The organism is uncultured Winogradskyella sp., from assembly GCF_947498345.1.
Classification (GTDB): Bacteria; Bacteroidota; Bacteroidia; order Flavobacteriales; family Flavobacteriaceae; genus Winogradskyella.
Window position 1 is genome coordinate 288,357 of record NZ_CANMJY010000001.1, and the last position, 57,671, is coordinate 346,027.

52 protein-coding genes (2 of these 52 cut by a window edge) are annotated in these 57,671 nt (G+C 32.4%); 28 read left to right on the forward strand and 24 right to left on the reverse strand.

The window, feature by feature from the left end:
• The 11 genes from Q0912_RS01245 to Q0912_RS01295 all read left to right on the forward strand — a co-directional run.
• Positions 1-1,283, forward strand: the 3' portion of a protein-coding gene (locus Q0912_RS01245; protein WP_299111136.1) for an asparagine synthase-related protein. The gene continues 292 nt to the left of window position 1, outside the view; only the last 1,283 of its 1,575 coding nucleotides appear in the window; its start codon lies off the left edge, out of view; it ends in the stop codon at positions 1,281-1,283.
• 4 nt (positions 1,284-1,287) lie between these two features.
• The gene (locus Q0912_RS01250) at positions 1,288-2,412 is read left to right on the forward strand and encodes a glycosyltransferase family 4 protein (protein ID WP_299111137.1); all 1,125 of its coding nucleotides are present in this window, start codon (positions 1,288-1,290) and stop codon (positions 2,410-2,412) included.
• Positions 2,388-4,529: a bi-domain-containing oxidoreductase gene (locus Q0912_RS01255; RefSeq protein ID WP_299111139.1), complete on the forward strand. Its 2,142-nt coding sequence runs from the start codon at positions 2,388-2,390 to the stop codon at positions 4,527-4,529. Before Q0912_RS01250 ends, Q0912_RS01255 begins: the two co-directional genes overlap by 25 nt.
• Before the next feature lie 20 nt (positions 4,530-4,549).
• Positions 4,550-5,401: a sulfotransferase gene (locus tag Q0912_RS01260; RefSeq protein ID WP_299111141.1), complete on the forward strand. Its 852-nt coding sequence runs from the start codon at positions 4,550-4,552 to the stop codon at positions 5,399-5,401.
• A complete protein-coding gene (locus Q0912_RS01265) occupies positions 5,388-6,572 on the forward strand; it encodes a delta-aminolevulinic acid dehydratase (RefSeq protein ID WP_299111144.1) in 1,185 nt (394 codons plus the stop codon). The genes Q0912_RS01260 and Q0912_RS01265 overlap by 14 nt, the downstream gene beginning before the upstream one ends.
• A 2-nt stretch (positions 6,573-6,574) precedes the next feature.
• Complete coding sequence (locus tag Q0912_RS01270; protein ID WP_299111146.1) at positions 6,575-7,273, forward strand: WecB/TagA/CpsF family glycosyltransferase; 699 nt, start codon at positions 6,575-6,577, stop codon at positions 7,271-7,273.
• A 6-nt stretch (positions 7,274-7,279) separates the two neighbouring features.
• Complete coding sequence (gene wecB, locus Q0912_RS01275) at positions 7,280-8,380, forward strand: UDP-N-acetylglucosamine 2-epimerase (non-hydrolyzing) (protein ID WP_299111148.1); 1,101 nt, start codon at positions 7,280-7,282, stop codon at positions 8,378-8,380.
• Between the two features lie 88 nt (positions 8,381-8,468).
• On the forward strand, positions 8,469-9,560 hold the full coding sequence (locus Q0912_RS01280; RefSeq protein WP_299111150.1) for an MraY family glycosyltransferase: 1,092 nt from the start codon (positions 8,469-8,471) through the stop codon (positions 9,558-9,560).
• Positions 9,561-9,652: 92 nt separating this feature from the next.
• Complete coding sequence (locus tag Q0912_RS01285; RefSeq protein WP_299111153.1) at positions 9,653-10,414, forward strand: polysaccharide biosynthesis/export family protein; 762 nt, start codon at positions 9,653-9,655, stop codon at positions 10,412-10,414.
• A gap of 4 nt (positions 10,415-10,418) precedes the next feature.
• Positions 10,419-12,755, forward strand: a complete 2,337-nt coding sequence (locus Q0912_RS01290) for a polysaccharide biosynthesis tyrosine autokinase (protein WP_299111155.1) — start codon at positions 10,419-10,421, stop codon at positions 12,753-12,755.
• Positions 12,756-12,840: 85 nt separating this feature from the next.
• Positions 12,841-13,260, forward strand: coding sequence for a CBS domain-containing protein (locus Q0912_RS01295; RefSeq protein WP_299111157.1), 420 nt, complete (start codon positions 12,841-12,843; stop codon positions 13,258-13,260).
• Positions 13,261-13,283: 23 nt separating this feature from the next.
• Here Q0912_RS01295 and rpe read toward each other — a convergent pair whose 3' ends face one another.
• From rpe to Q0912_RS01330, 7 genes are all read right to left on the reverse strand, one after another.
• Entirely contained in the window at positions 13,284-13,946 is a 663-nt protein-coding gene (gene rpe, locus Q0912_RS01300; protein ID WP_299111159.1) for a ribulose-phosphate 3-epimerase, read from the reverse strand.
• Entirely contained in the window at positions 13,943-14,353 is a 411-nt protein-coding gene (locus tag Q0912_RS01305; protein WP_299111161.1) for a BLUF domain-containing protein, read from the reverse strand. The genes rpe and Q0912_RS01305 overlap by 4 nt, the downstream gene beginning before the upstream one ends.
• A gap of 151 nt (positions 14,354-14,504) precedes the next feature.
• On the reverse strand, positions 14,505-15,368 hold the full coding sequence (locus tag Q0912_RS01310) for a sigma-70 family RNA polymerase sigma factor (RefSeq protein WP_094967995.1): 864 nt from the start codon (positions 15,366-15,368) through the stop codon (positions 14,505-14,507).
• Positions 15,369-15,558: 190 nt separating this feature from the next.
• Positions 15,559-16,827 (reverse strand): porin family protein, encoded by a 1,269-nt coding sequence (locus tag Q0912_RS01315; RefSeq protein ID WP_299111163.1) that lies wholly within the window; start codon positions 16,825-16,827, stop codon positions 15,559-15,561.
• A complete protein-coding gene (locus Q0912_RS01320) occupies positions 16,827-17,381 on the reverse strand; it encodes an RNA polymerase sigma factor (RefSeq protein ID WP_299111165.1) in 555 nt (184 codons plus the stop codon). The genes Q0912_RS01315 and Q0912_RS01320 overlap by 1 nt, the downstream gene beginning before the upstream one ends.
• A gap of 12 nt (positions 17,382-17,393) precedes the next feature.
• On the reverse strand, positions 17,394-18,356 hold the full coding sequence (locus Q0912_RS01325; RefSeq protein ID WP_299111167.1) for a hypothetical protein: 963 nt from the start codon (positions 18,354-18,356) through the stop codon (positions 17,394-17,396).
• 70 nt (positions 18,357-18,426) lie between these two features.
• On the reverse strand, positions 18,427-19,395 hold the full coding sequence (locus Q0912_RS01330; RefSeq protein ID WP_299111168.1) for a helix-turn-helix domain-containing protein: 969 nt from the start codon (positions 19,393-19,395) through the stop codon (positions 18,427-18,429).
• Positions 19,396-19,510: 115 nt separating this feature from the next.
• On the opposite strand from Q0912_RS01330, the gene Q0912_RS01335 reads away from it, so the two are divergent.
• Genes Q0912_RS01335 through Q0912_RS01350 form a run of 4 tightly spaced genes read left to right on the forward strand, consistent with a single transcriptional unit; the run spans position 19,511 to position 23,322 of the window.
• Complete coding sequence (locus Q0912_RS01335; protein ID WP_299111170.1) at positions 19,511-21,820, forward strand: phosphotransferase; 2,310 nt, start codon at positions 19,511-19,513, stop codon at positions 21,818-21,820.
• A 58-nt stretch (positions 21,821-21,878) separates the two neighbouring features.
• On the forward strand, positions 21,879-22,328 hold the full coding sequence (locus tag Q0912_RS01340) for a CDP-archaeol synthase (protein ID WP_299111172.1): 450 nt from the start codon (positions 21,879-21,881) through the stop codon (positions 22,326-22,328).
• A 3-nt stretch (positions 22,329-22,331) separates the two neighbouring features.
• Positions 22,332-22,907, forward strand: a complete 576-nt coding sequence (locus tag Q0912_RS01345) for a CDP-alcohol phosphatidyltransferase family protein (RefSeq protein WP_299111174.1) — start codon at positions 22,332-22,334, stop codon at positions 22,905-22,907.
• 10 nt (positions 22,908-22,917) lie between these two features.
• Positions 22,918-23,322, forward strand: a complete 405-nt coding sequence (locus Q0912_RS01350) for a GtrA family protein (protein ID WP_299111176.1) — start codon at positions 22,918-22,920, stop codon at positions 23,320-23,322.
• Between the two features lie 95 nt (positions 23,323-23,417).
• Here the strand turns inward: Q0912_RS01350 and Q0912_RS01355 are convergent, their stop codons facing one another.
• Positions 23,418-25,676, reverse strand: coding sequence for a polyribonucleotide nucleotidyltransferase (locus Q0912_RS01355; RefSeq protein WP_299111178.1), 2,259 nt, complete (start codon positions 25,674-25,676; stop codon positions 23,418-23,420).
• Between the two features lie 231 nt (positions 25,677-25,907).
• Positions 25,908-26,177 carry a 30S ribosomal protein S15 gene (gene rpsO, locus Q0912_RS01360; RefSeq protein ID WP_218545842.1) on the reverse strand — a complete coding sequence of 90 codons (270 nt, stop codon included), beginning with the start codon at positions 26,175-26,177 and terminating at the stop codon, positions 25,908-25,910.
• A 183-nt stretch (positions 26,178-26,360) separates the two neighbouring features.
• Here rpsO and Q0912_RS01365 point away from each other — a divergent pair, with 183 nt between their 5' ends.
• Positions 26,361-27,467, forward strand: a complete 1,107-nt coding sequence (locus Q0912_RS01365; protein ID WP_299111182.1) for a sensor histidine kinase — start codon at positions 26,361-26,363, stop codon at positions 27,465-27,467.
• A gap of 71 nt (positions 27,468-27,538) precedes the next feature.
• Entirely contained in the window at positions 27,539-28,411 is an 873-nt protein-coding gene (locus Q0912_RS01370; RefSeq protein ID WP_299111183.1) for a hypothetical protein, read from the forward strand.
• A 49-nt stretch (positions 28,412-28,460) separates the two neighbouring features.
• On the opposite strand, the gene accD is transcribed toward Q0912_RS01370, so the two are convergent.
• The 3 genes from accD to Q0912_RS01385 all read right to left on the reverse strand — a co-directional run bounded on the left by accD (position 28,461) and on the right by Q0912_RS01385 (position 33,322).
• Positions 28,461-29,318 carry an acetyl-CoA carboxylase, carboxyltransferase subunit beta gene (gene accD, locus Q0912_RS01375; RefSeq protein ID WP_299111184.1) on the reverse strand — a complete coding sequence of 286 codons (858 nt, stop codon included), beginning with the start codon at positions 29,316-29,318 and terminating at the stop codon, positions 28,461-28,463.
• A 239-nt stretch (positions 29,319-29,557) separates the two neighbouring features.
• Positions 29,558-30,625: a class II fructose-bisphosphate aldolase gene (fbaA, locus tag Q0912_RS01380; protein WP_299111187.1), complete on the reverse strand. Its 1,068-nt coding sequence runs from the start codon at positions 30,623-30,625 to the stop codon at positions 29,558-29,560.
• Positions 30,626-30,736: 111 nt separating this feature from the next.
• Positions 30,737-33,322 carry a BamA/TamA family outer membrane protein gene (locus Q0912_RS01385; protein ID WP_299111189.1) on the reverse strand — a complete coding sequence of 862 codons (2,586 nt, stop codon included), beginning with the start codon at positions 33,320-33,322 and terminating at the stop codon, positions 30,737-30,739.
• Positions 33,323-33,419: 97 nt separating this feature from the next.
• Here Q0912_RS01385 and Q0912_RS01390 point away from each other — a divergent pair, with 97 nt between their 5' ends.
• Positions 33,420-34,154 (forward strand): RNA methyltransferase, encoded by a 735-nt coding sequence (locus Q0912_RS01390; protein ID WP_299111191.1) that lies wholly within the window; start codon positions 33,420-33,422, stop codon positions 34,152-34,154.
• Here Q0912_RS01390 and Q0912_RS01395 read toward each other — a convergent pair.
• Both Q0912_RS01395 and ubiE read right to left on the reverse strand, forming a co-directional pair.
• On the reverse strand, positions 34,141-34,857 hold the full coding sequence (locus Q0912_RS01395; protein WP_299111193.1) for a porin family protein: 717 nt from the start codon (positions 34,855-34,857) through the stop codon (positions 34,141-34,143). The two genes, Q0912_RS01390 and Q0912_RS01395, sit on opposite strands and share 14 nt — an antisense overlap.
• A gap of 1 nt (position 34,858) precedes the next feature.
• Positions 34,859-35,590, reverse strand: a complete 732-nt coding sequence (gene ubiE / locus Q0912_RS01400) for a bifunctional demethylmenaquinone methyltransferase/2-methoxy-6-polyprenyl-1,4-benzoquinol methylase UbiE (protein WP_299111195.1) — start codon at positions 35,588-35,590, stop codon at positions 34,859-34,861.
• Between the two features lie 161 nt (positions 35,591-35,751).
• Here ubiE and trkA point away from each other — a divergent pair, with 161 nt between their 5' ends.
• From trkA to Q0912_RS01435, 7 genes are all read left to right on the forward strand, one after another.
• Positions 35,752-37,101, forward strand: a complete 1,350-nt coding sequence (gene trkA, locus Q0912_RS01405; RefSeq protein ID WP_299111199.1) for a Trk system potassium transporter TrkA — start codon at positions 35,752-35,754, stop codon at positions 37,099-37,101.
• Between the two features lie 12 nt (positions 37,102-37,113).
• Positions 37,114-38,607: a potassium transporter TrkG gene (locus Q0912_RS01410; protein WP_299111201.1), complete on the forward strand. Its 1,494-nt coding sequence runs from the start codon at positions 37,114-37,116 to the stop codon at positions 38,605-38,607.
• A gap of 53 nt (positions 38,608-38,660) precedes the next feature.
• A complete protein-coding gene (locus Q0912_RS01415) occupies positions 38,661-39,227 on the forward strand; it encodes a hypothetical protein (protein WP_299111205.1) in 567 nt (188 codons plus the stop codon).
• Positions 39,228-39,272: 45 nt separating this feature from the next.
• Positions 39,273-40,658, forward strand: a complete 1,386-nt coding sequence (locus Q0912_RS01420) for a DUF5723 family protein (protein ID WP_299111208.1) — start codon at positions 39,273-39,275, stop codon at positions 40,656-40,658.
• 165 nt (positions 40,659-40,823) lie between these two features.
• A complete protein-coding gene (locus Q0912_RS01425) occupies positions 40,824-41,072 on the forward strand; it encodes a hypothetical protein (protein WP_299111210.1) in 249 nt (82 codons plus the stop codon).
• A gap of 130 nt (positions 41,073-41,202) precedes the next feature.
• Entirely contained in the window at positions 41,203-41,451 is a 249-nt protein-coding gene (locus tag Q0912_RS01430; protein WP_299111212.1) for a hypothetical protein, read from the forward strand.
• A gap of 33 nt (positions 41,452-41,484) precedes the next feature.
• Positions 41,485-41,745 carry a hypothetical protein gene (locus tag Q0912_RS01435; RefSeq protein WP_299111214.1) on the forward strand — a complete coding sequence of 87 codons (261 nt, stop codon included), beginning with the start codon at positions 41,485-41,487 and terminating at the stop codon, positions 41,743-41,745.
• A gap of 67 nt (positions 41,746-41,812) precedes the next feature.
• On the opposite strand, the gene Q0912_RS01440 is transcribed toward Q0912_RS01435, so the two are convergent.
• Together Q0912_RS01440 and Q0912_RS01445 are read right to left on the reverse strand one after the other, a co-directional pair.
• Positions 41,813-42,997 carry a pyridoxal phosphate-dependent aminotransferase gene (locus tag Q0912_RS01440; protein WP_299111218.1) on the reverse strand — a complete coding sequence of 395 codons (1,185 nt, stop codon included), beginning with the start codon at positions 42,995-42,997 and terminating at the stop codon, positions 41,813-41,815.
• 19 nt (positions 42,998-43,016) lie between these two features.
• Positions 43,017-44,117: an acyl-CoA desaturase gene (locus Q0912_RS01445; protein ID WP_299111220.1), complete on the reverse strand. Its 1,101-nt coding sequence runs from the start codon at positions 44,115-44,117 to the stop codon at positions 43,017-43,019.
• 142 nt (positions 44,118-44,259) lie between these two features.
• On the opposite strand from Q0912_RS01445, the gene rsmG reads away from it, so the two are divergent.
• Positions 44,260-44,889, forward strand: a complete 630-nt coding sequence (rsmG, locus tag Q0912_RS01450) for a 16S rRNA (guanine(527)-N(7))-methyltransferase RsmG (protein WP_299111222.1) — start codon at positions 44,260-44,262, stop codon at positions 44,887-44,889.
• Positions 44,890-44,947: 58 nt separating this feature from the next.
• On the opposite strand, the gene Q0912_RS01455 is transcribed toward rsmG, so the two are convergent.
• The 4 genes from Q0912_RS01455 to Q0912_RS01470 form a co-directional block, all read right to left on the reverse strand.
• On the reverse strand, positions 44,948-45,682 hold the full coding sequence (locus Q0912_RS01455; RefSeq protein ID WP_299111224.1) for a T9SS type A sorting domain-containing protein: 735 nt from the start codon (positions 45,680-45,682) through the stop codon (positions 44,948-44,950).
• A 137-nt stretch (positions 45,683-45,819) separates the two neighbouring features.
• The gene (locus Q0912_RS01460; RefSeq protein ID WP_299111227.1) at positions 45,820-47,727 is read right to left on the reverse strand and encodes an Omp28-related outer membrane protein; all 1,908 of its coding nucleotides are present in this window, start codon (positions 47,725-47,727) and stop codon (positions 45,820-45,822) included.
• Positions 47,728-47,842: 115 nt separating this feature from the next.
• Positions 47,843-49,492: a DUF6029 family protein gene (locus tag Q0912_RS01465; protein ID WP_299111229.1), complete on the reverse strand. Its 1,650-nt coding sequence runs from the start codon at positions 49,490-49,492 to the stop codon at positions 47,843-47,845.
• A gap of 47 nt (positions 49,493-49,539) precedes the next feature.
• A complete protein-coding gene (locus Q0912_RS01470) occupies positions 49,540-50,025 on the reverse strand; it encodes a TlpA disulfide reductase family protein (RefSeq protein WP_299111232.1) in 486 nt (161 codons plus the stop codon).
• 102 nt (positions 50,026-50,127) lie between these two features.
• Here Q0912_RS01470 and Q0912_RS01475 point away from each other — a divergent pair, with 102 nt between their 5' ends.
• A complete protein-coding gene (locus Q0912_RS01475; RefSeq protein ID WP_299111235.1) occupies positions 50,128-51,183 on the forward strand; it encodes an Omp28-related outer membrane protein in 1,056 nt (351 codons plus the stop codon).
• A gap of 66 nt (positions 51,184-51,249) precedes the next feature.
• Here Q0912_RS01475 and Q0912_RS01480 read toward each other — a convergent pair whose 3' ends face one another.
• Positions 51,250-52,944, reverse strand: a complete 1,695-nt coding sequence (locus Q0912_RS01480) for a T9SS type A sorting domain-containing protein (protein WP_299111238.1) — start codon at positions 52,942-52,944, stop codon at positions 51,250-51,252.
• 151 nt (positions 52,945-53,095) lie between these two features.
• Positions 53,096-54,721: an L-glutamate gamma-semialdehyde dehydrogenase gene (pruA, locus tag Q0912_RS01485; protein WP_299111240.1), complete on the reverse strand. Its 1,626-nt coding sequence runs from the start codon at positions 54,719-54,721 to the stop codon at positions 53,096-53,098.
• A gap of 144 nt (positions 54,722-54,865) precedes the next feature.
• Between pruA and Q0912_RS01490 the strand changes: the two genes are divergently transcribed.
• Complete coding sequence (locus Q0912_RS01490; RefSeq protein WP_299111242.1) at positions 54,866-55,873, forward strand: DUF6695 family protein; 1,008 nt, start codon at positions 54,866-54,868, stop codon at positions 55,871-55,873.
• Here the strand turns inward: Q0912_RS01490 and apaG are convergent.
• Both apaG and Q0912_RS01500 read right to left on the reverse strand, forming a co-directional pair.
• Positions 55,870-56,256, reverse strand: a complete 387-nt coding sequence (apaG, locus tag Q0912_RS01495; protein WP_299111245.1) for a Co2+/Mg2+ efflux protein ApaG — start codon at positions 56,254-56,256, stop codon at positions 55,870-55,872. The two genes, Q0912_RS01490 and apaG, sit on opposite strands and share 4 nt — an antisense overlap.
• 64 nt (positions 56,257-56,320) lie before the next feature.
• Positions 56,321-57,671, reverse strand: partial view of an aminotransferase class V-fold PLP-dependent enzyme gene (locus Q0912_RS01500; protein ID WP_299111247.1) — the 3' portion only. It continues 26 nt past the right edge of the window; only the last 1,351 of its 1,377 coding nucleotides appear in the window; the start codon falls outside the window, past its right edge — the gene reads right to left on this strand; its stop codon occupies positions 56,321-56,323.

Consider the following 57,671-nt stretch of genomic DNA (forward strand, 5'->3'; position numbering starts at 1 on the left):
TATTTTTTAAATTATTATTAGATGAAATGCGAGAAGTCATCAAAGATTTTGATGATATTTATGTGCTTTTATCAGGTGGGTTAGATAGTAGAATAGCTGCAGGTGTATTAAAATTTCTCTATAATAATGGCGAATTAAAATCTGTACCAAAGGCCGTATCGTGGGGCTTAAAGGACTCTAGGGATGTTGTCTATGCTCAGGAAATTGCCAAAATATTAGAATTTGAATGGATTCATGTACCATTAACTCCAGAGTTAGTGATAAAGAACATCCATGTCACCTCAAAAGAATTAGGTTTGTTACATTCACCAGAGATGCTACATAGTATGTTGTGGTTTAAGAATTTACCCAAAAAATCGTTGGTCATTGCTGGTAGTTTTGGTGACTCTATAGGTAGAGCAGAATTCAGTAACCTACACTTGTTGCAATTAAAACATCCAAAACCTTTAGATAAGTTTAATATTTTACAACCCACTGCTCGCGATATCGGACAGCAAATCGTATCAGAAGATATTGATAATTTATTTCAAAGAACCCCTGACGCTAAATCATTTGCTCATTACGAACATTTTATGCAAGGTTATCGAATGCGAGGAGGGTTATGCAATGCATTGTCTGTAATTAATGGTAATGCAAAAATTTATCAAATATTCACAGCTCCAAAAGTCTATGAGTTTATATGGTCTTTACACCCATCTATAAGAGGAAATGAAATCTATATCAAACTCTTTGAAAGGCATTTACCTAAATTGTCACAATTCCCATGGGCAAGAACCAATAAAGCTTTAGGGGGGAAAACTAAAGGCGCAATTAAAGGATTGAGATTGCATTATCATGAATATACAAAGTGGTCAAAGAACGAATTAAGAAGTGAATTAGAAACACTCATTGATTTTGATTGGTTTAAATCTTTAAACCTATTTGATATGCAAAGTTTAGATATTTTAAGAACTATAATTAGAACAAGTGAAGTAAGGGTTGGTAGAGCTAATGATATATGGTTTTGGTTAGCTGGGTTTAGAGTATTTATGGATCATCTGAGTGATATAAATAAATCTGTTGTTAAATTAAATTTTTCTGACCCTATACCTCAGAAACAAAGTGAGCACAAAACATCTTTAAAAGAAAAACTAAATCATAATGTATTAAATAAAAGCGCTCTGGTTAATTCAATGTCCAAAGACCTTAGAACACATTATAGAACTTATGAAACCAAAAAACTTAAAAAGAGACTTTTAGAAAAATACCCACCAAAACCACTAAACAGAGATTTGTTTTTATAGATTGATGAAGAAAAAAGTATTGATATTAAGTGTACCGCCGCCATATGGAGGAGGAGAAATAAGAGCTAAGCAATTGTCTAAATACTTTTCTCAATACTCTGAATTTGTAATCATTGAAAATTCAAATAAATCTAAAAATAAGTCTAACCAAGGTAAGATTTCAATAAGTAACGTATTTATTAATATAAGATATATTATTCGTAATGTCTTAACCATTGTTAAAAACAGACCAGCTTTGGTTTATATGTCTATTCCTAAAAATTTTATTCCGCTTCTAAAAGTATTGCCGGTTTTGTTAACAACAAAGTTGTTTGGTGGCAAAGTAGTCGGGGAGTTAGCAGGAAGAAATTTTTATTTTCTAGAAACTAAAGGTATGTCATACAGTCTAGGCTTAAAAATCCTAAGGCTATTCAACTCCATTAGAGTATTAGGAGAATCCGTTAAATCAACGCTAAAAACATATGGTTTAAATAGAAATATTGTAATTGATAATGGTGTTGATATACCAAATCAGAATAAAAATAGTGTAAAATCTATTAACGCCTCATCACGTATAACAATCGGTTTTGTTGGCGCGTTGCACGAAAAGAAAGGGATATATATACTCACAGAAATTGCAAATTTACTGAAAACTAACAATGTGAATTTTACTTTAGAAATAGCTGGCGAATGGGGAAATGATAAGGACAAAATGGATATTCAAAGTTATATTAAAAAGAATAACTTAAAGAATAATATAAAATTCTTAGGTCTTATACATAATGAGACCAAATGGGAGTTCTATAAAAGAATAGATATTTTTATATTACCATCTTATAATGAAGGTCAGCCCTTGGTTTTAATTGAAGCTATGGCATTTGGTATCCCTATCATTTGTTCTGGTGTTGGTGCAATTCCAGATACAGTTAATTCGGGTTACAATGGCTTTATTATAGAAGAATTTTTAGCAAAGAAATATGTTGCAAAAATTAAAAAACTTCTAGAAGATAAGCTTCTATATGAGAAAGTTTCTTCGAATAATTTAAATACCTTTGCCGAAAGATTTAGAGTAGAAAATTATTTCGAAAATATCCATACTTGGATTAATGCAAATTCAGATAATAAATGCAACAACTCACACAAAAATTAGGTTCTGGAGATATGATAATACAAGATGTACCTTATCCACAGTTAGGAAAAGGTATGGTGATTGTTAAGAATCATTACTCTATAATAAGTGCAGGTACAGAAGGCTCTACTGTTGTTGCAGCTCGAAAAAGTTTGATAGGAAAAGCTAAAGAGCGACCACAGCAAGTAAAGCAAGTCATTGATACATTAAAGAAGCAAGGGCCAGTACAGACGTATAGAGCCGTAATGAAAAAATTAGATGCATACTCACCTTTAGGTTATAGTTGTGCTGGTGAAGTTATTGAGGTAGGTGAAGGAGTCACTGAGTTTGAGGTAGGAGACAAGGTTGCTTGTGCAGGTGCAGGCTATGCCAATCATGCAGAAATTGTTTCTGTTCCAATTAACCTTTGTGTTAAGCTTAATAATAATACTAGCCTAAAAGATGCTGCATATAATACCTTAGGAGCCATTTCTATGCAAGGAGTGCGTCAAGCAGATCTACGATTAGGAGAATCATGTGTTATTATAGGACTAGGATTACTTGGTCAAATTGCAGCACTAATCTTAAAAGCTTCGGGTGTTACAGTTATAGGAATTGATGTTTCTGAGGCTGCGGTAAATCAAGCCGTAGAGAATAATGTAGTTGATTTAGGACTTACACGAAATGCCGCTGGTGTGGAGGAACAAATCCTTAATGCTACTTATGGTCATGGAGCAGATGCAGTTATTATAGCAGCTGCAACCTCTAGTCTAGACCCTATAAATTTTGCTGGAGCTATTACTCGTAAAAAAGGAAAGGTTGTGGTTTTGGGTGCTGTGCCTACTGGATTTGATCGCGATCCATTTTGGTATCGAAAAGAACTAGAACTTAAAATGGCTTGCTCTTATGGTCCTGGGCGCTATGACTTAAATTATGAAGAGAAAGGTATTGATTATCCACTGCCCTATGTACGCTGGACTGAAAAGCGTAACATGGAAGCATTTCAAAACCTAATAGCTACAAAACGAATAGATATAGGATATCTCACAACTCACGAGTTTGAGTTTGATAATGCAAAAGACGCCTTCGATTTAGTTGTATCTAGATCTGAACCCTTTACAGGAATTGCCTTAAAATATAATACCGATAGAGCAGTATCTAAAGAAAGAATACTAACCTCAGATAATGATACACTTGGAAAAGTAAATATCTCATTTATAGGTGCCGGAAGTTATGCCCAAGGGAATTTGTTACCCAATATTCCTGAATCATCTGAAGTCGGGAGAGTAGGAGTTTTGACTAATACTGGTACCACATCTAAACGTGTAGCAGAAAAATTTAAATTTCAATTCTGTGCAACAAAAGAAGCAGATGTTTTAGATGATAATACAAATACAGTTTTTGTAGCTACACGTCATGATTCTCACGGTCTTTTTGTTTTAAAAAGCTTACAGGCTAATAAACACGTATTTGTAGAAAAACCTTTGTGTTTAAAAGAATCTGAGTTAGAAGATATTATTGAAGCCCAATCCAATATGAAAAAATCTGTGATGGTTGGTTTCAATAGGCGATTTTCTCCTTTAACAACTAAACTTAAAAAAGCGCTTGGTAACAATCCTATGACTATGATATACAGGATTAATGCTGGTGCAATTCCAAAAGATACCTGGATACAAGATGCTGAGATTGGAGGTGGAAGAATTCTTGGAGAAGTCTGCCATTTTATTGATTATTTAACTTATCTCAACGGAAGCTTACCGACTAAAGTTTCTGCAGTAGCACTTCCTGATGCAAATCAATTAAATGATACGCTTAATATTTTAATTCAGTTTGAAAACGGATCTTCTGGAGTAGTTGGTTATTATGCCAATGGTTCAAAAACTATGACCAAAGAATATGTTGAGGTATTTTCTGCGGGTATGTCAGCAATTTTAAACGATTTTAAGGAACTTAAAATTTATGGAAAAGGAAAACCGAAAAAGACCAAAATCTTAAATCAGAACAAAGGTCAAAAAGAAATGGTTACCTCTTTTGTTAATGGTCTATTAGCTGAAGGGCAAGCTCCAATTTCTTTCAAAGAAATAGTAGCTGTAACCAAAGCATCTTTTAAAGTTTTAGATTCTATAAAACAAGGCGGAAAGCAAATAGAAGTAAAATAAGTATCAATTTTTAAATTGAAATGACGCAAATATTCATCTTGGGAGTTGGTCGTACGGGTTCTAAATTTTACATGCAGTTGTTAAATACCCATAAAGATATATTTATATCTCCAGAATTAATTTTTAGACATCCCGTTAAGAAAGATTTTTATACACTTATAAATGATGCTATTAAAGCAGAAGAATCTCTTGAGAGTATAGTTGATAAACTTTTCAATTTTAAAGAGCGCTTGCCATATATAAAAACCATTCAAAAAATAGGTAAAGCTAAATTAACGGATGCGTTAAGCAGATTGAACGAGCTGACACCATATGCTATTTTTGATTGTATTATACATCTGTCTGCAGAGGTTGAAGGTAAAACTATATATGGTGCGAAATTCCCGATTCATTATAAATACTCACAAGAGTTAATTGAATTCTATAAAGAATCTAAAATATTCTACTTAACTAGAGACCCTCGTGCAATCTATGCTTCAGATATAAGAAAAAAGAGGAAAGAACAAAAAACAGAATACTATAGATTTAAAGTTAAATATTTTCTTAGGTTTTTTGTGTTATTTTATACCATATTTGAATGGCGAATGAGTTTAAGAATATATGAAAAGTGTAAAAACAAGTTTTCTAATAATGCCATTAAATTAATGAAGTACGAAAACATAATTGCAGACAATAATTCTGTGATTAAAGAAATAGCATTATTTATTAATTGCAACGCTAAAGATTTTAACCTCGAAAAGGTGAAGATTGTAGATTCAAGCTATGAAAAGGGGATTTCAGCAAATCGATGGAGGGCTAATATTAATGGTTTGGAAAAACTGATTTTTAAATTATTTGTAGGTAATAAGATGAAGAAATATGGATATAAATAATGCTTTTCAACTGTTAAAGGATTATTGTGAATCCGAAAACTTTAAGGGTTGGGATCCATATGATGGGATGAATTCTAAAGTATTTCAAGCTTTACCATTAAAACACTGGGATTTAGCGAGATTAGCTTGGATTCAGGGGTTTAAGCGTAGTCCTATAAACTTTAGAAAGCTATTATTAGTACCCAAACAACACAATTCTAAAGGAGTCGCATTATTTCTTTTAGGATACTGCAGATTATATCGTGCTGCTCAAAACGGATACGAAGACTTTGGTACACCAGAAGAATTACTTGACCATGTCAAAAAACTCACGTCATTGCTCCTAGACATGAAAGTTGAAGGCTATTCTGGCGCATGTTGGGGTTACAATTTTGATTGGCAAGCCAGACGTTTATTTTTGTTTAAAAAAAATACACCAACAGTCGTAGCTACAGCATTTAGTATCGAAGCCTTAGTTGAGAGTTATGAAATTACAAAAGATAAAGGTGTATTAGCTGTTATATTATCATCGGCGGATTTTGTACTAAAAGATTTATCTCGGACAACACATGGTAAAGGGTTTTTGTTTTCATATAGTGTTATTGATGGTAATAATACAGTAATCAACGCTTCACTTTTAGGGGCAAAGATTTTGAGTTTTACTTATAAGTATTCAAAAAATACAGTTCATAAAGAAATAGCGCAAAAAGCTATTCTTGCAGCTTGTGAGCTGCAAAATGAAGATGGGTCTTGGATTTATGGTCTACTACCCGTTCAGTCATGGATAGATAGTTTTCATACAGGTTTTAATTTAGACGCTATTGAAACCTATCAGCAAAATACGGGAGATGACTCTTTTCAATACTATATAAAAAAGGGCTTTAACTATTATGTGGATCATTTTTTCGAAACAGATGGAAAACCAAAATATTATCATAATAAAACATACCCTATAGATATACATTGCCCAGCACAAATTATTGTAACGGCATCAAAATTAAAGGAGTTCAAAAATCAAGAAGATTTACTTAATAAAATCTTAATATGGACTATTACTAATATGCAAGACAAAAAAGGGTATTTTTACTACCAAATTAAAAAGGGAATGAGCTCAAAGATATCTTATATGCGTTGGAGTAATGCCTTTATGTTTAATGCTATGGCACATTATTATTTAGAGTCTAACGTGTAAAAATGCAGTCAGAAGCCTTAAATAATGTAATAACCTATGCGCCAAAGTCTAGAGCAGAACTTATAGATTATGCTTTTAAACACCATAAAATTTTGGTTGCGGTCAATGCTGAAAAAATTTTACATGCTACAGATGAAAGTAGAGCCATAATTAATAGAAATTTAGGTTATCCAGACGGTGTAGGTGCAGTTTGGGCATTACAAAAAAAAGGGCATAAATCCGTAGTTAAAATCCCTGGATGCGAACTTTGGCTAGATTTGGTAAGACAATATTACCGAGTCAAAACGTTTTACTTGGTTGGTGGCAAACAAGAGATTATTGAAGCTACTGTAAATCAGTTAAAATCTGAATTTAAAGAGATTGATATATGTAATTATAGAAACGGCTATATAAAAACAGAATTTGAAGAAAAAGCTTTAATAGAAGATATAAAAAGGCATCGACCAGATGTTGTTTTTGTGGCCATGGGTTCGCCAAAACAAGAGTTATTGATGGAGCGAATTCAAAAGCATCATAAAGCAGTGTACCAAGGTTTGGGAGGAAGCTTTGATGTTTATACAGGCAATGTAAAACGAGCTCCAAAATGGTGGGTGAAACATAATTTAGAATGGGCATACAGACTTATTAATCAGCCTTCGCGAATAAAACGTCAAATCCATCTGGTACGTTTCTTTGTAAATCTTCATCTAAATAGATATTAGAAAATAATGAAATATAATATTACAATTGTTGCAGGCGCACGACCAAACTTTATGAAGATTGCTCCTATCATCCATGCTATACAAGAAACCAATACTAATGGTGAGGTTATAGATTTTAGATTGGTGCATACAGGTCAACACTATGATAAAAACATGTCTGGTAGTTTTTTTGAACAGCTTCAAATTCCAGAACCACACGTTAATTTAGAATGCAGTGGCGGCACACAAGCTGAACAGACAGCAGCAATAATGATAAATTTTGAAAAGGATTTAATGGCTAATCCCGCTGATTTGGTTTTAGTAGTAGGTGATGTTACATCTACTATGGCATGTGCCTTGGTAGCACAAAAACTACATACTAAAGTTGCTCATGTCGAAGCAGGAATTAGATCTGACGATTGGAGCATGCCCGAAGAAATAAACCGTTTGGTTACGGATAGTATCACCAATTATTTCTTTACAACTTCTGAATTGGCAAATAAAAATTTAAGAGAAAGTGGTGTAAATGAAAATCAAATTTTCTATGTCGGAAATACAATGATCGATACCTTATTGAAACAAAGACCAAATTTTAGACCACCATCTATTTGGAAAACTTTAGGCCTAAAGACCAGGGCTTATATAATAATGACATTACATCGCCCAGCTAATGTAGATGAAGAAAGTCAGCTCAAGGCTATGATTGATGAAATTATTAATCATACTCAAGATTTACCTTTAGTATTTCCAGTACATCCTAGAACGGCTAAAATCTTAGAACGTTTAGAGATTTCTCATCCTAGATTACATACTGTAGCCCCTTTGAGTTATTTAGAATTTAATTACCTAGTTGAGAATGCTAAAGCTGTAATCACAGATTCTGGCGGAATTACAGAGGAAGCTTCTGTAATGAATATTCCTTGTATGACCTTGCGAGACAATACAGAACGACCAGAGACCATAACCCTTGGAACAAATGAATTGGTTGGTACTAACCCAAAATCCATCCAACCTTATTTAGATAAACTCTTTAATGGACAATGGAAAACCTATCAGTCGATACCACTATGGGACGGTAGTACCGCAAATAGGATAATTTCTAGTATTTTAGACTTTAGACTAAAATAATATTTAAGTATTTACTTTGTTTAAAAACTTACTTGTTTATAAAATCGTATATTAACCTACCCCTAAGATGTTTTAAAAATCAAAAAAAATGATTGAAACATTACTTGAAAATTTTTCGCCAGAAAATCATTTAACCTTATGGCTTATAGCAGCTTTTGCTTTAGCATTTTTAATTGCTTTTCAAACATTTCCTACAATTCTATATGTTGCTAAAAAAAAGCACCTAATGGACGAACCAGACAGTAGAAGTTTACATTCTAATAAAACTCCTACTTTGGGAGGTATAGGTGTATATTTTAGTATAATTGTTGTGATGACGATTGTTGGAGCTTTCTTAAATACTAAAGTTTTATTATTAGTTATGGGTGGGCTTACAATCTTGTTCTTTTTGGGATTAAAAGATGACCTAACAGTATTATCCGCACGAAATAAATTAGGCGGTCAATTATTAGCAGCGCTTTTATTGATTGTATTTACTGATACTCGTATTATAGGTTTTTCTAATATATTAGATATAGATACACTTCCTTATTGGCTTTCTATTGGGTTTACATTATTTGTATATTTACTCATAATTAATGCATATAACCTTATTGATGGTGTTGATGGTTTAGCAGGGACCATAGCATTTTCTGCCAGTGCTATATTTGCATATCTATTTATAAAAGCTCATGATATAAGTTTAGCCACAATTTCTATTGCAATATGTGGTGCTTTATTAGCTTTTCTAAGGTTTAATTTCTCAAACAAACGCAAGATTTTTATGGGAGATACTGGCTCTATGATAGTAGGGTTTTTATTGGCTTTCTTTACTATTAGTTTTATTAATATGGCTCAGGTAGATGAAACATCAAATTATTATAAGGCTTCACCAGCATTAGCATTTGCCTTATTGTTTTATCCGCTCATTGATACTTTACGTATATTTTTTATTAGAATTGTTATTCATAGAAGAAGCCCTTTTAAAGCAGATAAAAACCACATTCATCATAGATTTATTAGTAGTGGTTATAGTCACTTAATGACCACTGTTTTAATAAGCAGTATTAATGTAATCATTGTAGTTATCGCTTTTAGTTTACTACATTTAGAATTAAATACGCAAATAATTTGTCTTTTAGTATATGGTTCTTTGTTATATCTTATACCCTTTCTTATTAAGCGTTTATTTTATAGCTAAATTATTAAATAAAGAAATTTATAAATAATGCTTATGCTTTTGATAGTCTTTTAAATGCGGTTATATTTGTTTTTTTACAATAATAGATTTTAATGAAAATAAAAAGTATAGGATTCTTTGTGTTGATTTTTATAACTTCATGTGCCTCAAAGAAAGAAGTGTTATACATGCAAGATGCATTAACTACAGCCAATGGTAAGATTAATTATCAGTCCGCTACTATTCAACCTAATGATATTTTAAAAATCACAGTTGAAAGCTTAGTGCCCGAAGCCGCTATACCATACAATAAAAGTGATGGGCAAGGAATGCAACTTCAAAACATACAACTTATTCAATTAAATGGTTATTTGGTATCATTAGAAAATACAATAAATTTCCCTGTACTTGGTAAAATACCTACTTCTGGTTACACAACAAAACAGCTAGAGGATTTTATAAAAGAGCAATTAATTACTGGTGGTCACCTTTCTAACCCTACTGTAAATGTTAGACTTCTTAATGCTAAGGTAACTATCTTAGGAGAAGTCAATCAACCAGGAACTTATAATTTTACTGAGCAAAATATTACAATCCTACAAGCATTAGGATACGCAGGTGACCTCACTATAAATGGAAAACGTAGTGATGTGCTTATAACCAGAGAAGTAGATGGTATTCGTAAAGTTTCACATATTGATTTAACTTCGGCCGAATTTATGAATACTGAATATTATTTTATAAAGCCTAATGATATGATAGTCGTTAATCAAAACAATCCTAAGGTTAAGGCAGCTGGTTTTGTTGGGGACATAGGTACTATTTTAACTATTGCATCTTTGGCGCTGAGTGTAACAATTTTACTGTCAAGATAAAGATATGGATAACCAATATAATAGTAATCATCTTTTTGAAGAAGAAGAAAGTGTTGATTTTAAGCGCGAAATTAGACGCTATTTGGTTTATTGGCCTTGGTTTTTATTAACCCTGTTAGTTGCACTAATTAGTGCATATATCTATTTAAGATATGCTCCACGTATTTTTGAAACTTATTCAAAGGTGAAAATTCTTGATGAATCTGAAGGTTTAGAGTTGCCTACATCTGCATTTATTTTTAAACGTACTAACATTAACTTAGAGAACGAAATTGAGATTATGACCTCATACCTTATAATGAATAGGGTCGTAAGAGAATTGAATCTCAATGTAAGTTATTTTGAAGAAGGTACTATACAAACTAAACAAATAGAAAAATTACCATTTGAGTTCAGCCAAATCATTGAGCCAGATAGTATTTTTAAGGCGTTATCTTATAAGATTAATGTAACGGAATCTGGTCTGGAGGTTATTAATAACGATACTGAAAAAACGTTTAACTTTAAAGAGTATTCAACTTATAAAGAAGCTCACAAATTACCCTTTGATATAAAAATCAACCCAACGAACGGCAAAAATGAATTGCTAGATAAGACTTATATTATAAAATTTAGTCCAATCAAAAGTGCTGCACTACTTTTAAAGACTAAAATAGAAGTTACATCAATAGGTGAACAAAGTGACTTATTAAAATTAATAATTAAAGGAGAGAGTAAAGAGCTTTCCGAAAAAATATTAAATACGCTAATGGATGTATTTAATAGAGATGGTATTAATGACAGACAGCTTGTTTCAAAAAGAACACTAGACTTTATTGACGAGCGTTTTGTTTTTTTAGCTAAAGAATTGGATTCTATAGAGATAGATCAAGAAGTTTTTAAGGAAAAAAACAATATTGTTGATATAGCCACAGATGCAGAACTTGGTTTAGAACAACGTGTCAAATCAGAAGAAGAAGTATTTAGTTTAGAAAATCAATTGTCTTTATCAAAAATATTAGATAACTCTCTAAATAGTGATTCAGAATCAAATTTACTACCAGCTAATATAGGTATTGAAAATGCTAGTATTAATACACTAATATCAGAATATAATCAAGCTGTAATAAATAGAGATAAGCTTGCCAATAGTGGGGGTATTAATAATCCGTCAGTTAAGTTAGCAGAAAATCAGGTCTTGGATTTAAAGTCTAATATAAATAGGTCTTTAAAAGCATACTCTAGACAACTAGAAAGTACTTTAAGTCAACTTAAAGGGAGAAATCAAAGGTTATCGGGTAAAGTATCTAAAATACCAGAACAAGAAAGGTTGTTTAAAGCGATTCAACGACAGCAGAAAATCAAAGAAAGTCTATACCTTTTACTACTACAAAAACGAGAAGAAGCTGCTATTAACTTGGCTATAACTGAACCCTCCATTAAAGTTGTAGAGAATGCACTTTCTGGTGCATATCCTATTTCTCCTAAGCCAAGAATAGTCTATGCAGCTGTACTATTAGGAGGATTGCTTATCCCTTTTGGCGTATTGTATATCATGTTTATGTTAGACACAAAACTTCATGGTAAAGAAGATATTATAAGAGTTACCTCAAAAATCCCTGTGATAGGTGAAATACCAGATCTAAAAAAGAAAAAGGATATTATTTTTACAGACCCTAATGACCGTACAGCTTTAGCTGAGGCTTTTAGAATTTTAAGTTCTAATGTAGATTATATATTACCAATTAAGGATGGAGAAAAAGGTAAAATAATATATTGCACGTCAACTATTAAAGGCGAAGGGAAAACCTATGTAAGTCTTAATTTATCCTTGGCGCTTTCGAGCATAAACAAAAAAGTATTACTTATTGGTGCCGATTTGAGAAATCCTCAAATTCATACACATATTCATGAAGACAAACAAAAACCAGGGCTGTCTAATTATCTTCATGATGTAAATTATGATTGGAAAGACGCCCTAATTAATGGTTTTGATAAACATCCAAACCACCACATAATCCTATCAGGAAGCATACCGCCTAATCCAGCACATTTACTAACCAATGGCCGTTTTAAAAAGCTCATAGAAGAAGCAAAAGAAGTTTATGATTATGTAGTTGTAGACACGGCTCCTACAATTTTGGTTACAGATACTATGCTGATATCTCAGCTAGCAGATGCCACAATTTATCTGGCAAGAGCAAATTATACAGAGAAGAACCTATTGAGGTTTTCAAAAGAGTTACAAGACTTAGGTAAACTAAAAAACATGGCTTATGTTATTAATAGTGTAGGTGCCAGCAAATCTTATGGCTATGGATATAATTACGGTTATAATTATGGCTATGGGTCAAAAACTTAGATTATGATCTTTTTGCTATGACATTTGTCATAATTTTTAAGAGTGCTATCATTTAACTTTATAGTGAACTTATAATCATTATATCATGAGACAGAGAATACCTGTAAGCACTATAATGTCTAAAAACCTTATAGCATTAAATAGAACTGACGATTTAGAAAGAGCTGAATTATTATTTAAACGTCATAAAATAAGACATATTCCAGTTGTTTCTGGAGAGGTCATAGTTGGGATGTTGAGTTATTCAGATTTATTACGCATTAGCTTTGCAGATGCAGTTGATGAATCTGAGACTAACGTAGATACTTTAGTATACAATATGTTTACAATAGATCAGGTAATGGTTAAAAATGTAACTACTGTTAATTCTGAGACTTCAATTAAAGATGTGGCAAAGATTTTAGCATCAAAAGAGTTTCACGCTTTACCTGTAGTAGATAATGGAATTTTGGTAGGTATTGTTACAACAACTGACTTAATTAACTATTTGATCGATCAGTATTAATAAAAGCGCCTTAAGGCGCTTTTTTATGAGTTAGCTAGAGCTTTTAGGGTTTTAATCGTTTCAGTTGGATTATTACTTTTAAAGATATGACTACCTGCTACAAATGTATCTGCACCTGATTCAACTAATTTTTCAATATTTTTATCGGTGACTCCACCATCAATTTCGATACGCGTATCTAGCCCTTGCTCATTAATCATTTGTCGTAGTTTTTTTACGCGCTTATAAGTCACCTCTTCAAACTTTTGTCCGCCAAATCCAGGATTTATAGACATGAGTAATATCATATAACATTCTGGTAAAATATCTTCTAAAACATTTAGTGGTGTTGTAATATTCAAAACTATACCTGCTTTACATCCTACATCTTTGATTTGTCTTAAGGTTCTATGTAGGTGCACAGTAGATTCATAGTGTACGGTAATTATATCCGCACCAACTTTAGCAAATTCTTCGATATATCGCTCTGGTTTTTCAATCATTAAATGTACATCTAATGGTTTTGTTGCATGCTTTTTAATAGCTGCAATTACAGGCATACCATAAGAAATGTTTGGTACAAAATGACCATCCATAACATCAATATGAAACCAATCTGCATCACTGTTATTTACCATTTCTGTATCACGTTGTAAGTTGCCAAAATCGGCAGCTAACATAGAAGGTGCAATTAAGCATTTAGTCATTGGTTGTGTTTTAAAAAGTTAGTGGTTAACCGAATTAATTTATCTGCAGGTAAATAGTTAGCATTATTAATCCAATTAAAGTACAAATATAACTTTTTCATATCTTCAAATTTTTGAAATATCTCAAAATTTCCACTATTATAATCATTGAAAATACGACCCTCAATTTTTGTGTTTAATAAGGTGATTAAACCAGTATGCCTTATATCCCTTTTTATTCTTTTGTATAATGCATCTACCTTTTTGGTGTCTCCTTCTAAAATTTGAAAAAAGTGTTTGTTCTTTATAATTAGAAGTCCAGTAATATTTTGAATCTTATTATTTTTATTAACATATGTTATTAGCTCGTCAATAGTTTTACGATTCAAATCTTTAGCAAAGTTACTAATATAACAAATGGCCTTCATAAACAAAAAGATAATTACATTACTCTAAAGTAGTGCAAAAAAGTGAACCCACGGTAATCAGCCGTGGGTTCTTTCATCAATCAAAAAACGAACAGTTATGTTTTGTAACTGTTGTTACCTTTATTAGGTTGGTCGCTAAATATACAAAAAACTAACCTAAATATGTCTTTAATATTTTACTTCTAGACGTATGCTTTAATCGTCTAATCGCTTTTTCTTTAATTTGTCTTACACGTTCACGGGTAAGGTCAAACGTTTCACCAATTTCTTCTAAGGTCATTGGGTGTTGATTTCCTAAACCAAAATATAAACGTATAACATCTGCTTCACGCGGTGTTAATGTCTCCAAGGCACGTTCAATTTCAGTACGTAAAGACTCGTGTAACAAATCTTTGTCCGGGTTTGGTGATTCTCCACTTCGTAATACATCATAAAGATTAGAGTCTTCACCTTCAACCAAAGGTGCATCCATACTAACGTGACGCCCAGAATTTTTCATAGACTCCTTAACATCGTTAATGGTCATGTCTAGTTCTTTTGCGATTTCTTCTGCGGAAGGAGGGCGCTCATGACTTTGCTCTAAAAAGGCAAACGTCTTATTAATCTTATTTATAGAACCAATTTTGTTTAACGGTAAACGTACAATACGAGATTGCTCAGCCAATGCTTGCAAAATGGATTGTCTAATCCACCAAACTGCATAAGATATAAATTTAAAACCACGAGTTTCATCAAAACGTTGTGCAGCTTTAATTAGACCTAAATTACCTTCATTAATTAAATCTGGCAATGTTAGTCCTTGGTTTTGGTATTGCTTAGCTACAGAAACGACAAAACGCAAGTTGGCTTTAGTTAATTTTTCTAAAGCAATTTGGTCACCAGCCTTAATACGTTGTGCTAATTCTACCTCTTCATCTGCTGTAATTAAATCTACCTTACCAATTTCTTGTAGGTATTTGTCCAGTGAAGCAGTCTCCCTGTTGGTTACCTGCTTGGTAATTTTAAGTTGTCTCATTTAATTCTAAGATTTGTGCAATGTTTCTACAACACTAGGTCGCTCTTAATTATACGTACAAAAGCGATAAAATGTTACACAACTTTTAAAAAAAGTTTAAATCCTTAATAGTTTTACTGTATTCAATATTTAAATCGTCAATAGTTTAATGAGATAAAATGTGTTTTTTGATTGACATGACAAGCTCTTATCAAAACCTATATTCAATACCTGCATTAATAGATATTATGAATGGATTGACAGTTCCATTTCTTAGAATAGATTTAGTTTGATAGTTAAAATTTGATTCAACATTAATATAAATGTTTTTAAATAATTTATTCTCTACACCTAAGCCGAGGTGTAGACCTAAAGTAGATTTGTATTCAAAATTGTTAGCGCTCAAAATCATGGAAGTGCTATTACTTGACTGGCCTTGAATTTTAAAGTAGCTAATTCCTCCAGTAATATATGGATTAATTTTTTTATTAAATGGTGTATATTTTACATCCAATGGAAATTCGAGATATTCAACTTTATTTTGAATACTGTCAATGGTTTGCTTTAAATTGAGTTTTCTCACGCCAAACCGTAAATAAATAGATCTGTTTATTCGGTAACTTGTAAGTGCACCATAATTAGTTGAAGAATTATCTTTAGTTTTTGTATCAAATGCATCATAGGTTGATAATAAAAATTGCGGTGTTATACTCCATCGAGATGTTATATCTATACTACTACTGTCTGTTGTTTTTTCTTCAGTAAATTCTGCTGTTTTTTCCTCAGAGACTAAACGTCTTAGTTTTTGTTCTTTCTTAATGGAATCCTCATCAATTTTATTGATTACTATTAAGCTATCAAGTTTTGTGAAGGTAAGATTCCTTTCTAGGAGTTTTTTTGTGCTATTGTTTAATTGACTATTGTCTTTGGTTTCTTTGTCTTTTCTTACAAACACTAATTTTGAGGTTTTTTCAACTTTTAATGAATCTAATGCTATTGAATATTTAGGTTTATTTTTTGAACTTATACTAAATGATTTGTGTGTGGTGGGTGTCCGTTTTTTGTTGATGATTGAATTTAATTTTTTTGATTTACTACTTTTAGTAGTTTGATCAACAATTTTATGATTTTTGCCCTTAGGTTCTAAAGTTTTTATAGTGTTGGTATTTGATACATTATTTTTTTCGGGCTCACTAAATTGTTCAATTTTTGGCAAATTTGAGTTTTCAATTATTTTTATTTCTTGATCCTCAATAAGATTTGGTTCTTTTTCGATAGAATTATGCAGTGAGATGCCTAACCATAGCAATATTGTCATAATAACTAATCCTACTCCTAATATCCAAAAGATAATCCCACGATGTTTCTTTTTCTTTTTTAGTTCACTTTTTATATTATCCCAAACCAAATCATCTGGACTTTCTTTGAAGTTTTCTAATCTATCTTTTATCGCAGGTCCTATATCTTTTTTAGTTTCCATTAGATGCCAGGTTTTTTAGTTGTTGTATTAGTTGGCTTTAGTATTTTAGCCTGTAATAGGTTCTTAGCTCTATGTAAGTTTGATTTTGATGTACTAACACTTATGTTTAATAGCTTTGCGACATCTTTATGAGAATAATCATCGAGCTCATATAAGTTAAATACCATTCGATACTTAGGTGGTAACTCTTGGATGTGTTTTAAGATGTCGTGCAATTTGATATTTTTAATAGCACTTTCATTTATGAGGGTATGGTCTTGAAGAATATCATTATTAATGATAATATTTAGATGACTTTGCTTTTTGTACTTGTCTATTGCCTTATTTATAGTGATTCGTTTTATCCAACCTTCAAATGAGCCATTACCTTTAAATTTTTTGATATTACTGAAAATCTCCAAAAATGAATCCTGTAAATTGTCTTGCGCCTCTTCTCTGTTTTTACAATATTTTAAACATAATAAAAACAAATCATCTTTATACCTTTGGTACAGCTGACTCTGTGCGTCGAGATTTTGCTTTTTACAAGCTTTTATGAGTTGTTCTATATTCAATTACTCTATATGTTATTCAAATACATACTCTAAAGTGAATTTATAGAAATAGTCAATACTATTATTTGTATACACTCTATAGTCATCATAAAGGCTAATATTATTAGTGTCTAAAGTATTTTCAAATTCTACAGGAAATGATCCTTCGGTTACTGAAGTAGAGCTAAAAGCACTCATTGAATTTGGAGATAAGAATCTTGGGTTGAAATTAAATATTATCTGAGATTCCAAGTGATATAATAGCATTGTATTTTTACGACCAAAAGTTTCTTCATAAATAGTTTGCAAAGTGTTAACACTTGTGTTGTAACCATATGTATTAAGATTAACCATTGATGTAGTCCCATCTGTGTATCTTACTGAGGTTTCTTCTGTTATCATATTGTCATTGGTGTCATATATACTTCTCTTAACGCTTATTGGTCCATTATTGATATAATCAAATATTTCAAAATAAGTTCTATTGTCATTATCTTCAAGAATCATTTTCATAGTAGAAATAAATGTATCGTAATTAATCCCATCAGTACTTCTTTTCCGTTCTGCAAAGATGGTGTCTTGTGTATGTGTAAATGTGTGCTTATCGTAATATAACTGAAGTGTGTCTGTTTCAGTGAACATGGAAATATACTCTAATAAGTTACCGTTATTATCGTAGTTATAGTTTGTTTTCTTAATCATTTGATTATTTTCATACGTCACTATTTCAGTAATTCTATCATCTAAATAGCTATAGGTACTATTTAAAGTAGTGTTGAATTCGTTTGAATTATATAAAGAACTTAGAATTCTATTATTTCCAAGTATATAAATCGTTTGCTCAGATATATCTAAGGTTGAAGTGTCATAAATAGAATAAATAAACTCTGTAAGTGTACCATTAAAACTCTCTTGTTCAACGATCATTTCATCTGAAGTACATGCGGTAAAAATTAATGTAACAAAGAATGCAACAATAAAGACTGATTTTTTCATGATATTTTGTTTTACCTATAGTCTTTAAAACTATTTAAAGGTTGCGTTTAAAAAGGTAAAACTTTAAAATCTATTCAAAATCTAAAACTTGAGTTGCTTCTATAAGTTGATAAAGAGCATCAATCTTAGCATAAATTTTATTAAAAAAACTAAGCTTTTCTTTTTCGCCAGCAGTGTTTAAAAGTTTAGAGCTTTGTAATTGTTTTTTTAAAAAATCTTCAGCTTCTAAACAGGTGATTTTATCTGAAGTTTGATAATAGGATAATATTGTAAAAGGTACAAAAAGTGATTTTTGAAGCGGAGTGCTTACCAGAACGTTATTGTTCATTAATAATAATTCATTGTAATAAAAAAGATATTGTTCATTACTTGGATTTACTTTTTTAGAAATGATAAAGATCAAATGTTTTAAGTCTTTGCATAATTCTAAAGCGGTAGAGTTACTAATAAGACCTGCTTCTTTGTAAAAATGAATTTGTTTTAGTGTGCTATTTACGGTAGTTACATCCCAAATTTCAGTGGTGTTTAAGTTTTGGTATAAGCTACCTAAAGCCTTAGCAGATTGTAATGTCGCTACTTTTAAAGAAAAGGATTCAAATCCTTTTGAAACCATTGTAGGGTCAAGCAACTTTAGCCATACAAACATTTTAAAACGGCTTAACAGATTGCTTTCTAAAGTATAGAACAATGGAATATCCTTTGCTGAATACAATATGCGACTCTCATTCTGATTTAGTAAGGGCTTTAATGAGTTATAGGAATTGTCAAAATAAGTCTGCAATTCTAATTCGTTATGAATGGGCTTAGTTTTCTCTACTGCAATAATATCATCTTTTGTGTTTTCGAATAAACGATCTAAGGATAGATTGTAATACTTAGCTAAGCGTACACTTTCCTCTAAAGAGAATTTACTTTTACCAGAGCTACGTCTATGTGCCGCATCATAGCTAATATCTAGTGCTGTTGCTATGGCTTCATTGAGTGATGTAGCATGTGGTAATTCAGTTTTTAGCTTTTCTAATAATTGTTCTTGAAACATATGGTAATGTAATTATATTTGTGATAATCACAAAAAATAAATTTGTTTTTCGTGATTTTGAAAAAACTAAATGTGATTATAGCAATAAATTTGATTAAACTTTAAATCAAAAATTATGAACATTCCAATTGTACCAGGAAGAGGACTTGTTACAAATACAGCTACAAACTTGAGGTTAGATTTTTTGAAAAATAATAATGTTAATACAGATATAATTGAAAATTCTCACTTAGAGTTACACAGTATTAGAAATAATATTGAATCATATATAGGAAGTACAGAAATTCCTTTAGGCATAGTCGGTCCGCTCATTTTTAAAGATGGGGATAAGCAAGAGTTAACATATTGTTCAGCGGGTACTTTAGAAGGCGCTTTGATTGCGAGTATGAATCGAGGTTCGCGAGTAATTAGTAAAAGTGGTGGTTTTTCAGCAAAAGTAAAGTGGCAAAAAATGACGAGATCGCCAATGTTTATATTTAATTCTGAAAAAGAAGCTATGTGTTTTAAGGGTTTTATAAAAAAAATGTTTTCAGAAATAAAAATAGTAGCTGAATCCTTTTCTAATCATGCAAAACTACTAAGTATTGATGCGGTAAAACTTAATCATGTAGTTCATCTAAAGTTTGCGTATAAGTCTAGTGATGCTTCAGGACAAAATATGACAACGACCTGTACTTGGCATGCTATGCTATTTATAATTGAAGAATTTAAAAAAGAAGCAAACATTGCTCCATTGGATTTTGTAATTGAAGGTAATGGTGCTTCAGATAAAAAAGTATCTCAATATAATATCAATTCTGGAAGAGGTATACATGTAGTAGCAAAGTGTAGAATACCAGAAAATATTTTAAATAAAGTTTTGAGAACAACTTCAGGTAAAATGATTACTTGTTTTAAAGCTTCTAAAAGGTTAGCTAAAAAAGATGGTATGGTTGGTTATAATATTAATGTTGCTAACACTATTGCGGCAATCTTTGTAGCTACAGGCCAAGATTTAGCATCCATCCACGAGTCTGGGGTAGGATTTTTAAGCTTAAAGAAAAAAGATGGTAGTTTATGTGTAAAACTCACCTTACCAAATTTAGTAATTGGAACCATAGGTGGAGGGACATCGCTACCAAAACAAAAACAAGCTTTGGAAATAATGAATTGTTATGGAAATGGAAAAGTGAACAGATTTGCCAAGCTTATAGCTGGCTTTGCCTTAGGTTTAGAATTATCAACTTTTGCAGCAATTGTCAGCGGTGAATTTGCAAAAGCACATGAAAAACTTGGAAGAAATAAACCTACAAATTGGTTGTTGCCATCAGAGATTAATTTAGATTTTATTAAACTAAGTCTAAATGGTTTTTTTAGCGATAAGGATATACAAACTATTGAAATTGTAAAAAATGCGTCTATTGAAAACGGAATTCTTACCAATATTGCTTCTAAAGTAAATAGAAAAGTAACAGGCTTTATCCCTCTGAAAATTGAATACAATCATAACGCAAATGTTATAAAAGAGAAGGATATTATAATAAAATCTAAGCCCTTAGATATAGATGTAATAAAAGGATTGCATACTGTTGCGGCTTCTATAAACCCAGAGTTATCAGACTTATTAAAGTGCTCAAAACAGCACTTAGAATATCGTAAATGTCATCTTAAAGAATTAGAGGTCTATGATTTTCTACATAAATCAAATTTTAAGTATCATCCTTTTTTATATGGAAAGCATATTGACGCCAATAGGGAAATCTATATGCTAATGATAGATGTTCTTAATAAGGATAATATGCAAATTATGAATTCTGAAAATAATCCAGAGGCTTGGAATCCATCTCAAATTATTTCTGTAATTCAATCAATTACCCAGTTTCATAAAACTGCAAAAAGCGAATATTTTAAGCATATAAAAGAGTTTAAGCCATGGAAATCTAAAAACCTGTATAAAAAACTGATGCATATTTTAATTACTGAATGTTCAAGTAAAAACAACCAAGCTGTACTTAAAAAAATGTACAACCAAATTGATAGTTTAGAAGAAGAGGCTAAATCTCTAAGTATAGATAAAACCATAATTCATAATGATTTCAATACAAGGAATATTGCCATTAGAAATAATAGTTTGCCTGTAATATATGATTGGGAGCTAGCAGTAATCGATTTTCCACATAGGGATATAATTGAATTTTTAAGTTTTGTTTTGCCACTAAACTTTGAGAAGGAAACATTTTATTTTTATCTAAAGGAACATTTTCAATTATACCAATCAAGCAATTGGACAATATGGCTAAAAGCCTATAAATACGCATTGAATGTATTTATAATAACTCGACTTTCTTTTTACGAAGTATCAGGTATATTGATACCATATGATTTCTCAAAACGTGTTTTAAATACGGCACTTATAATGTTAAACTATTTAGAAGAAGATGTATAATTTTTTCCAGCATATAGAAATAGTTTTATTACCCCTAATGATATCTAATATGACACATATGGTAGTTATTAAAAGAAATTATTTTCCGTATTTAAAACTTCCTATTTCTAAAAAAGCCTTTGGGTCTAATAAAACATGGAGAGGATTCATTTTTATTCCCATCGCAAATGCTATAATATTACTAGCTATAGATTTAACTTCTTATTTAAATATAGTTAACCCTTTACGTTTAGGTTTAACACTTGGCATAGCATATATGTTCTTTGAGTTGCCAAATTCTTTTATTAAACGAAGATTAAGAATAAAATCTGGAGAACAAAGTCAATCTAACAAAATATTATTTTCATTAATTGACAAAACTGATTCTGCATTTGGTGTAAACCTAATCTATTACTTAATGGGTTTTGTGAATCTTAAATACGCCATAGTCTTATTTGTTTGTAGTAGTTTAACTCATGTTTTAATGAGTAAACTGTTAGTGCGATTCAAACTAAAAAAATCATTTTAACTTATGGGAAAAGAAAGTATATACAACATCCCAAATTTTTTAAGCTTCTATAGATTAATAACATTTCCTTTAATCATATGGTTTATATATTCGGGTAAAGAAAATTTATTTGCCGTGTTTTTATGTGTCAACTTAGTTACAGATATTTTAGATGGTTTAATAGCTCGTTTGTTTAATTTAAAAACAAAATTTGGTGCCAAGTTAGATTCGCTAGCAGATAATGGCACCTTTATTGCCGCCTTTATAGGCATATTTACATTTAAAGTTGATGCGTTATCCCAATCCATTTGGATGCTTTGGTTATTTATTGCATTTTTTGTTTTAGGGTTGCTAATATCATTTATTAAATTTAAACAATACCCGAGTTTACATTTATATACAACTAAGATAGGAGGGTATATTCAAGGTATATTTATATTCATTTTGTTCGCTTGGTGTTACAACGAATATCTGTTCTATCTTGCTATGCTTCTTGGGTATATTTCACATATTGAAGAAATCACTATTCTTTTAATTTCTAAACAAATGAAGACTGATGCAAAAGGCCTTTATTGGGTGCTTAAAGAAAGAAAAAAATAACTATTATTTTATGGTTTATATATTTTACAAACAATCAGAATTTGTACGCATGCTTGTGATTGCAATTTTAGGAGCAATTTTAGGATTTATTACATACGAGATTATATACTACCTAAACCCTCTTTCTCCAAAAGCTACCATAAGTTGGACCATAGCGTTTTTAGTTGGAGTTATAAGGCAACATGCCTTACACAGACATTTTACATTTCTCAATAAAGCTCCTTATTTTAAGAGTTTGTATAAAGCATATATAGTAGATTTAGGGGTTTTAATATTTAGTTCTGCATTAAATTGGTTTCTTATAGAAACCTTATACTTAAACCATAGATTGACATGGTTAATATGTCTACTTTTATCGTCTCTTATTAGTATGATATTTCTTCGAAATTATATTTTTAAAAAACCTATTAAATAATATAAAGTAATTCCATACGTAATGCTTTATATCTAAGAACAAAAAAGCCCATCAAAATTTTGATGGGCTTTTTACATATTAAGATTTTAAAAGAATTAATCTTCTTTTTTCTCTTCTCTTGGCTTTCTATCGTCTCTGCGATTATCTCTGTTGCGATTATCGCGTCCACGATTGTCTCTACCTCTGTTGTTGTTACCGCCTCGGTTATTATCTCTTGGAGGTCTTGGTTGCCAGCCTTCAGGCTTTGGTAAAATAGCTTTACGAGATACTTTTTCTTTTCGAGTTCTAGAATCTACACCAAAGTATTTTACATCAAAAACATCTCCCATATTTACAACATCAGATACATTTTCTGTGCGCTCCCAAGCTAACTCAGATACGTGTAATAAGACTTCGTTTCCTGGTGCTTCTGTATATTCTACAACAGCTCCAAAATCAAGCATTTTTATCACTTTAACTTCATAAATACTACCTACTTCAGGTTTAAATAATAAAGCATCAATTTTGGCCATAACAGCATCAATACCTTTACTACCAACACCAAGTACTTCAACAATACCTTCTTCAGTCACAGGATCTTCATTGATAACAATAGTAGTTTCTGTTTCCTTTTGTAATTCTTGTATTACTTTTCCGCCGGGACCTATTAAAGCGCCAATAAATTCGTTAGGAATACGTCTTGTAACCATAGTAGGAGCATGATCTTTAACATCTGCATTAGGCTCAGCTATAGTATCTGTTAATTTACTTAAGATATGTAAACGACCATCACGAGCTTGTTTTAGTGCGTTGACTAAAATTTCGTAAGACAATCCTTTTACTTTAATATCCATTTGGCAAGCAGTAATACCATCAGCAGTACCAGTAACTTTAAAATCCATATCTCCTAAGTGATCTTCGTCACCTAAAATATCCGATAATACAGCATATTTATCACCTTCAGAGATTAATCCCATGGCAATACCAGAAACTGGTTTCTTTAATTGTACGCCAGCATCCATCAATGCCATTGTACCAGAACATACGGTTGCCATAGAAGAAGAGCCGTTAGATTCTAATACCTCAGATACAACACGTACAGTATAAGGACAATCTTCTGGTACCATACCTTTAAGCGCACGTTGTGCTAAGTTACCATGACCGACTTCTCGACGGGATGTTCCACGGATTGGTCTAGCCTCACCTGTTGAAAATGGCGGGAAGTTATAGTGTAAATAGAAACGTTCTTCACCTTCAAAAGATGGCATATCTATTTGGTTTGCTTCGCGAGATGTTCCTAGAGTAACCGTAGCTAATGCCTGAGTTTCTCCACGTGTAAAGATTGCAGAACCATGTGTAGAAGGTAAATAATCCACTTCACACCATATTGGTCTAATATCTGTTGTTTGACGACCATCTAAACGTAAACCTTCATTTAAGGTTAAATCTCTAATAGCAGTTTTCTGTGCTTTAGCAACATACTTATGAATAAGTTTTCCTAAATCGTCTTGTTCCTCTTCTGAGAATGAATTAAAAACTTCTTCTTTAATTTCGGAGAAAGCAGCACCTCTTTCATGCTTAGAAGAACCTGCTTTAGCAATAGCATACGTTTTATCGTATACCATATCATGAATTTTTTGAGCTAAATCTTCATCAGTGCGTTCAGGGTCGTATTCGCGAGTTTCTTTTTTACCAACTGCTTCGGCTAAACGAATTTGAGCAGCGCATTGTACTTTAATAGCTTCATGGGCAGCTTTGATAGCTTCAGTCATTTCTTCTTCAGAAATTTCATCCATTTCACCTTCAACCATCATCACTGAATCAGCAGAAGCACCAATCATCATATCTATGTCTGATTCTGCTAATTGCGCTCTGGTTGGGTTAATGACAAACTCTCCATTTACTCTTGCAACCCTAACTTCAGATATAGCACATTCAAACGGGAAATCTGATAATTGAATAGCAGCTGAAGCAGCTAAGCCTGCCATAGCGTCTGGCATAACATCATCATCATGCGACATCAACTGAATCATAACTTGAGTTTCTGCATGATAATCTTTTGGAAATAATGGACGTAATACACGATCTACTAAACGCATCGTTAATACTTCGCCATCACTAGGTCTAGCTTCTCTTTTAAAGAAACCACCTGGATATCGACCAGCTGCAGCAAACTTTTCTCTGTAATCTACCGTTAAAGGTAAAAAGTCTACATCTGCAGAATGGTAATTGGAAACTACTGTACATAATAACATACATTTTCCTGATTGTACAACAACAGAACCATGAGCCTGTTTTGCTAATTTTCCGGTTTCGATAGAGATTTCTCTACCATCACCTAGGTCAATGACCTCTCTGTAAGTCTTTGGAATCATAAATATTTTTAATTCGTGCTTTGATGTTAAGCCATCAAGGCCTTGTTAAACAATGGTCGTTGTGTTGTTGTGTAGTGTGTTGCTATGACCAATGAAAAACTGTGTAAGCTTCTTCAATTCCGAATTTTATACGCTTTCGATTGCGTTATTTTAATTTGACTTCGTTCAGAAAACAAAGTTTCTATGTGTGTAATAAAAAACCACGCAAAAAGCGTGGTCTTTATATTGAGATTATTTTCTTAATCCTAATTCTTTTACTATCGCACGATATCTTAAGATATCTTTCTTAGTTAAATAGTCTAGTAATGCACGACGCTTACCTACTAATTTTACTAATGAACGCTCAGTGTTGTAATCTTTACGGTTCTTTTTTAAGTGCTCTGTTAAGTGGTCAATTCTTGCAGTAAACAATGCAATTTGCCCTTCAGCAGAACCTGTGTCCTTTTCATTTTTACCGTGTTTTTTGAAAAGTTTTTCTTTTGCTTTTTGATCTAAATACATGCTAATATTATTGTAAATGATTTTTATGTACTATGAAAGATTTTCTTTCAAGCGGCAAATATAGTACTTTTTTGTGATTTGTGGTTTTTTTTGTAACTTTTAATCTGTAATTCAATGTTTTAATTTAGTCTCCCCTTGACTAATTATGAGCTTTCACCTAATTAATCCTTAAAATCTAAAAGGATGAAAGCTGCAGACCTAGATTACAATTTTTCTAATGCCCACGATGTACTAGATCGGGTCTTTAATAATACATATAATGGCATTGCTGTTGTTAATTTAGATGGGAACTGGTTAAAAGTTAATGAAAGTGTTTGTGATTTGTTCGGTTATACTAGACCTGAGCTTTTTAACATGGATATAAATAATATTGTTTATGTTGAAGATCTAGGTGTACATGAGAGAAAATATGAAAAACTGATTCATGGTAAAATAAATAAGTACCGTGTGAAACAGCGTTATTTTCATAAGGATGGTACAATGTTATGGGTGTTAATTTACGTTTCTTTAGTGTATTTTAAGGAGGGCAAACCTTATATGATTTGGCAGTTTAATGATGTGACCAATAGACAAAAAAATCAAGACAAACTAAAAGCAATGCTTAATGTTGTTAAAGAGCAAAATGAGCGGCTAACATCTTTTGCTAATATAGTTACTCATAATTTAAGATCTCATTCGGGTAACTTATCAACTATAACTGAATTTATAGAAGAAGATTTTTGCAATCAAAGTAATAATGAGAATCTATTATTATTAAAAAAAGCTGTTGTTAATTTACAAGAAACAGTTTCTCATTTAACAGAAGTAGCAAAAATAAGGGAGATTGAGCCTTCAAAAATGAAAAAACTCAATCTCTATGATTATGTAGAGAAGGCGATGTATAACATTATTGCTATGGCACAAAATGCTAATGCCATAATTTATAATGAAATTAATGAAACACACTATGTAAAAGCTATTCCTGCATATTTAGATAGTATAGTTCTTAATTTTCTTACCAATGCTATTAAGTATAAATCTGATGCGAGAACACCAATTATTGAACTCACGTCTTATATTAAAAATCAATATGTTGTTTTTTTGATAAAAGACAATGGTTTAGGTATCGATATGAAAAAATACGGAGATAAACTCTTTAAGATGTATAAGACGTTTCACTATAATGAAGATGCTATTGGCATAGGTCTGTTTATTACTAAAAACCATATTGAATCTTTAGGAGGAAAAGTAGAAGTAAAGAGTGAAGTAGATGTTGGTACAGAGTTTTCAATTTATTTTAAGAATGCATAGAAGAATTTAAGTGATTAAACCTTTTTATTATTAATAGGTCTTAAAAACATATTAACAATAAAAAAGTAATCATGAAGAATTTTAGAGCACTTAGAAAAGCAACTTTAAACCTAGCTGTTTTAGGTTTAATCTTTACATCTTGTAGTGATAATAATGAAACTACAACATCAGAAACCGAAGCAGAGGACATTCTAGAAATTCAGCGTTCTGCCGAAATAGACCAAATAGATACCGTTTTAGGGGATTTAATTATTGATGCTTATGAAGAACAAGAATTAACAGCAGATAGAGTTCAATATAATGAATATGGATCTGATAGAATGGAATACTCTAGAGATATTCCAGATTGTGTAATTATTACTGTTGTGGCACAACAAGGCTTCAGGCAAGTTACTTTAGATTTTGGTAGTGAAGGCTGTATTATTAATGAACATTTAATACAGGGGCAAATAACTTTTGATTATACAAGAAACCCGGAAGCACAGGAAATATTGATTAATTATAATTTGGTTGACTTTTATTTTGATGCTAAAAATGTTATTGCTAGTCGTTCAATTTTGAAGGAATTATCTAATGAAAATGGGAATCCCCAATTTACACACGATTTAAGCATTACTGTAATTTGGCCAAACGGAGTACAAGCATCTAGAGAGGGTACAAGAATTAGAGAATGGGTTGAAGGTTTTGGAAGCGGAATATTTAGCGACAATGTTTTTGAGATTACAGGAGATTGTACAGCAATATTTGTCAATGGTAATACACATACTTATGAAATATTAACCCCTTTACGCAGAGAGGTAATATGTTATTATTTTGTAAGTGGAAGTTTTGATGCACAGCGTACTAATTTTGGTGGTGTCTTTGATTTTGGTAACGGTGATTGCGATAACCAAGCTACCTTTACTTTTAATAATGGTGCAGAAATACCTATTACCTTAAATTAATTGTTTAGTTGATTGCATAAAAAAAGCGAGCAAAAACAGCTCACTTTTTTTATGCTCTTAAAGGTTGATTCTTTATTAAATCAATATATAAGTTTACTTTTTGTTTTAACTCTTTACGATGTGTAATAAAATCTAGAAATCCATGTTCTAATAAAAATTCAGAAGTTTGAAAACCTTCAGGCAACTCTTGACCTGTAGTATCTCTAACTACTCTTGGGCCTGCAAAACCTATTAATGCACCAGGTTCAGAGATATTAATATCTCCAAGCATTGCAAACGAAGCTGTTGTTCCACCAGTAGTTGGATCTGTGCATAAAGAGATATAAGGAATTTTAGCATCCGCTAACTGTGCTAACTTTGCTGAGGTCTTTGCCAATTGCATTAAGGATAATGCTGCTTCCATCATACGTGCTCCACCAGATTTACTAATAATCATAAATGGGGTTTTCTTTTTCAAGGCATAATCTGCTGCTCTGGCAATTTTTTCACCTACAACACTACCCATTGAACCACCGATAAAACTAAAATCCATACATGCAATTACCAAATCTTGTCCATTAGATTTACCAACAGCAGTACGAACAGCATCCTTTAATTTAGTTTTTGCTTGTGCAGCTTTTAAACGATCAGGATACTTCTTAGTATCTACAAATTTTAGCGGATCCTTAGAAGTAAGGTTAGCATCGAGTTCCTTGTAAGTATTGTCATCGAAAAGAATCTCAAAATATTCATTACTACCTATTCTTACATGGTAACCATCCTCAGGACTCACATAAAAATTTTGTTCTAATTCTTTAGTGTCTATGATTTTACCAGTTGGAGACTTATACCAAAGTCCTTTAGGAGTATCTTTTTTTTCTTCTGTCGACGTTTGAATTCCTTTATCTTTTCTTTTAAACCAAGCCATATTGATTTATAGTTTTTGACCCCATAGACTATGCTTAGGGGAGGTTTTACGATTTAAGATATTGAAAAATCTTTAATCGTTGTTTTAGTTAGTTGTTAAGTGCAAATGTAAAACATATAAAATTACTACTTTATTAATTAAATCCAAAAATGGAAAACTAATAGAAGATTAATTTCTATGTACTTAAAAAACCCATTAAAACTATAAGAAGTTTAATGGGGTTTATGATGTTAGGTATATTATAATGTATCTACGTTATTTAAATCTTCAAAAGCTTTTTTAAGTCGTTCTACAAAAGCTTGTTCGCCTTTACGTAACCATACTCTTGGGTCATAATATTTTTTATTTGGTACATCATCACCATCTGGATTACCAATCTGAGTTTGTAAATACTCTTTTTTATCTTGTACATAGTCTCTTACTCCGCTTAAAAAAGCCCATTGCATATCAGTGTCGATATTCATTTTAATAACTCCGTACCCAATAGCTTCTCTAATTTCTTCTACAGTAGAACCAGACCCACCATGAAAAACAAAATCTATATGATTGTGCGGGAGATTATGTTTTTGAGATAAAAACTCTTGAGAGTTTCTTAATATTTTAGGTGTTAATTTTACATTTCCAGGTCTGTAAACACCATGCACATTACCAAAAGCTGCAGCAATAGTAAATTGGTCACTGATTTTACTCAATTCTTCATAAGCATAAGCAACTTCTTCTGGTTGCGTATATAATTTTGAGGCATCAACGTCACTATTATCAACTCCATCTTCTTCACCACCTGTAATACCCAATTCAATCTCTAATGTCATACCCATTTTGCTCATGCGTTTTAGGTATTGCTTACAGATTTCGATATTTTCTTCGATAGGTTCTTCAGACAAATCAATCATGTGTGAGCTGTAAAGTGACTTTCCAGTTTCTTTAAAATGTTGTTCACTAGCATCTAATAAACCGTCAATCCATGGTAATAATTTTTTAGCACAATGATCTGTATGCAAAATTACTGGTACACCATAGGCTTCCGCCATGTGATGTACATGCTTAGCTCCGGCTATGGAACCAGCAATAGCTCCTTCTTGATTTTCATTTCCTAATCCTTTTCCGGCATTAAATTGTGCACCTCCGTTAGAAAATTGAATAATTACTGGTGCATTTAACGCTTTAGCGGTTTCTAAAACGGCATTAATTGAGTTAGATCCTATTACGTTTACTGCAGGTAGAGCAAAGCCTTTTTCTTTAGCGAGTTGAAAAATTTCCTGAACTTCTTGTCCTGTAGCAACTCCAGGTTTTATATTATGACTCATAATTTTTATGATTGAAATTAGACTTCAAAAATACATAAATTTTAAATATGTATTTGTTGAAGAATGCTATTAAATACCGAAAACGATGTAGTTTTTTAAGTGTAATTAAACTTAAAATGGGTAGTTAATTCCAATATTGTATACTGCATTTCTAAAGTTATAATCCTTAAACCATCGATTACCTTCATTTTGAGATGGGTCGTAAGTTTTAAAACCAATATCTAAGCGTAGTACAAAGAAATCAAAATCGTAGCGCAAACCAAAACCAGAACCAACTGCAATATCTTTAAGAGAATCTACATTTGTGAATGTAGCCGCTTCTTCTTCTACATTATCTAAAACATTCCAAATGTTACCAGCATCAATAAAAAGTGCACCTCTTAAATCTCCAAAAAGCCCAAAACGTTGCTCTGCGCTTAAGTGTATTTTAAAGTTAGCTTCGTTAAATTCGTTTGTAGTATTTGAGCTGCCAGGTCCTAAGTTATAAGCTGTCCATGCTCTGTTGTCATTTGGTCCTCCTGCAAAAAAACTTTCGGCAAAAGGAATACTGTTAGAGTTCCCGTAAGGTATTGCAATACCAGCGTAACTTCTAAAAGCAAAAACGTTATTTCTTCCTAAACCAAAGTACTTTACATAGTCGATTTCAGTTTTAAAATACTGAGAAAAAGCTACTCCAAAGACTTCATAGTTACCATTACTATTTTTTGAAGATCCTAAAGCTCTTGAGAGTGTAGATAAAAAGTTGCCAGCCAACTCCACACGCCATTTAAATATCGAAAAATCGTTATCAAATATATTAGTGCGTTTATCTTTTTTATAATCAAAACTGGTCGAAAAAATAAGGTTATTTTCAGTGAGTCGTTCTTTACGCTCGTCAATATTATTAACGGTAATAAAATCATCGTCATCAGATGTTAAACTTGTATTACCTGCTAATACATCGTCAATAAATGTATCAGCCGGTCCAAATGAGTTTGATGGGTTTTCCAAGCTTTCGTCAGAGTCAATATAACCTATATCTCTAGCTATATTATCTAGCCTTCTAAAAGAATTAGAATAAACACCGAAATAGTTACTGGTGTTGAGGTTTTTTACAAACTGAACGTTGAAAAACTCTAGAGTATTTGTAACCGTTTTTGAAGGAAACCAATTATAACTTAAGAGTCCTGAAAGTGTTTGCTTATCTAATCCAATGTTTTGCTGACTTGTAGTAGAAAGGTTAATTGCTGTACTTGGAGACATATATTTTGGGATGATACTATCGGTTTTAAAAGGCGTAAATAAACGCGGAATGGTTAACCTTATGTTGCCTCCAAATTCGTTAATATCAAAAAACGTATCTTCAGTATCACCTCCATCCTCAGATGCACCAATAGCAGCAATACCACTGAGTTCTAAAGTTTCTGCGCCCCTAAAGACGTTTCTTATTTTTAGGCCTGTACCAAATGAAAATCCCACCTTTTGAATATTGCTCTGACTCACATCCAAATCAAAACTCAGTTGATATTTTTTTCTTGGCTCTAAGAAGATATTTGCAGTCAATGTAGTATCTATTTCGTTTTCTTGATAGATAATACGGGGATACCTAAACATTTGAAGATCATTTAAGTAACGCGATGTTCTGCTTCGTGCTAAATCACTATACTTATCACCTTTATTAATAAAAACCGCATCTGTAAGTGCTTTAGGTCTAAACTTCAATTTATCCTTACTGTATAGATTGTAATCTTTGTAGATAGTTGTATCTGATATAGTTTTAAATTGGTTTTCAAAATTGTTATCTGTAAAGATATTGATCTCCTTTATTCTATATGTCTTGAATGGAACCGTTGCTGTTGAATCCTCTCCTCTTATAGAACGGTTTGCAATAATCAATTCCGTATTTACTTTAGAGTTTGTTCCAATAGTATCTGTAACAAAACTGATATATTCTTGCCCAAAATGATAAAACCCGTTATTGCGCAAATAATTGGTAATACGTTCGCGTTCTTTTTCGTAATTAGTAACATCATATTGTTCTCCTTTTTTTAATAAGGATTTTCTACTAAATCTACTGTAAAGTGAATCTATTGCAGGGCTACTGATGATAGGTTTTATAGAGTCTAATATAAAAGGCTGATTTTTTGTCACTTTATAGGTGACCTTAGCCCGTTTATTACTGTCGCGTTCAATATTATATTCTACTTTGTTTTTTAACCAACCTCTGGACTTATAATAATTTCTTAGTGATATTACCGTTTTTTTAGTTTTACTCTCATCTAATATTGTTGGTGCTTCGCCTGTACGTTTTAGCCAACTATTAAAGTTGCGTTTAGATTGTATGTATTTATCAAATTGTTTTTTAGATAATAAACCTGTTTTGCGTTTAACTTTAGTACTATCGCTTAATATGTTAACGTTTATAATAGAGTCTATATTTGGTCGTGCTAAATTGTAAACATGTAACCTCAAAGGAAAACCAAAAAAGCCTTCCATACCAAGATTGGTCTTTTGGATGATAATATTATTTATACGCTCTTCTTTCTTAACTTTGCCATCTTCTATAATAGTATTCTTAGTAATTAAATGTTCGTTGGATTTAACACGTTTTACGACGTTACAAGAAAACAGAAGCAAAACAATACTAGAAAAAAACAACACTTTACAAGCTGGCTTGTAGTTCTGTATTAATAATAACGTACGTTGTTTCAGCTTCAAATGTTGTTTTGTTTTTTTGATATTACTGGTGATAAACAAAAATTAGTCCAAAAAAGGTTTACTTTGTAATAACTCTAACAAATGTAAAGACATTTTAATGGTTACAAAGCATCAAATAAAGTTAATTAAAAGTTTAGCACAAAAAAAATATAGACAACAATTAGGACTATTTACTGTTGAAGGCATTAAGGGAATTGAAGAGTTTTTAAATTCAAACTTTCAGCTTGAAAATCTATTTACAACGAAGCCAGTTTTTGATGCTCCGAGTAATTTGACCACCAAAATTTCGGAAACAGAACTTAAAAAAATATCATCTCTTAAAAACCCAAACACTGCAATCGCGATTTTTAAAATTCCTAAAGAAGTAAAAGTAGATTATAAAGGTTTAGTCATCGTTTTAGATGCTGTTAGAGATCCTGGAAATTTGGGTACTATAATTCGATTATGTGATTGGTATGGTGTAAAAAACTTAGTCTGCAGTTCTAACACTGTAGATTGTTATAATTCTAAAGTTGTACAAGCTACTATGGGCTCGTTAACACGTGTCAATATTGAGTATACAGATTTAGAGGCTTACCTTAAAGCTAGTCCTTGTAAAGTCTTTGGAACATTTATGGAAGGTGAAAATATTTATAGATTAGAGTTGCCGGCTGAAGGGGTTATAGTTTTAGGTAACGAAGCCAATGGAATTTCTAAACCTATAAAGAAATTTTTAGATAAAAAGGTGTCAATCCCACAATTTGGTGAGTTTAGAAAAACGGAAAGTCTTAATGTTGCAAATGCAGCTGCTATTGTATTAAGCGAATTTAAAAGACGTACTATTGAAATGTAAAATTAATAAAAATGCCTCTGGTTTGCATTTTTGCCACATTACCAGTCCATGGACTATTCGGGTCTGCATCTCTTACAATTTCGTCATTCATAGCAAAAACTCCACGAATGGAGGGTGTAAATTTAAAATAGAGTAAATAGAGGTCTATACCAAATCCAATTTCGTAGAAATAAGTATTTTTTTTCATTCTAAATTCACCAGCACTATTGTCATCAGGATTATCTTGATTACTAGAGAGGTTTAATGCTGTAGAAATACCACCTATTATAAAAGGTTTAAAGTTATTGATACGTTTAGTTGAAATTTTTAATAGCAAAGGGATATGGATATATGTAGATTTCACCTCTCTTAATAAATCAGAGTCATTAAAATCTGTGCCAGCAAAATAACTCTCATCATACCTTAGGTTTCTAGTGGTAAAGAAAACACCAGGTTCTAATCGCAGATTCATATAGTCATTAATGCGCATATCTCCAACTAGTCCTAAATGAAACCCAAAGGTTTTATCTACAAGAATATCTTTGAGGTCTTCGTTGTAATTAAATTTAAAATCGTACTGATTAAAACCTAAAAAATAACCCCAAGTCAAAAACTTTTGATCTATATTATCAATATTATTGGCTACTCTTTCTTTGGTAAACAATTGAGCAGAGACGTTTTGAAACGCTAATAAAAGTACTATGACAATTACTATTTTCTTCATATTATGCTTTAGATGCGGTATAAATAGTTGCTACTCCCATGGTTTGTGGCTGGTCCTCGACATTAATAAACCCAATTTTTCTTAAAATATTGTTTAATGCTTCGCCATAAGGAAAAACTGAGGCTGATTCGCTTAAGTACCTGTAGGCTATTCTATCTTTAGAAAATAATTTCCCAATAGTAGGCAAAACAAACTTGCAATGAAGCCTATAACCAAACTTATAGATAGGATTAGTTGGTACAGAGGTTTCAAGAATAACAAACATACCATTAGGTTTTAAAACTCTTAGAATTTCGGTTAATCCTTTTTCTAAATTTTCAAAATTCCTTACACCAAAGGCTACGGTAATGGCGTCAAAAGTATTGTCTTCAAAAGGTAAGTCTTCAGAGTCACCAATAACCATTGAAATAACACCATCTAGGTTTTTGGATTTTATTTTTTTACGACCAACTTCGAGCATGCCATCACTTATATCTAAGCCTATAATTTCCTTGGCATCGGTTTTTGTTAAACTAATTGCCAAATCACCTGTTCCAGTAGCGATATCTAAAATACTTTCAGGTTGAGTTTTAGCAATAATATCTACCACTTTATCTCTCCATTTTACATCAATACCAAATGAAATAACACGATTTAGTCCGTCATATTCCTTAGAAATAGTATCAAACATTTTAGTTACCTGATCCTTTTTTGAGGCTTCACTTCCTTTATATGGTTTTACCTTTTCGGTCATTAAAATTTTTTGGCAAATATATGGATAAGTTGTAAGTGTTACTAAAGTTATAAGTCATAAGTACTTAAAGTTGTAAGTTGTTAGTTATTGATTGTAATTTTAAATCTTTACAACTTTAAGTACTTATAACTATATTTGCATGTTTATTTCAACAATTCACGATGAAAATAATTATCGCAGGTGCAGGAGAGGTAGGATTTCATTTAGCAAAATTATTATCCTACGAGTCGCAAGAGATAACTCTAATTGATACAACTAAAGATAGTCTTTCTTATGCTGGAGAGCATTTAGATATAAAGACCATAAAAGGAGATGCTACATCTATTGCTATACTTAGAGAGGCACGTATTGATACAGCAGCACTTTTTATAGCTGTCACCTCTTCTGAGACTACTAATATTACAGCGAGTGTTTTAGCAAAACAGCTTGGTGCTCAGCGTACTATTGCTCGTATTTCTAATACGGAATTTATTGACGAAAAGGAAACTATAGGATTTTCGCAGTTTGGAATTGATGAACTAATTTCACCAGAATCTTTAGCAGCATCAGAAATTGAGTTATTACTCAACCAATATGGATTTAATGATACGTACGAGTTTGAAGAAGGTGCACTTACTATGCTGGGATTACGTCTATCCAGAACAGCTACTTTTGTAGGTAAAACGGTTAAGGAAGCTGCAGAACTATATTCAGAATTACATTTTATACCAATCGCCATTCAGCGTTATGCTACGCAATATACCATTATTCCAAGGGGAGATACACAATTTAAGGAAGGTGATAAAGTGGTGTTTATGACCTCAAAAGGAGGTGATGCAGAATTATTTGAACTCTCAGGTAAAGTAAAAGCTGAAATTAAGAATGTAATGATTCTTGGTGGTAGTAAAATTGGTTATAAAACCGCTCGAGATCTATGCGAAAGTAAATTCAATGTAAAGTTGGTTGAGAGTAAAAAACCTATAGCCGAGGATCTTGCCGATCGTTTGCCAAATGCTTTGGTGATTTGTGGTGATGGTAGAAATGTTGAGATTTTACAAGAAGAGCATATCTCCGAAATGGATGCCTTTATTTCGGTAACAGGTAATTCTGAAACCAATATTATGTCGTGTCTTTTGGCAAAATCTAAAGGTGTGAAGAAGACCATTGCTTTGGTAGAGAATATGGATTATTACCAGCTATCTCAGTCTATTGGTATTGATACACTTATCAATAAAAAACTATTGGCAGCTAATAATATCTTTAGATATATTAGAAAAGGTGAAGTGGTAGCTATGACCAAATTAACCAATATGAATGCCGAACTTTTAGAGTTTGTGGTAAAGCCAAATTCTAAAATAACAAATAAACTTATTAAAGATTTGAACTTTCCAAGATCGGCCATTTTCGGAGGTGTAATAAGAGAAGGAAAAGGTATGATTCCACTTGGAAGTTTTAAAATTGAAGCAGGTGACCGTGTTGTTGTTTGTTGTTTACCACGTTCAATTTCTGAAGTAGAAGCATTTTTCTCATAAGCTATGTCTGCAATGAAGCTTAATTATAAAATCATTTTCCATTTTTTTGGATTGCTACTATTGTTTAATGGTGGTTTTATGATGGTTGCCACATTAATAAGTCTAATTTATAAAGACGGTGTTACGTTAGAATTATTTTTAGCGGGTTTAGCTACATTGATACTAGGTGGTATTGCAATGTATGGCACTAAAAAGCATAGAAAAGAAATGAACAAACGCGAAGGTTATATTGTAGTAGCCTTTGGTTGGATTGTAATGTCGCTTACAGGGACATTACCTTATTTAGCAACAGAAGCAATTCCTTCATTTACAAATGCTTTTTTTGAAACCATGTCTGGTTACACTACTACGGGAGCCAGCATTTTAAACGATATTGAAATATTGCCAGAAGGTGTACTGTTTTGGAGAAGTACAACGCATTGGATAGGTGGTATGGGAATTATTGTTCTTGCTATTGCTATCTTACCTTTGCTTGGAGTAGGTGGTATGCAGTTATTTGCAGCCGAAGCTCCTGGTCCAGGTGGAGATAAGCTTCATCCAAGAATTACTGACACAGCAAAACGTTTATGGTTAATCTATTTTGGATATACTATTGCGGAAACCCTATTGCTTCAAATAGCAGGAATGTCATTTTTTGATGCTATTAACCATGCGTTAAGTACTTTATCTACCGGAGGCTTTTCTACCAAAAATGCAAGTATTGCCCATTGGAATGATAGCCCAGCTATACAATATATTATCATCTTTTTTATGTTTTTAGCAGGTACTAATTTTGTACTGAGTTACTACCTTTTTAAAGGTAATGTTGTTAAAATTGTAAAAGACGACGAGTTTAAACTTTACTTTAGGTTTATTGCCGCATTTACCATTATCGCAGCACTTTTAATTTATTTTAAAGCCGATGTATCTCAATCTTCGATTGCTCATCCCATGGTATTAGGAGAAGGGGAAAGTGCTATAAGACATGGTCTGTTTCAAGTCTTAGCTATAGTTACTACTACGGGTTTTGTAACGGCAGATTATACTTTATGGACACCATTTTTAACGGTCTTTTTCTTTGGCTTAATGTTTTTAGGTGGATCTGCTGGTAGTACATCTGGAGGTGTAAAGGTAGTACGCCATTTGATATTGATAAAAAACGGTTTCTTAGAGTTTAAACGTGCTTTGCATCCTAATGCGATATTACCAGTTCGATATAATACCAAATCAATTTCAAAGGATATCGTATTTAATATATTAGGTTTCTTTATTCTATATATGCTATCCTTTATTATTGGGGCTTTGGTGTTTTCTATGTTCAATATAGATTTTGAATCCGCTATAGGGCTTTCTGCTTCAAGTTTAGGGAACGTGGGACCAGCTCTTGGTGATTTTGGACCTGTAAATAATTATGCGACATTGCCAACTTTAGGAAAATGGTGGTCGTCTTTTTTAATGCTTATTGGTAGATTAGAATTATTTACAGTACTCATATTATTGACTCCTTTCTTTTGGAGAAATAGATAGCTGCAATATTTTTTTTGTATAAATCGTTATTTTAGTACGTAACCTAGTTTTTTATGCAAAAGAGAAAGATATATTCAATTCTATATAGTTTTATAATATTAATGATAACATCTTGTGTTAAAGATGTTGATTTTGATCAAGCTGATGATTTTTCATTAACTCCAGTTTTAGCAGCTAGTGTGGTATACACTAATGTTGAAGCATCTCGTTTTTCTGAAAACGGAATGGAGCTAGAAACGGTTAGCGATACTATAGCAAACATAGAAATCTTTACAGATGACTTTGTTATAGACAACTTAGTAAAGGCAGAACTGATTTTTGAAGCTACAAATTCTATCAATCGAACCTTTGGTTTACAAGTCGATTTTTTGAATGAAATAGATGAAATTCAGCATTCATTTTTATTTGATGCCTCCCCTTCTCCTTTAGGTGATGAGGTATTGACTGAATATATAGAGGTGTTTGAAGATGTTACTCTCGAAGCACTTAAAATGACCAGAAAAATGATAATTACTTTGAGGCTTTACCCAAGCAATGACGGATCATCTTTAGATGAGGACTCTGCAGGCGAGATTGGATTAAAATCCAGAGGTACTTTTTATCTTAACCTAAGCCTATAGTATATGTTTGGCAATAGGCTAATTTATATAATCCTGATATTTGCCATGCATTATTCTTTTACTCAGAATAAACAACTTTTATTTGGGTTTAATGATATTCCGCAATCAGTTATGGTTAATCCTAGCACTACACTAGACAACAATTGGTTTGTGGGTTTTCCCTTATTATCTCATTTTCATGTAAATTTTGGCTCCTCAGGTATGAGTGCTTTTGATCTTTTTGCAGATGATGGAAGAGATTTTAATTCTAAGTTGCAAAGCCTTATTTTTCGGTTAGATGATAACGACTTTTTTACAGCAACTCAAAGTTTAGATGTGTTTTCTGGAGGATTTGCTTTTGGAAAGGGTATAGAAAAAGACAGGTATTTATCTTTTGGTATGTATATAGAAACAGATGTTATTGCTTATTATCCAAAAGATTATGCCATTTTAGCTTATGAAGGTAATGCTTCAAATATTGGGCGTGTATTTGATTTGAGTGACTTAAATGTAAGAGGGGAAGTAGTTTCTGTCTTTCATGTAGGAATAACGAAGAAAGTAAATAATAAACTTACTGTCGGAGCAAGAGGGAAAATTTATTCTAGTATTTTCAATATCAATTCAACAGAAAATAGAGGAACGTTTACTACCCAAGTAGGGCAAAACAATTTGCTTAGTCATACTTTTAATTTAGACCTTTCTGTTAACACTTCTGGTATAGGTAGCCTTATAGATGATGATAATTCTGATATTTCTAATGATATAAAAACATTGAGAAGACGGTTACTTTTCGGTGGTAATTTAGGCTTGGGATTAGATTTTGGGTTTACATATGAAGCTTCAGAGCAACTAGTATTTGAAGGTAGTCTATTGGATTTTGGGTTTATTAGACATAACAAAGATTTAGAAAATTACTCACTCAGTGGTAGTTATGTGTATGAAGGGATAAATCCACTTTTTCCAGAGATGCCCGATGGACAAACTGCTGAAGACTATTGGGATGAGGTTGCTGATAATTTCGAGGAATTATTTGAAGTTGATTCTACAAAAACAAAATATACAACATGGCGACCTGTAAAGCTTAATGCTGCCGTGAGGTATAAATTTGGCAAGAAAAATAGTAAAGACTGTAATTGTCTTGCTGAAGATGGCGGCTATTTAAATGCTGTTGGCGCTCAGTTGTATGCAATAAAAAGACCTAAAGCACCACAATTAGCTTTAACAGCATTTTACTACAGAAGGGTTTTTAATGATCTAAGCGTTAAAGCAACTTATACTATAGATTCTTTTTCATTTACTAATATGGGTTTTGGTCTTTCAACAGATATAGGACCTTTAAATTTTTATCTTTTAGCAGATAATTTGTTAGAATACCAAAATATAGCAAAAGCACAGAGTGCTTCACTTCAATTTGGACTTAATTTGGTGTTTGGGAAAGGTCAAAAACAATAAATTTTCAACTTTTTTTATTTTATTTTAAAATTTAGCTAGCCTATAATTTTACTGATACTTTTTGATTTTAATGTCTTCGATGTTAGGCTATAGTTGCAATACAGCTTGTAACATTTTTAATTATTGCACGTCATATTAGCGTAACCAACTAAAAAAACATTAATCATGGAATTAGTATTAAATCAAGAATTAGAAACTGTACCAGAACCCATTGCGGTATCTCATTACACAACCAATGGATTGTTAAATTCAAATTACAAATCTATTGTAAAGCACAACTTTAGCAAGTCAACTACAAAATCTGTATTTGGTATTAGACAACGTCTAAAGTCTTCGCAATTTAATATGGTAAATCATACAGGAATAATTTTAAAATTATCTGTTTTTGCCATGGTCCTGATCGCTATATTCTAATAGCATAGACTATTCACTTTTTTGATCTTTAACTGACACTTTTATAGTGTCTTTTATCAATAAGTAGCATATTCTATATATGTTACTATTATACACTATTGTCTTTACTTAACTTTAAAATGCAGAAATTATGCCTTCTAATTCAATGAATGTAATCAACTTTAATAGAAACCAACTTCCTCAACGAGACAGGTTTGTTAATAGACTTGGTGGATATAACTCAGACAAAAAAACAGAGTATAATTTGCCTAAAGCTACAACAAAGCAACTCAAAGAGATTGCTAGGCGATTAAAAGAAGAGCGAAAGATTAGAATGATTAAAGTTGTTACATTAACGATTATTCTGTTTTTGGGATTAGTTTTTACTATTCTTTATTAATCTTTGGGTATTATCTTATTAAAATAAATATTTATGCCACTTGGGGAGTCGATGATTAGCACCATAAAGAGTAACAAGAACATAATGCTTGATAAATCTAAACGATTTAGAAAGACATTAGGTGGTTATAATAAAAATAGAAAGATTGAATATAATTTACCAAATGCAACACCAGAGCAACTGACAGAAATTAGGCAAAGACTAAAAAAAGAAAACGAAGCACTTTGGATTAAAGCAACAGTTTTATCAATCCTAATAATTATCGTTTTGGCTTGGGTGCTATTTGCATCATAACAGAAAAGCTCTAACGTAATATTTTACGGCAGAGCTTTTCTTTTAAAAAAGACGATTGATGTGTTAATTAACATAACGTATTTTTTATCCTTTTAATAGCTTCTTTAATATGATCTTGTGAAGCTGCATAAGAAATTCGTATGCAATTAGGATCACCAAAAGCTTCACCTGTTACTGTAGCTACATTCGCTTCTTCTAATAAAAATAAAGCCATGTCAGAAGCATTAGTAATAGTTTTTCCTTTTATGGTTTTTCCAAAATAAGCAGATACATCTGGGAATACGTAGAAAGCCCCTTCGGGTTCATTGGCTTTAAAGCCTTCAACTTCCTCAAGCAAACCTAATATAAGTTTGCGACGCACTTTAAACTCATCAACCATATACTGAATGCGAGAAGGGTCTGCTTCTAATGCGGTTATTACTGCGCGTTGCCCAATACAATTGGCACCACTTGTAACTTGACCTTGCATTTTATTACAAGCTCTGGCTATTTTGTCTGGTGCTCCAATATACCCAATTCTCCAACCTGTCATAGCAAATGCTTTTGAGACTCCGTTTACCGTAATGGTTCTGTCAAACATATCATCAAATTGCGCCATACTATAATGGCCGCCAATAAAATTAATATGTTCATAGATTTCATCAGAGACTACATATATGTTTGGGTATTTTTGCAAAACATCTGCAATAGCTCTTAATTCATCTTTACTATAAACAGAACCACTAGGATTACAAGGCGAGCTGTACCAAATCATTTTGGTTTTTGGTGTTATAGCAGCTTCAAGTTGCTCTGCTGTCATTTTAAAGTCATTCGTAATGTCTGTTTTCACTTCTACAGGAATACCTCCATTAAGCTTAACTATGTCACTGTAACTTACCCAATAAGGGCATGGTAAAATAACTTCATCTCCAATGTTTAGCATTACAGATGCTATATTAAATAAGGCTTGTTTTGCTCCTGTAGAGACTACGATATTTTGTCTAGAATAGCTTAGGTCATTATCGCGTTTAAACTTAGTAATAATAGCATCTTTTAAATCCACATAACCATCAACGGGAGTGTAGCTATTATAGTTTTGATTTATAGCTTCAATAGCAGCTTCTTTAACAAAATCTGGAGTATTAAAGTCGGGTTCGCCTAAGCTTAGTCCAATAATGTCTTTGCCTTCTGCACGTAATTCTCTAGCTTTAGCAGCCATAGCTAATGTAGCTGAAGTCGATAGATTATTAATTCTATCCGAAAGTTGGTTCATGAGGTATATAATAATAGAATTATGCTTGCATAGCTGGTCGCATTCCCATTTCTTTTAAAAATCTGAAATGTGCAGCTATCGCTTTTCTTGTGGTTTCGTACTCTTTGTAAGGTAAATTAAATTCTTTAGCAGTATCCTTAACGATTTTTGCAATTTTTCCATAATGGATATGACTTATATGCGGAAAAATATGATGTTCCACCTGATGATTTAAACCACCAGTGTACCAATTTACCAACCAGTTTTTAGCTCCAAAATTAACGGTTGTTTTTAACTGATGAATAGCCCATGTATTCTTCATAGTACCGTCTTTAGCAGGTAAGTGCATTTCTGCTTCGTCCATAACATGTGCTAATTGAAAAACAACACTTAATATAAGACCTGCTACATAATGCATAATTAAGAAGCCAATTAAAACCTCATACCACGCCAAATCGGTTAAGACTATAGGTAATACAATCCACATAGAAACATATAATATCTTAGAAATGACCAATTTGCTCCAGTTTATTACTGGGTTTGGTAGTTTTCCATAAGATAATTTACGCTTCATATAACGTTTCATCTGCTGAAAATCTGTAGTAATAGCCCAATTGATGGTCAGCAGACCATAAAGCAATATAGAATAGTAATGCTGAAATTTATGATGTTTATGCCACTCTGCATGTTTAGAAAAACGTAATATTCTTCCAGCTTCCAAATCCTCATCATGACCGTGAATATTAGTATAAGTATGATGAAGTACATTGTGTTGTACTTTCCAATTATAGACGTTTCCTGCTAATATGTATATGCTACTTCCCATTAAACGATTAATCCATTCCTTATTGGAGAATGATCCATGATTACCATCGTGCATAACATTCATACCAACACCTGCCATACCAATTCCCATAACTATGGTTAAAAGAATTTGAGCCCAAGTAGGAATATTTAATGTTAACAATAAAAAATAAGGTGTTAAAAACAAGGCAAACATTACAATGGTTTTTACCCAAAGTTGCCAATTCCCTGTACGTTTAATATTGTTTTCCTTAAAATAATTGTTGACGCGTTTGTTTAATGTTCTAAAAAACTTTGCTGAGTCAGCTCTTGAGAAGGATAAGGTTTGTTGTACCATATATTCAATTTTTATGTTATAACGTATGAGGATTTAATACAGTATAACGAGGCAAATATACTTAATAATTAAAATGAAGCATTATATGATAACGTTAATTTATCCACATTAAAATAATGTATTTTTGAAAAAATTATAATAGATGGATTTAATTCTAAAATATTTTCCGGATTTATCCCAAAATCAAATTAAACAATTCGAAGCTTTAGAAGCTTTGTATAGAGATTGGAACTCTAAGATAAATGTAGTTTCTCGTAAAGATATTGATGAGTTATACTTAAGGCATGTGCTTCATTCTTTGGGGATTGCTCAGGTAATTAAATTTACTGATGGCTCTTCAATTTTAGACGTAGGTACTGGAGGTGGGTTTCCTGGTGTGCCTTTGGCAATTATGTTTCCAAACTGCAAGTTTCATTTAGTAGATAGTATCAATAAAAAACTAAAAGTTATTAATGCTGTTTGTGAAGCTATAGAATTAAACAATGTTAAAACCACACATAGTAGAGTAGAAGCCATAGATGATACCTGCGATTTTATAGTTAGTAGAGCTGTTACTGCGATGCCAGAATTTACAAAATGGATAAAAGGCAAAATTGCTAAAAGGCAACAAAATGAACTCAGAAACGGAATTCTTTACCTTAAGGGTGGTGATTTAACTGAGGAGCTTAAACAATATTCTAATGTTAAAGCTTACTTACTTTCTGATTATTTTGATGAAGACTTTTTTAAAACCAAGAAAGTAATTTATTTACCACTTAAGTATAAAAATTAGGTGATAAAAAAACCGTTTGAAATTTTTCAAACGGTTTTTTTATCATGTAAAGTAGATGTTACTCCACTACGATTTTTTTGATTAAAGTCTTACCAGCATCATTTCTAAAGCGAATGATATAAAGTTGAGGAGATAAATCAGATACATTAATTTTTGATTCACCTAAATCAACTTTAACGTTCTTAACTTTTTTACCAAGTATATCGTAAAACTCAGCTGTTAATTTTTGACTAGATGATACATTAAGTACATCTTTTACTTGAGTAGGGAATACTTCTAAAGAGGTAAATTCTTCTTCGTCTTCAATACTTAAATTTGGGTCAAAATTGTATGTTACACTTAAAGGTGTGCCAATTTCAACTCCACCTGCATCAAAAGCCTGAAATCTAAAAGTCCAGCTCATAGCTGTTGTTGTAGTTGATGGGTTTTGATTCCAAAAATTATTACCAATACTATTGGTTGCACCAGATGGTATCATTGCTGCAGTGTTTGGATATCCACTGTTTAAAGCTACACTATTTAAACAAACACCTGCAAAACATAATTGAAAATTAGAACCATCAGTATTTGTAAGATTATCTACGAAAATTCTCATGTATATAGCCTCAGATGAGGTATTAGTAACACTAAATTTCCAATTACATGGATCATTAAAACCACAACCTGCTTCAGAAAAAGCTATAGTTTGTCCATCAGTTACGACACTGTCGTCACTTTTATCTTTTACTTCAAATTGTGCATGAGACACAAATAAGAAAAAAGAAAAGCAAAAAAAGAGTAATGTTTTTTTCATAGTCTATATGTTTTATCGAATTGGGTTTTATTTTAAAAAATAATCTATAAACTTATTCAAAGATAGGCTTTTTAAAACAATATGAAAAAGGGAAGCCTATTTTAGAAACTTCCCTTAATGTGTTTTTTGTAATAAAATTACTTGTTTACAATAAATTTAGTACTGTAAGACGCACTACCATCATTAATATTCATAATGTAATGACCGGCATTTAGTTGATTTACAGGTAGCTCTATGTTTTGATTACCAAATAAGCCTTCATAAGATTTATTGATTACTGTTCTTCCTAACATATCAGTAACAGTAATTTTGTAATCACCATTACTAGCATCAAAAGCAACATTAATTAAGTCTTTTGCTGGATTAGGATAAATCTTTATAGAGTCAATCCCAGATACTTCTTCAACACTTAATGCTTGTGTTACAGAACTTTGGGCAGCACTTACGATACTACCATCATTAGGGTCAATTACAACCACAACAATATGCATATTATCCTGATCACTTGTTGAAGGTATTGTATAGTTAAAGTCATAAGATACAGTATCACCTGCATTTATAACGGTTGGTATAGAGCCTGCCTGTCCGTTAAACCCACCTAATAGAGCTCTTCCTACGTGGTTGTAAACCATTTGTGAAGCTGGTACAGGATCTGGTAAACTTTCGTAACCTCCCATAGGGCCGTTAGCACCACCAGAATAATAATTTACATGAGCGTAGCCATTAGATGTCCCTGTAACACCATCTTCAGTAATTATTACACCTAATCTAAGATTAGCATTAGAGAAGTTGGTGAAAAAATTAGCTTTAGCAGAAATTGTAAGGTTATTTCCAACTTGAGAAGCACTAGCAGACAAATTTAAAGGTACTACTTCATTTATTTGAGTATTATATGCTCCTTGTAATGAAGCTTGACCTGGATCGACACCAACTAGTTTTCTGTCAACACCAGAATTAGGCCAACCTGTACCAATAACATTGACTAAGGCAGTGTCATATTCGGCAACTGTCATTGGATCGCCATTATGTACAGCTATAGCAACTACGGTGTTTGGATACGTTGAAGACATGTAATCTAAACCAACGGTTCCTCTTGGGCACCACCCACACCATGTACCAGTAGATTCTTCAATAAGAACGGCCTTAGTACCAGATTGTGTCATGGTATTAAAAGGAATCATTAATGAGTTGTCTGCAGGATTGTTATCTGCACCACCATTAATGGCGGTAATTGTTACTGTTATAGTATTGCCAACAGCAGATGAATAGTTAACCAAATCTGGGTGATCTACATTTACAGTCGCACCACCAGCAATATTAACTGGTATTGTAGCCGTATTAGTTGTAGTGCCGTCATTCCAAACGGCCTCCAAAGATGTTATTGTATTTCCACCCATGTTAGTTACAACCATTTCTAAAGTGTAATCCGTGTTTACAAGACCATATCTTGGTAAATTAACATCAGCTAGAGCAACATCGTCGTCATTAAAAGTTCTTACGACTACGTCATCAATGTTAAGTCTAAATTGATCACTAACATTATGGTGTCTAAAAGCAACATAAATTGTTTGGCCTACAAAAGAGGTGACGTCAATGTTTCTACTAACGTACCCTGCAGATGGGCCAATAATTTCATTAAATGAAGTTGACGAAGCACCAAGTGTTGCTATATCAGATGCTGTAGCGACATAAACCGTATAATTTTCATTAGCCCAATCTTGATCTTGTGCATAAGCTTTCCATTCTAAAAAAACATTTCCTGTTGCACTAGTTAAATCTATGGCTGGTGATACCATCCAATTATCTGGGAATAAAACTTCACCAGCTGGTGGTGTAGGTATCCACGAAGCAGATGTAGCGTGCTCTTCTTGTACGCCGTCATCTAAATCGGCATTATACCAATTATTGCCATCACCATCAGAATCTGTTAATGTCCAACTGTCTAAATTTCCTGATGAGAAATCATCAGAAAAGTAAGTTTGTGCTGTAGCAAATTGCGTACAAAAGAAACTTAGCGTTAGTAATAGAGTAATTTTTTTAATCATGCTTTTTAATTGATTAGTTAATATTTTCTTAAAAGTGCTTGAAGATAATTAATTGCAAAAAAAAAAACGGTATTTAGAGATAAATACCGTTCAAATACATTTTTATCGGATAAACTTAAAAAGCCACGGTTAAATTGGCACTCAAACCTGTATTTTCTGGTACAAATCGACAAACACCACCAATACAAATTAATCCACCACGTTGTCTTCCATAGTTAAGGCCCAATCTTGTATTACCTTTACTATAACTACCACCTATACTGTAGTAATGTATTTCATTGAAGCCTTCATAATTCCAATTGTCTGCAGCATATACCGCAAGACTAGTTGAGAAGTTATACTCTATAACAGCGGCAGCCCAATTTTTTCTGTCATCTTCACTCCATAAATGCTGAGCAACAAATCGAGCAGCTTTGCCATCTTCAAATCTTCGCGTAGCTTCAATAACAGCAATGTTAGAAGTGAAAGTTGTATTGCCCAATGGTCCACCTTCTACAATACCTTTGTCAATAATTACATTTTGAAACGTAAAGGCAGAGTTCCATTTTTTAGACCATTTTTTCTTAACTTCAAGATTAAAATCTCTAAACAATTGACGACCTTGTCCTATAAACTTCGCTTTGTACCATCTATTTTCAATATTATACTCAGCATCTAAGCCACCCCAATATGAAAAGTTTGCCGATAACTTAGTGCCATATTTACCACCTAGACCTGTACCTTTCTTGAAAGTATAGAAGAAATCTATCTGTCCACCAACTTCACCTGCACGTTGATCAAAAGACTCAATGATTAATCTAGGTTGAGGGTTATAAACATAGATGTTTGTTAGTAAGTAATCTTGTTGTTTGGTGAGTCCGGGTACATAATTAATCACTTGTTGGTTAAAGATGTTTCCTTCTGCTAATCGGTCTGAGAAAAAACTAAAGTTTTCTAATCTTCTAAATGTAGCGTTTACTCCAATACCTTTTTTAGCATAACCAGCATTTACTTGTAATGCAGTACCATCGTATAATTTATTTGAAGAAATCACGCCTTCATTTGCAATAACATCAGGGTCTTTAATAATAGCTTCAGCACCTGCGTAAAAATCTCCAATTATGAAATCTAATCGTCCTCCATAAGCACCAACATTAGTGGGGATTGCTTCAACACCATTTGTGTCTTGATTGCGACCAACATAACTTAAGCCCATCTGTATATCTACTTTATCTATCTTTAGGGCATTACTAAGATTTATCTCGGCATCTAGTCCTTGAATTGTACCTTCTGATTCTTCAAAACCATAACGTTGCCTGCCAAAAACAGCTTTGAGATCAATATCTTCTGTTAGGTTAACTTTTATGTTTAAACCTTTTATAGCATTATTTAAACCTAATTGACGGTCTTCCCAGGACCGTAATATTAATCCACTACCAAACTGTTCATAGAAATAACCACCAGTAATATCTAATTTCTCGTCTTTATAATTTACATAATAGGTTGCAATTCCATTTTGGCCATCAAAAATTGGGTCGTAACCCAATAACGCAGAGGGTAGATAAGACTCAAACTGCATACCTGCTGTGAATTTTCCTAGATTGTAATTAAGTAGAACATAGTTGTTGGCTCTAAACTGATCCTCGGGTGCTAAGAAATTTATGCCTTCATCTGTTTGAAGCCATTGCGAATTAGATTCTAATCCTCCATAAAAATAACCTGTTTCCTGAGCATTGCTAAATTGAAAATTATACAATAGAAGGGTTAGAAAAATTAATTTTTTCATATTGATTTAGTTAGTCGTTAGTAGTAATTAATAAGAGAGAAGTTGATTTATTTACTAAGCTCTTTAATTTTTTTGTATAATTCCATTTCAGCACCAGGACTATAACCAGAATGCTCATATACAATTTTATTGTCTTTAACTAGAACTGTTAATGGAATACTTGAAGCATTAAGAGCACGTTTTAAATCGTTATTGGTATCTAATAGAATTGTATAGTCCCAATCTTTTCCATTAACCATGGATTTTACACGCTTAACAGTTCTGCTATCGTCAACCGAAACAGCAATTAATTTTACATTAGTCTCTTCTTGCCATTCTTCATAGATATCATTGATTGCATCTAATTCTTTAAGGCAAGGTACGCACCATGTTGCCCATAATGAAATTATAGTAATACCGTCTTTATTTGTTGCATCCTCAATAGCAATAGCTTTGCCATCTAAGGTTTTTAAATCTATACTTGGGAGATCGTTTTGTGCTAAGCTAGAAAGACAGTAAAGTCCTAAACATAGTGTGAATAGTAAATTTTTCATAATAAATTTTTGTAAATAGGTTCACAATATTAGTTAAATTTTTCACAAATGCACAGCAGTTGTAAAAATTAATTATTTTAGCAAAAAAATAATTACACTGCTATGATAACAAAAAGAATACCAAATATTGCTTTGTTACTTTTATTGGTGCTTAGCTTTTCTTGTAGTAAAACTGAAGAGAATGTGCCTTTGACAACACCTACTGCTGAAATCACAGTAGATAAATTGGTAAGAAAAGCATCATTAAGAAACCAAGAGATTCCATTTAAAATTATCAATGAAGCAGGTGTAGATGTAACTGCATTAGCAACGTTTTATGTTGATGGAGAGCCTATTGATGGCTCAATATTTTCTTCGAGTACTATAGGTGAATTCGAAGTTTATGGTGTATATATGGAAGATGGAGTAGAGATAACTACAAATACAGAACCTTTTAGTGTTATAATACCTAAGCGTAAAGTTGTTATTGAGGATTATACTGGAACTTGGTGTGGGTTTTGCCCTAGAGTAGCTGGAGCAATTTCAGACTTACACGAAATAACTGACGATATTACTGTTGTTGCTATTCATGAAACAGCGAATAGTTTTCCAGATCCAATGCATTTTGATCAGGTACAATTATTAAAAGATATATTTGGTGTTGAAGGCTTCCCTGCAGCACGAGTTAATAGATCTAATAATTGGCCGATGCCTCACCCTATTTCTGATGTTACTAGTATGGCTGGATTAGATACTAACTTGTCTATAGCATTAAACTCAGAATTGACAGGTAACGAATTGTTAGTGCAAGTTAATGTTGTATATGAGGAAGGATCTGTTCAAGGAGATAAGTTAGTAGTTTATTTGATTGAAAACGGTATTATTTATGGACAAGTAAATTACTACAATCAAGATACTACAAGTCCATTCTATAATATGGGTGATCCTATCCCGGATTTTGAACATAATGAAGTTTTAAGAAAATCATTATCTAGCCTTTTAGGAGATACTATACCTAGTACTGAAGCCTTAAACGAGTATATAACATCATTTACAATTAATCTTCCATCAGAGTATGTAAGGGATAATTTAAGTGTTGTTGCTATGGTTGTTGATTCTAATAATGAAGCTAAAAATTCGCAATATGCTCATATTGAAGAAGATAAACCTTATCAATAGTAGTGATAAAGTCTACTTAATTTAAAAACCTGAGTTATTTAACTCAGGTTTTTTTAATTATATGTATTATTTGTTGACTAAAAATTTAGTTGTAAAGACAGAGTTGTCAGTGCCAGTAATATTTAAAATATAAAAACCAGAAGCTAAATCTACTGGAATAGATGTTTTGTTACTTAACATGATTGTAGTTTTAAAAATCATTTTCCCTGTGACATCTGCAATACTAATATTTGCATTAGTATTTGTTATACTAGAAAGTAATATTAATTCATTGTTTACAGGATTTTTTTCAAGTTTAAATGTATACGCATTGACATCAATTGTACTAAGAGGTGGAGTTAATATCTCTGTTAAAGCAAAAGCAACATTGTCTTCTGTTAATTGTACGTGTGGTTCATTATCGTCTGGTAAAAATGTGTTATCAAACGGTGTTATATTTGTTGTTGCTCTACCTGCTAAATCTATACCGTGGTGCCAATCAATTTCATCATCAGTAATTTCTAAAGCTAAAGCGCTTACAGAAGGAATAAAACTAAACTTATCTATCTGTAATGCATTTAAAAAGTCTGCCGCAGTACCTCCACCTGAAGCAATATCGCCAGTCAATGCTGCCAAATCAAATAATCCACCAGGTGCAGAATCTATGCCGTCAGAGAAAGGGAATGCTTCACTATCAGCTTCAGAGCCCGCAACTTCTACACTAAAAACTGATATAGAAATAGCGCTGACTAAAGATGTCACTCCAGCTGCTGGTGTAAAATTAATATCAACGTCAACAACTGCAGTAAATGGGCCAGCAGGCACGCTAAAACTATCATCAATAACTGTGTAACCATTAGTTACCGTAGGACCACTAGTACCCATAGCAAAATAAGAACTATTTATACCACTTCCATTTATAATAGCTACATTTCTTGTGTTTTCAGGAAAACCAGAGGAATTAAAACTATTAATGTTACTTTCAAATTGTATTCTGAAAGGATGTGATTGTGGTAAGGTTAGTGTCGCATCAAAGTCAACATCACTACCTGGCTGAAGGTGTGCTTCAAAATGATCCACTAAAAGTTGTCTTGCGGCAGGTGATTTTAAGAAGGAATCAATAAGTGGTTCTACTTCGGCGATTGGTTGTGTGTCATTATTAGCTAAAAAATTCAACTGATGCTGTAAGCCAATAGGAACATTAGCACCATGATGTGGAGAATCAAAAGATATATATAATCTTGTATCTGCATCTAAGGTGTTTGCTTCCATGTAGTTTAAGGCATAGCGCGATATTAATCCTCCCATACTTGGACCAATAATTACATTCTGTTCTGGACTATTTGCTGCTTTAGCTGTATTGATAATGTCTAAAAGCTCAATCAGTAACATAGCGTTACGTTCTATAAAATCTGTACCGCCATCAATAGTTGCACCATCCGCAGTTCTAACATAAACAGGAAAGTTTAAAATAACAACATCAAAATCCTCAGCTCTAACTAAATCTGCTAAATTCTGAGTGCCCGAAGTACCTGCAAAATCTAATAGACTGTATAAACCAGGAATATCTCTTGAGTCGGCTGGATCAAAACCATCTACCAAAATGATAGGTTTATTTAAAACGCCATCTGCGCCTAAAAATATTTCATATTCACCCTCACCAGGATAATTGGTTGCCTCACCGTAAGCTGATAAATCTGGCGTAATACCTGAAGTAAATGAGGTTTGCGCTACTATTATACAGGGTAAAAACAATAAAATTAGAAAGTAATGTTTTTTCATAGAAAGATATGATTACGTTAATATGACTGAAAAGATACGAAGTTTAGCACTTTAATTTAACTTTTTTGATACCATTTCTATTAAAAGCAAAAAAAATCCTTAAAAGTGAAGATCACTTCTAAGGATTTGTTTTTCAGTATATTAATAAAAATTAACCTAAAAAAGGATATCTGTAATCTGTTGGAGTTACAAATGTTTCTTTTATTAATCTAGGTGAGACCCAACGCAATAAGTTTTGGGCACTACCAGCTTTATCATTAGTCCCTGAGGCTCTGGCACCACCAAATGGTTGTTGACCAACGACTGCACCTGTTGGTTTGTCATTAATATAGAAATTACCCGCAGCATTTTGTAAGGCTTTTGTAGCCTCTTCGATGGCATATCTATCAGTAGATAATATGGCTCCGGTTAAAGCATATTTACTGGTTTGGTCAACTAACTTTAGAGTTTCGGCATAAGCATCATCTTCGTAAACATAAATGGTGATTACAGGTCCAAACAATTCAGTACACATTGTAGTATACTTTGGATTTGATGTTACAATTACAGTAGGTTCAATAAAGTAGCCTTTAGACTTATCGTAATTACCACCAGCGATAATATCTGAATCACTATCTGCTTTTGCACCATCAATATATTTAGCTAATTTATCAAATGATCCTTCATGGATTACTGCAGTTATAAAGTTGCTCATATCTTCTGGTGATCCCATTTTAAAAGACTTTATATCTTCAATAAGGTGTTTTTTGACATCTTCCCAAATCCCTTTAGGTATGTATGCTCTAGATGCGGCACTACACTTTTGCCCTTGAAATTCAAATGCTCCTCTAGAAATAGCTGTTGCCACCTGTTTTGCATTTGCAGATTTGTGTGCAATGATAAAATCCTTTCCTCCAGTTTCACCTACAATTCTAGGGTATGTTTTATAGTTGTGAATATTGTTTCCTATCTGTTTCCAAAGTTCTTTAAAGATAAATGTAGAACCTGTAAAATGTAAACCAGAAAAATCTGGACTAGCCATTACAGTATTGGTAATCATAACAGGATCTCCAAAAACAACATTAATAACACCATCTGGAACACCAGCTTCTTTGAAAACGTCCATAATAACTTTAGCAGAATAGACTTGGCTATCACTTGGTTTCCATACAACAACATTACCCATTAATGCCATACAAGCTGGTAAGTTTCCTGCAATTGCGGTAAAGTTAAAAGGTGTTACAGCATAGGTAAAACCTTCAAGAGGTCTATATTCAACACGATTCCATGCATCGCTAATACTTTCTGGCTGTTCCATGTAAATGTCAGTCATAAACTGTACATTGAAACGTAAGAAATCTATAAACTCACAAGCGGCATCAATTTCTGCCTGATGTATAGTTTTTGATTGTGCAATCATGGTAGCTGCATTAATCTTAGCTCTGTAAGGGCCAGCAATTAACTCAGCAGCTTTTAAAAAGATGCCAGCTCGTTGTTCCCAAGGCATTTGCGACCAGGCTTTACGAGCTTCTAAAGCAGTAGCAATAGCTTCATCTACATGCTTTTGTTCTGCCAAATGGTATTCGCCAACAATATGTTGATGATCGTGCGGAGGAGACATGGTTCTGGTATTTCCGGTTTTTACATCTTTTCCATTAATATATAAAGGGACTTCAATTTTGCTGTTAAACATTGATTTGTAGGCTTCTGTTACAGCTTTGCGTTCTGGTGATCCAGGAGCATAAGACTTTACAGGTTCGTTAACAGCGACTGGTACATTAAAGAATCCTTTTCCCATAATATGATTTATTTTTTGGTTTGAATTTTGAAAGTGCAAAGGTACAATATTTATGAGATATTATATATTTCAAACGTTATAGTTGTGTGAAGATTACAACTATAATTTTTTGTAAGTTGCGGGCTGAAATTTTTGAATGCTGTCATGACTAAAAATGATGCTTTTATTTTAACTCTTGCATACCCAGAAACTATTGTTTCGCATGCAGAAGAATGGTATTCTATATTTTTACGCTTTCTTTTCATAGGAAATAAAAACCATGTAAGAGCTGGGCATGCCGCTTTGGTTTTAATTAGTAAAACAACAGGTGTCTTAGAGTATCATGATTTTGGACGCTATATTACGTCTTCGCCAAATGGTAGAGTAAGAGGAAGAGAGACAGATTTTGAATTAAATTTTCCGATAGTCGCTAAGGTTGAGAATGATGCTATTAAAAATTTGGATGATATTCTTAAATTCTTAGCAACGCATCCAAAGCTTACTCATGGTGATGGTAATTTATATGCTTCGGTTTGCAATGCCGTAAATTATGATTTAGCAAGGGCACATATAGATAAGATGCAGTCTGAAGATTTTATTAGGTATGCAGCTTTTGTGAAAGAGGCGTGCAACTGTGCTCGTTTTGTAACAGACTCTTTGATTGCCTCAGTTATAGACACAAGGATAAAAAAGAAACTAATCGGCTCTAAATGGTTTACTCCAAGTACTATTGGTAATGTGGTGATAGCTGATACTGAAGATTTTGTGTATTTGGTTTCTGATAAAGGAGTGGTTAGTGAATTTAAGTCTACGGTAAGTAAAGAAAATAGGCGCTTGTTTTTAGATACACTAAGAGGTTATAGCCCGAGCTTGGTTGGTACTCTACAGCCAAAACATAATAATACCAAGGCAGAACATGCGCAATGGCTTGGTGGTATAGCTGCAGGTGCTTGGTTTGAAATTTATAATATAGGGAGTACTTCAGAATACAGATTTAGACGTATATCACCTTATGGTAACTTAGATTGTAACGGCATATATAAAATTAATAAAACAGGATTTGATATTAACTCTAAATATCAATTTATACATTATTCAAATTGTTTGTTCTTTCATATAGAACAAAATGATGAGCAATACCGATTTGATTTAATAAGAAATGCCGAAACTTAATTTAATGCAAATGGAGCACTTAATTTAAATGAAGGGATATACACTTTAAATTTACTGGCCTTTGTAAAGTTAACCATATTATAATGTCCTTGCATAGCTCCAAATGGTGATGTTAATAAGCAACCTGAGTTGTAAGTGTGAGATTCACCAGGTTTTAAAACAGGTTTTTTTCCAATTACACCTTCACCTTCAACAATTTCTTCGTTGTTAAGAGCATCAAGAATTTTCCAATGACGTGAATTTAACTGAACCGAATCTTTACTTTGGTTTTCAATAGTTACTTTATAGCCAAAAGCGAAGTGCACTTTATAATTTTTATAAAATGTACCTTCAAAATTGGTTTCAACAGAAATTTTGATTCCGCTTGTAACTTGCTGTACCATTAATCTTAAATTGAAAAGAGTATGCTAAAATAACATAATTTTTGAATCATAACTTATTTTAATGCTAAGAAGCGTTCATATTTAACATTTTTTCGACAACATGACTCTCTAAGGTTGCAAAAAAAGCAAGAATATCTTCTTCTTCTAATAAGCTATTTATTGTCACCATTCTAACGAATTCTTGATTATTAAATTTTCCGAAGCCTACCATTAGGTCCGAGTTTTCATAAAGTGCTGTACATAGTTCACTTGCAGGTATATCTTTATAATTAAAACAGACAGAGATAGAGTTATCAAAACTATACAGTGTATAATCTTTATTTTGGTTTATGTACGTTCTTGCAATTTGTGCCATTTTAAATTGCTTGTCTACAATTTGTTCAATACCTAGCGTGCCGATAGATTTCCATAGAGTCCAGAGTTTTAGAGCATCATTTCGCCTCCCGCATTGTAAAGAAGTTTTACCTAAATTAAAATCATCACCATCGGTTTGGTATAAATAATCTGCTTCATTAGAAAATGAATGATGCAATTGTGCCTTGTGTTGTGTAACTATAATAGAACAGCTTAAAGGAGTACCCATCATTTTGTGAGCATTGACACTGAATGAATCTGAATGTTCTAATCCATTTATTAAATGTCTGTAGGTCTTGCTGAAAATTACTCCTCCACAATAAGCTCCATCAACATGAAGCCATAGATTATACTTTTTGCAAATTTCACTAAGGGCTTCAATATCATCAAAAGCACCTAGTACAGTTGTTCCTGCGGTAGCATTAACAAAGAAAGGTTCATAGCCACTATTGATATCTTTCTCAATTAATTTATCTAAATGTTCAATTAGCATTTCACCTTTATCATTGGTATTAACTTGCCTAACCTGATCTCTCCCAATACCAATTAATGCGGCATTTTTTGAAATAGAATAATGAGATGCAGATGAGGTATATAATATCATTTTTGATGAAAGTCCTAAGGCTCTAATAGATTCGTTTTTATAATCTCTAGCCATAATTAGAGCCATCATGTTACTCATTGACCCACCAGGTGCTAATGTACCATCACTATTGGCAGAATAACCAGCCAATGCACAAATGTTCTTTATTACTTGTTTTTCAATACCCACTTGTGGGCCAGCAACCTTGTATGTGTACATGCTATTATTGAGCATAACAGCTAGTAAGTCTCCAAGTGTAGCTTTGCTAATTCTTCCTCCAAATAGTTGATTAAAAAAAGATCTGGATGCTGTTTTTGGTGTGCTTTTTATAATCTGTTTTAGCGTGTTCTTTAAGTCTTCATCAACAATTCCGTTGGCATTTAAAGATAAATCTAGTTTATTATATAATTCTGAAGTGGGAATAGGTTTAGCAACTGGTTTATTCAGTTCTTCTCTAAAAAGCTCGTCGCACAACTCA

What these genes read in the sequence shown, in the direction of transcription:
- Q0912_RS01260 (WP_299111141.1), top strand. Translation starts at nt 4,550, where the DNA reads ATGACGCAAATATTCATCTTGGGAGTTGGTCGTACGGGTTCTAAATTT.
- Q0912_RS01355 (WP_299111178.1), bottom strand. Translation starts at nt 25,676, where the DNA reads ATGATTCCAAAGACTTACAGAGAGGTCATTGACCTAGGTGATGGTAGA.
- Q0912_RS01305 (WP_299111161.1), bottom strand. Translation starts at nt 14,353, where the DNA reads ATGAAGGCCATTTGTTATATTAGTAACTTTGCTAAAGATTTGAATCGT.
- ubiE (WP_299111195.1), bottom strand. Translation starts at nt 35,590, where the DNA reads ATGACCGAAAAGGTAAAACCATATAAAGGAAGTGAAGCCTCAAAAAAG.
- Q0912_RS01475 (WP_299111235.1), top strand. Translation starts at nt 50,128, where the DNA reads ATGATAACAAAAAGAATACCAAATATTGCTTTGTTACTTTTATTGGTG.
- Q0912_RS01345 (WP_299111174.1), top strand. Translation starts at nt 22,332, where the DNA reads ATGGGAAAAGAAAGTATATACAACATCCCAAATTTTTTAAGCTTCTAT.
- Q0912_RS01365 (WP_299111182.1), top strand. Translation starts at nt 26,361, where the DNA reads ATGAAAGCTGCAGACCTAGATTACAATTTTTCTAATGCCCACGATGTA.
- Q0912_RS01390 (WP_299111191.1), top strand. Translation starts at nt 33,420, where the DNA reads ATGGTTACAAAGCATCAAATAAAGTTAATTAAAAGTTTAGCACAAAAA.
- Q0912_RS01460 (WP_299111227.1), bottom strand. Translation starts at nt 47,727, where the DNA reads ATGATTAAAAAAATTACTCTATTACTAACGCTAAGTTTCTTTTGTACG.
- Q0912_RS01265 (WP_299111144.1), top strand. Translation starts at nt 5,388, where the DNA reads ATGGATATAAATAATGCTTTTCAACTGTTAAAGGATTATTGTGAATCC.
- Q0912_RS01480 (WP_299111238.1), bottom strand. Translation starts at nt 52,944, where the DNA reads ATGAAAAAACATTACTTTCTAATTTTATTGTTTTTACCCTGTATAATA.
- Q0912_RS01310 (WP_094967995.1), bottom strand. Translation starts at nt 15,368, where the DNA reads ATGAGACAACTTAAAATTACCAAGCAGGTAACCAACAGGGAGACTGCT.
- Q0912_RS01370 (WP_299111183.1), top strand. Translation starts at nt 27,539, where the DNA reads ATGAAGAATTTTAGAGCACTTAGAAAAGCAACTTTAAACCTAGCTGTT.
- Q0912_RS01490 (WP_299111242.1), top strand. Translation starts at nt 54,866, where the DNA reads ATGACTAAAAATGATGCTTTTATTTTAACTCTTGCATACCCAGAAACT.
- Q0912_RS01315 (WP_299111163.1), bottom strand. Translation starts at nt 16,827, where the DNA reads ATGGAAACTAAAAAAGATATAGGACCTGCGATAAAAGATAGATTAGAA.
- trkA (WP_299111199.1), top strand. Translation starts at nt 35,752, where the DNA reads ATGAAAATAATTATCGCAGGTGCAGGAGAGGTAGGATTTCATTTAGCA.
- Q0912_RS01435 (WP_299111214.1), top strand. Translation starts at nt 41,485, where the DNA reads ATGCCACTTGGGGAGTCGATGATTAGCACCATAAAGAGTAACAAGAAC.
- Q0912_RS01455 (WP_299111224.1), bottom strand. Translation starts at nt 45,682, where the DNA reads ATGAAAAAAACATTACTCTTTTTTTGCTTTTCTTTTTTCTTATTTGTG.
- wecB (WP_299111148.1), top strand. Translation starts at nt 7,280, where the DNA reads ATGAAATATAATATTACAATTGTTGCAGGCGCACGACCAAACTTTATG.
- Q0912_RS01255 (WP_299111139.1), top strand. Translation starts at nt 2,388, where the DNA reads ATGCAACAACTCACACAAAAATTAGGTTCTGGAGATATGATAATACAA.
- Q0912_RS01280 (WP_299111150.1), top strand. Translation starts at nt 8,469, where the DNA reads ATGATTGAAACATTACTTGAAAATTTTTCGCCAGAAAATCATTTAACC.
- fbaA (WP_299111187.1), bottom strand. Translation starts at nt 30,625, where the DNA reads ATGAGTCATAATATAAAACCTGGAGTTGCTACAGGACAAGAAGTTCAG.
- Q0912_RS01330 (WP_299111168.1), bottom strand. Translation starts at nt 19,395, where the DNA reads ATGTTTCAAGAACAATTATTAGAAAAGCTAAAAACTGAATTACCACAT.
- Q0912_RS01340 (WP_299111172.1), top strand. Translation starts at nt 21,879, where the DNA reads ATGGTAGTTATTAAAAGAAATTATTTTCCGTATTTAAAACTTCCTATT.
- Q0912_RS01465 (WP_299111229.1), bottom strand. Translation starts at nt 49,492, where the DNA reads ATGAAAAAATTAATTTTTCTAACCCTTCTATTGTATAATTTTCAATTT.
- pruA (WP_299111240.1), bottom strand. Translation starts at nt 54,721, where the DNA reads ATGGGAAAAGGATTCTTTAATGTACCAGTCGCTGTTAACGAACCTGTA.
- Q0912_RS01415 (WP_299111205.1), top strand. Translation starts at nt 38,661, where the DNA reads ATGCAAAAGAGAAAGATATATTCAATTCTATATAGTTTTATAATATTA.
- Q0912_RS01395 (WP_299111193.1), bottom strand. Translation starts at nt 34,857, where the DNA reads ATGAAGAAAATAGTAATTGTCATAGTACTTTTATTAGCGTTTCAAAAC.
- Q0912_RS01445 (WP_299111220.1), bottom strand. Translation starts at nt 44,117, where the DNA reads ATGGTACAACAAACCTTATCCTTCTCAAGAGCTGACTCAGCAAAGTTT.
- Q0912_RS01350 (WP_299111176.1), top strand. Translation starts at nt 22,918, where the DNA reads ATGGTTTATATATTTTACAAACAATCAGAATTTGTACGCATGCTTGTG.
- Q0912_RS01420 (WP_299111208.1), top strand. Translation starts at nt 39,273, where the DNA reads ATGCATTATTCTTTTACTCAGAATAAACAACTTTTATTTGGGTTTAAT.
- Q0912_RS01425 (WP_299111210.1), top strand. Translation starts at nt 40,824, where the DNA reads ATGGAATTAGTATTAAATCAAGAATTAGAAACTGTACCAGAACCCATT.
- Q0912_RS01290 (WP_299111155.1), top strand. Translation starts at nt 10,419, where the DNA reads ATGGATAACCAATATAATAGTAATCATCTTTTTGAAGAAGAAGAAAGT.
- Q0912_RS01270 (WP_299111146.1), top strand. Translation starts at nt 6,575, where the DNA reads ATGCAGTCAGAAGCCTTAAATAATGTAATAACCTATGCGCCAAAGTCT.
- Q0912_RS01325 (WP_299111167.1), bottom strand. Translation starts at nt 18,356, where the DNA reads ATGAAAAAATCAGTCTTTATTGTTGCATTCTTTGTTACATTAATTTTT.
- Q0912_RS01250 (WP_299111137.1), top strand. Translation starts at nt 1,288, where the DNA reads ATGAAGAAAAAAGTATTGATATTAAGTGTACCGCCGCCATATGGAGGA.
- Q0912_RS01335 (WP_299111170.1), top strand. Translation starts at nt 19,511, where the DNA reads ATGAACATTCCAATTGTACCAGGAAGAGGACTTGTTACAAATACAGCT.
- Q0912_RS01410 (WP_299111201.1), top strand. Translation starts at nt 37,114, where the DNA reads ATGAAGCTTAATTATAAAATCATTTTCCATTTTTTTGGATTGCTACTA.
- Q0912_RS01295 (WP_299111157.1), top strand. Translation starts at nt 12,841, where the DNA reads ATGAGACAGAGAATACCTGTAAGCACTATAATGTCTAAAAACCTTATA.
- Q0912_RS01440 (WP_299111218.1), bottom strand. Translation starts at nt 42,997, where the DNA reads ATGAACCAACTTTCGGATAGAATTAATAATCTATCGACTTCAGCTACA.
- rpsO (WP_218545842.1), bottom strand. Translation starts at nt 26,177, where the DNA reads ATGTATTTAGATCAAAAAGCAAAAGAAAAACTTTTCAAAAAACACGGT.
- Q0912_RS01285 (WP_299111153.1), top strand. Translation starts at nt 9,653, where the DNA reads ATGAAAATAAAAAGTATAGGATTCTTTGTGTTGATTTTTATAACTTCA.
- rpe (WP_299111159.1), bottom strand. Translation starts at nt 13,946, where the DNA reads ATGACTAAATGCTTAATTGCACCTTCTATGTTAGCTGCCGATTTTGGC.
- rsmG (WP_299111222.1), top strand. Translation starts at nt 44,260, where the DNA reads ATGGATTTAATTCTAAAATATTTTCCGGATTTATCCCAAAATCAAATT.
- Q0912_RS01470 (WP_299111232.1), bottom strand. Translation starts at nt 50,025, where the DNA reads ATGAAAAATTTACTATTCACACTATGTTTAGGACTTTACTGTCTTTCT.
- accD (WP_299111184.1), bottom strand. Translation starts at nt 29,318, where the DNA reads ATGGCTTGGTTTAAAAGAAAAGATAAAGGAATTCAAACGTCGACAGAA.
- apaG (WP_299111245.1), bottom strand. Translation starts at nt 56,256, where the DNA reads ATGGTACAGCAAGTTACAAGCGGAATCAAAATTTCTGTTGAAACCAAT.
- Q0912_RS01430 (WP_299111212.1), top strand. Translation starts at nt 41,203, where the DNA reads ATGCCTTCTAATTCAATGAATGTAATCAACTTTAATAGAAACCAACTT.